This window comes from Lentibacillus daqui (genome assembly GCF_027186265.1).
Taxonomy (GTDB): domain Bacteria; phylum Bacillota; class Bacilli; order Bacillales; family Amphibacillaceae; genus Lentibacillus_C; species Lentibacillus_C daqui.
On record NZ_CP114176.1, the window covers coordinates 288358 to 346028 of the forward strand.

At 40.2% G+C, this 57671-nt stretch carries 60 protein-coding genes and 2 riboswitches (2 of these 62 only partly in view); of the genes, 34 read left to right on the forward strand and 26 right to left on the reverse strand.

What is annotated here, in order from left to right; translation table 11 throughout:
- From O2S85_RS01550 to O2S85_RS01570, 5 genes are all read left to right on the forward strand, one after another.
- On the forward strand, positions 1-389 hold the 3' portion of the coding sequence (locus tag O2S85_RS01550) for a hypothetical protein (protein ID WP_269411026.1). Its footprint begins 298 nt before the window's first position; the window shows 389 of its 687 coding nt (coding positions 299-687); its start codon lies beyond the left edge, outside the window; the stop codon is at positions 387-389.
- Positions 390-416: 27 nt separating this feature from the next.
- Positions 417-1175: a GNAT family N-acetyltransferase gene (locus O2S85_RS01555; RefSeq protein WP_269411027.1), complete on the forward strand. Its 759-nt coding sequence runs from the start codon at positions 417-419 to the stop codon at positions 1173-1175.
- A 107-nt stretch (positions 1176-1282) separates the two neighbouring features.
- A complete protein-coding gene (gene csaA, locus O2S85_RS01560) occupies positions 1283-1612 on the forward strand; it encodes a chaperone CsaA (protein WP_269412426.1) in 330 nt (109 codons plus the stop codon).
- 163 nt (positions 1613-1775) lie between these two features.
- Entirely contained in the window at positions 1776-4517 is a 2742-nt protein-coding gene (locus O2S85_RS01565; RefSeq protein ID WP_367747728.1) for a UPF0182 family membrane protein, read from the forward strand.
- Positions 4518-4671: 154 nt separating this feature from the next.
- Positions 4672-5937, forward strand: coding sequence for an MFS transporter (locus O2S85_RS01570; protein WP_269411028.1), 1266 nt, complete (start codon positions 4672-4674; stop codon positions 5935-5937).
- Positions 5938-6145: 208 nt separating this feature from the next.
- On the opposite strand, the gene pdxK is transcribed toward O2S85_RS01570, so the two are convergent.
- Positions 6146-6958: a pyridoxine/pyridoxal/pyridoxamine kinase gene (pdxK, locus tag O2S85_RS01575; protein WP_269411029.1), complete on the reverse strand. Its 813-nt coding sequence runs from the start codon at positions 6956-6958 to the stop codon at positions 6146-6148.
- Positions 6959-7217: 259 nt separating this feature from the next.
- Here pdxK and brnQ point away from each other — a divergent pair, with 259 nt between their 5' ends.
- Positions 7218-8573, forward strand: coding sequence for a branched-chain amino acid transport system II carrier protein (brnQ, locus tag O2S85_RS01580; protein ID WP_269411030.1), 1356 nt, complete (start codon positions 7218-7220; stop codon positions 8571-8573).
- A 20-nt stretch (positions 8574-8593) separates the two neighbouring features.
- Here the strand turns inward: brnQ and O2S85_RS01585 are convergent, their stop codons facing one another.
- On the reverse strand, positions 8594-9286 hold the full coding sequence (locus O2S85_RS01585; protein WP_269411031.1) for a GntR family transcriptional regulator: 693 nt from the start codon (positions 9284-9286) through the stop codon (positions 8594-8596).
- Between the two features lie 189 nt (positions 9287-9475).
- On the opposite strand from O2S85_RS01585, the gene O2S85_RS01590 reads away from it, so the two are divergent.
- The 4 genes from O2S85_RS01590 (at position 9476) to O2S85_RS01605 (ending at position 13508) form a co-directional block, all read left to right on the forward strand.
- Positions 9476-10117 (forward strand): endonuclease III domain-containing protein, encoded by a 642-nt coding sequence (locus tag O2S85_RS01590; protein ID WP_269411032.1) that lies wholly within the window; start codon positions 9476-9478, stop codon positions 10115-10117.
- Between the two features lie 139 nt (positions 10118-10256).
- A complete protein-coding gene (htpG, locus tag O2S85_RS01595) occupies positions 10257-12140 on the forward strand; it encodes a molecular chaperone HtpG (RefSeq protein WP_269411033.1) in 1884 nt (627 codons plus the stop codon).
- Between the two features lie 205 nt (positions 12141-12345).
- On the forward strand, positions 12346-12762 hold the full coding sequence (gene spx, locus O2S85_RS01600; protein ID WP_269411034.1) for a transcriptional regulator Spx: 417 nt from the start codon (positions 12346-12348) through the stop codon (positions 12760-12762).
- A gap of 125 nt (positions 12763-12887) precedes the next feature.
- Positions 12888-13508 (forward strand): YpjP family protein, encoded by a 621-nt coding sequence (locus O2S85_RS01605; protein ID WP_269411035.1) that lies wholly within the window; start codon positions 12888-12890, stop codon positions 13506-13508.
- 162 nt (positions 13509-13670) lie between these two features.
- Here O2S85_RS01605 and O2S85_RS01610 read toward each other — a convergent pair whose 3' ends face one another.
- A complete protein-coding gene (locus O2S85_RS01610; protein ID WP_269411036.1) occupies positions 13671-14294 on the reverse strand; it encodes a DUF3298 and DUF4163 domain-containing protein in 624 nt (207 codons plus the stop codon).
- Positions 14295-14614: 320 nt separating this feature from the next.
- Entirely contained in the window at positions 14615-15325 is a 711-nt protein-coding gene (locus tag O2S85_RS01615; protein WP_269411037.1) for a phosphatase PAP2 family protein, read from the reverse strand.
- 391 nt (positions 15326-15716) lie between these two features.
- On the opposite strand from O2S85_RS01615, the gene O2S85_RS01620 reads away from it, so the two are divergent.
- The 5 genes from O2S85_RS01620 to O2S85_RS01640 all read left to right on the forward strand — a co-directional run bounded on the left by O2S85_RS01620 (position 15717) and on the right by O2S85_RS01640 (position 19817).
- Positions 15717-16496: an arginase family protein gene (locus O2S85_RS01620; protein ID WP_269411038.1), complete on the forward strand. Its 780-nt coding sequence runs from the start codon at positions 15717-15719 to the stop codon at positions 16494-16496.
- 169 nt (positions 16497-16665) lie between these two features.
- Complete coding sequence (locus O2S85_RS01625; protein WP_269411039.1) at positions 16666-16989, forward strand: PadR family transcriptional regulator; 324 nt, start codon at positions 16666-16668, stop codon at positions 16987-16989.
- Entirely contained in the window at positions 16982-17542 is a 561-nt protein-coding gene (locus O2S85_RS01630; RefSeq protein ID WP_269411040.1) for an HAAS signaling domain-containing protein, read from the forward strand. The genes O2S85_RS01625 and O2S85_RS01630 overlap by 8 nt, the downstream gene beginning before the upstream one ends.
- Positions 17535-18458 carry a DUF4097 family beta strand repeat-containing protein gene (locus O2S85_RS01635; RefSeq protein ID WP_269411041.1) on the forward strand — a complete coding sequence of 308 codons (924 nt, stop codon included), beginning with the start codon at positions 17535-17537 and terminating at the stop codon, positions 18456-18458. The genes O2S85_RS01630 and O2S85_RS01635 overlap by 8 nt, the downstream gene beginning before the upstream one ends.
- A gap of 435 nt (positions 18459-18893) precedes the next feature.
- A complete protein-coding gene (locus O2S85_RS01640; RefSeq protein ID WP_269411042.1) occupies positions 18894-19817 on the forward strand; it encodes a S66 peptidase family protein in 924 nt (307 codons plus the stop codon).
- 83 nt (positions 19818-19900) lie between these two features.
- On the opposite strand, the gene O2S85_RS01645 is transcribed toward O2S85_RS01640, so the two are convergent.
- The gene (locus O2S85_RS01645; protein ID WP_269411043.1) at positions 19901-20392 is read right to left on the reverse strand and encodes a QueT transporter family protein; all 492 of its coding nucleotides are present in this window, start codon (positions 20390-20392) and stop codon (positions 19901-19903) included.
- Between the two features lie 6 nt (positions 20393-20398).
- Positions 20399-20443, reverse strand: a riboswitch (PreQ1 riboswitch).
- Between the two features lie 118 nt (positions 20444-20561).
- Here O2S85_RS01645 and O2S85_RS01650 point away from each other — a divergent pair.
- Positions 20562-21158, forward strand: a complete 597-nt coding sequence (locus O2S85_RS01650) for a lysophospholipid acyltransferase family protein (protein ID WP_269411044.1) — start codon at positions 20562-20564, stop codon at positions 21156-21158.
- 211 nt (positions 21159-21369) lie between these two features.
- Here O2S85_RS01650 and O2S85_RS01655 read toward each other — a convergent pair whose 3' ends face one another.
- From O2S85_RS01655 to O2S85_RS01665, 3 genes are all read right to left on the reverse strand, one after another.
- A complete protein-coding gene (locus O2S85_RS01655) occupies positions 21370-22122 on the reverse strand; it encodes a TerC family protein (protein WP_269411045.1) in 753 nt (250 codons plus the stop codon).
- Between the two features lie 265 nt (positions 22123-22387).
- Positions 22388-23155 (reverse strand): DUF3891 family protein, encoded by a 768-nt coding sequence (locus O2S85_RS01660; RefSeq protein WP_269411046.1) that lies wholly within the window; start codon positions 23153-23155, stop codon positions 22388-22390.
- 100 nt (positions 23156-23255) lie between these two features.
- The gene (locus O2S85_RS01665) at positions 23256-24845 is read right to left on the reverse strand and encodes a catalase (protein ID WP_269411047.1); all 1590 of its coding nucleotides are present in this window, start codon (positions 24843-24845) and stop codon (positions 23256-23258) included.
- Positions 24846-25081: 236 nt separating this feature from the next.
- Between O2S85_RS01665 and O2S85_RS01670 the strand changes: the two genes are divergently transcribed.
- Both O2S85_RS01670 and htpX read left to right on the forward strand, forming a co-directional pair.
- The gene (locus O2S85_RS01670) at positions 25082-25630 is read left to right on the forward strand and encodes a LemA family protein (protein WP_269412428.1); all 549 of its coding nucleotides are present in this window, start codon (positions 25082-25084) and stop codon (positions 25628-25630) included.
- 12 nt (positions 25631-25642) lie between these two features.
- On the forward strand, positions 25643-26530 hold the full coding sequence (htpX, locus tag O2S85_RS01675; RefSeq protein ID WP_269411048.1) for a zinc metalloprotease HtpX: 888 nt from the start codon (positions 25643-25645) through the stop codon (positions 26528-26530).
- A gap of 192 nt (positions 26531-26722) precedes the next feature.
- Here htpX and O2S85_RS01680 read toward each other — a convergent pair whose 3' ends face one another.
- Complete coding sequence (locus tag O2S85_RS01680) at positions 26723-27184, reverse strand: helix-turn-helix domain-containing protein (protein WP_269411049.1); 462 nt, start codon at positions 27182-27184, stop codon at positions 26723-26725.
- Positions 27185-27847: 663 nt separating this feature from the next.
- Between O2S85_RS01680 and O2S85_RS01685 the strand changes: the two genes are divergently transcribed.
- The gene (locus O2S85_RS01685) at positions 27848-29260 is read left to right on the forward strand and encodes a glycoside hydrolase family 18 protein (RefSeq protein WP_269411050.1); all 1413 of its coding nucleotides are present in this window, start codon (positions 27848-27850) and stop codon (positions 29258-29260) included.
- Between the two features lie 231 nt (positions 29261-29491).
- On the opposite strand, the gene O2S85_RS01690 is transcribed toward O2S85_RS01685, so the two are convergent.
- Entirely contained in the window at positions 29492-29938 is a 447-nt protein-coding gene (locus tag O2S85_RS01690; protein WP_269412429.1) for a YaiI/YqxD family protein, read from the reverse strand.
- Positions 29939-30148: 210 nt separating this feature from the next.
- On the opposite strand from O2S85_RS01690, the gene O2S85_RS01695 reads away from it, so the two are divergent.
- Complete coding sequence (locus tag O2S85_RS01695; RefSeq protein ID WP_269411051.1) at positions 30149-30664, forward strand: GNAT family N-acetyltransferase; 516 nt, start codon at positions 30149-30151, stop codon at positions 30662-30664.
- A 191-nt stretch (positions 30665-30855) separates the two neighbouring features.
- Here the strand turns inward: O2S85_RS01695 and O2S85_RS01700 are convergent, their stop codons facing one another.
- Both O2S85_RS01700 and O2S85_RS01705 read right to left on the reverse strand, forming a co-directional pair.
- Positions 30856-32001, reverse strand: coding sequence for a conserved virulence factor C family protein (locus tag O2S85_RS01700; protein ID WP_269411052.1), 1146 nt, complete (start codon positions 31999-32001; stop codon positions 30856-30858).
- A 153-nt stretch (positions 32002-32154) separates the two neighbouring features.
- Positions 32155-32640: an SRPBCC family protein gene (locus O2S85_RS01705; protein WP_269411053.1), complete on the reverse strand. Its 486-nt coding sequence runs from the start codon at positions 32638-32640 to the stop codon at positions 32155-32157.
- A 132-nt stretch (positions 32641-32772) separates the two neighbouring features.
- A riboswitch (Fluoride riboswitch) is annotated at positions 32773-32845 on the forward strand.
- Between the two features lie 175 nt (positions 32846-33020).
- On the opposite strand from O2S85_RS01705, the gene crcB reads away from it, so the two are divergent.
- Positions 33021-33401, forward strand: coding sequence for a fluoride efflux transporter CrcB (gene crcB, locus O2S85_RS01710; protein ID WP_269411054.1), 381 nt, complete (start codon positions 33021-33023; stop codon positions 33399-33401).
- A gap of 2 nt (positions 33402-33403) precedes the next feature.
- Positions 33404-33769 carry a fluoride efflux transporter FluC gene (locus O2S85_RS01715; RefSeq protein WP_269411055.1) on the forward strand — a complete coding sequence of 122 codons (366 nt, stop codon included), beginning with the start codon at positions 33404-33406 and terminating at the stop codon, positions 33767-33769.
- 66 nt (positions 33770-33835) lie between these two features.
- Here the strand turns inward: O2S85_RS01715 and rraA are convergent, their stop codons facing one another.
- The gene (gene rraA, locus O2S85_RS01720; protein WP_269411056.1) at positions 33836-34315 is read right to left on the reverse strand and encodes a ribonuclease E activity regulator RraA; all 480 of its coding nucleotides are present in this window, start codon (positions 34313-34315) and stop codon (positions 33836-33838) included.
- Between the two features lie 193 nt (positions 34316-34508).
- Between rraA and O2S85_RS01725 the strand changes: the two genes are divergently transcribed.
- Positions 34509-35705: a class I SAM-dependent rRNA methyltransferase gene (locus O2S85_RS01725; protein ID WP_269411057.1), complete on the forward strand. Its 1197-nt coding sequence runs from the start codon at positions 34509-34511 to the stop codon at positions 35703-35705.
- Positions 35706-35725: 20 nt separating this feature from the next.
- Positions 35726-35878: a hypothetical protein gene (locus tag O2S85_RS01730; RefSeq protein ID WP_269411058.1), complete on the forward strand. Its 153-nt coding sequence runs from the start codon at positions 35726-35728 to the stop codon at positions 35876-35878.
- A 97-nt stretch (positions 35879-35975) separates the two neighbouring features.
- Here the strand turns inward: O2S85_RS01730 and thrB are convergent, their stop codons facing one another.
- The 4 genes from thrB to O2S85_RS01750 all read right to left on the reverse strand — a co-directional run bounded on the left by thrB (position 35976) and on the right by O2S85_RS01750 (position 40318).
- Entirely contained in the window at positions 35976-36860 is an 885-nt protein-coding gene (gene thrB, locus O2S85_RS01735) for a homoserine kinase (protein WP_269411059.1), read from the reverse strand.
- A 2-nt stretch (positions 36861-36862) separates the two neighbouring features.
- Complete coding sequence (gene thrC / locus O2S85_RS01740; protein WP_269411060.1) at positions 36863-37927, reverse strand: threonine synthase; 1065 nt, start codon at positions 37925-37927, stop codon at positions 36863-36865.
- Positions 37924-39225 carry a homoserine dehydrogenase gene (locus tag O2S85_RS01745; protein WP_269411061.1) on the reverse strand — a complete coding sequence of 434 codons (1302 nt, stop codon included), beginning with the start codon at positions 39223-39225 and terminating at the stop codon, positions 37924-37926. Before O2S85_RS01745 ends, thrC begins: the two co-directional genes overlap by 4 nt.
- A gap of 637 nt (positions 39226-39862) precedes the next feature.
- Positions 39863-40318, reverse strand: a complete 456-nt coding sequence (locus tag O2S85_RS01750; protein ID WP_269411062.1) for a DUF4274 domain-containing protein — start codon at positions 40316-40318, stop codon at positions 39863-39865.
- A gap of 833 nt (positions 40319-41151) precedes the next feature.
- On the opposite strand from O2S85_RS01750, the gene O2S85_RS01755 reads away from it, so the two are divergent.
- Positions 41152-42321 carry an IS256 family transposase gene (locus O2S85_RS01755; RefSeq protein ID WP_269411063.1) on the forward strand — a complete coding sequence of 390 codons (1170 nt, stop codon included), beginning with the start codon at positions 41152-41154 and terminating at the stop codon, positions 42319-42321.
- 91 nt (positions 42322-42412) lie between these two features.
- On the opposite strand, the gene O2S85_RS01760 is transcribed toward O2S85_RS01755, so the two are convergent.
- Both O2S85_RS01760 and O2S85_RS01765 read right to left on the reverse strand, forming a co-directional pair.
- On the reverse strand, positions 42413-42553 hold the full coding sequence (locus O2S85_RS01760) for a hypothetical protein (protein ID WP_269411064.1): 141 nt from the start codon (positions 42551-42553) through the stop codon (positions 42413-42415).
- Between the two features lie 136 nt (positions 42554-42689).
- Positions 42690-43868, reverse strand: a complete 1179-nt coding sequence (locus O2S85_RS01765) for an MFS transporter (protein WP_269411065.1) — start codon at positions 43866-43868, stop codon at positions 42690-42692.
- Positions 43869-44042: 174 nt separating this feature from the next.
- Between O2S85_RS01765 and O2S85_RS01770 the strand changes: the two genes are divergently transcribed.
- Both O2S85_RS01770 and O2S85_RS01775 read left to right on the forward strand, forming a co-directional pair.
- The gene (locus O2S85_RS01770) at positions 44043-44432 is read left to right on the forward strand and encodes a GntR family transcriptional regulator (RefSeq protein WP_269411066.1); all 390 of its coding nucleotides are present in this window, start codon (positions 44043-44045) and stop codon (positions 44430-44432) included.
- The gene (locus O2S85_RS01775; protein ID WP_269411067.1) at positions 44432-45538 is read left to right on the forward strand and encodes a DUF1648 domain-containing protein; all 1107 of its coding nucleotides are present in this window, start codon (positions 44432-44434) and stop codon (positions 45536-45538) included. Before O2S85_RS01770 ends, O2S85_RS01775 begins: the two co-directional genes overlap by 1 nt.
- Before the next feature lie 322 nt (positions 45539-45860).
- Here O2S85_RS01775 and O2S85_RS01780 read toward each other — a convergent pair whose 3' ends face one another.
- Complete coding sequence (locus tag O2S85_RS01780; protein WP_269411068.1) at positions 45861-47087, reverse strand: MFS transporter; 1227 nt, start codon at positions 47085-47087, stop codon at positions 45861-45863.
- Positions 47088-47127: 40 nt separating this feature from the next.
- Positions 47128-47685, reverse strand: a complete 558-nt coding sequence (locus O2S85_RS01785; RefSeq protein WP_269411069.1) for a flavodoxin family protein — start codon at positions 47683-47685, stop codon at positions 47128-47130.
- Between the two features lie 138 nt (positions 47686-47823).
- On the opposite strand from O2S85_RS01785, the gene O2S85_RS01790 reads away from it, so the two are divergent.
- A complete protein-coding gene (locus O2S85_RS01790) occupies positions 47824-48723 on the forward strand; it encodes a LysR family transcriptional regulator (protein ID WP_269411070.1) in 900 nt (299 codons plus the stop codon).
- A 385-nt stretch (positions 48724-49108) separates the two neighbouring features.
- Here O2S85_RS01790 and O2S85_RS01795 read toward each other — a convergent pair whose 3' ends face one another.
- Positions 49109-50269 (reverse strand): AI-2E family transporter, encoded by a 1161-nt coding sequence (locus O2S85_RS01795; protein ID WP_269411071.1) that lies wholly within the window; start codon positions 50267-50269, stop codon positions 49109-49111.
- A gap of 185 nt (positions 50270-50454) precedes the next feature.
- On the opposite strand from O2S85_RS01795, the gene O2S85_RS01800 reads away from it, so the two are divergent.
- The 6 genes from O2S85_RS01800 to O2S85_RS01825 all read left to right on the forward strand — a co-directional run bounded on the left by O2S85_RS01800 (position 50455) and on the right by O2S85_RS01825 (position 54908).
- On the forward strand, positions 50455-50751 hold the full coding sequence (locus O2S85_RS01800; protein WP_269411072.1) for a DUF3219 family protein: 297 nt from the start codon (positions 50455-50457) through the stop codon (positions 50749-50751).
- A 4-nt stretch (positions 50752-50755) separates the two neighbouring features.
- Entirely contained in the window at positions 50756-50935 is a 180-nt protein-coding gene (locus tag O2S85_RS01805; protein WP_269411073.1) for a hypothetical protein, read from the forward strand.
- Positions 50932-51222, forward strand: a complete 291-nt coding sequence (locus O2S85_RS01810; protein ID WP_269411074.1) for a UPF0158 family protein — start codon at positions 50932-50934, stop codon at positions 51220-51222. The genes O2S85_RS01805 and O2S85_RS01810 overlap by 4 nt, the downstream gene beginning before the upstream one ends.
- A gap of 134 nt (positions 51223-51356) precedes the next feature.
- The gene (locus O2S85_RS01815) at positions 51357-52142 is read left to right on the forward strand and encodes a squalene/phytoene synthase family protein (protein WP_269412430.1); all 786 of its coding nucleotides are present in this window, start codon (positions 51357-51359) and stop codon (positions 52140-52142) included.
- A 437-nt stretch (positions 52143-52579) separates the two neighbouring features.
- Positions 52580-54058 carry an MDR family MFS transporter gene (locus O2S85_RS01820; protein ID WP_269411075.1) on the forward strand — a complete coding sequence of 493 codons (1479 nt, stop codon included), beginning with the start codon at positions 52580-52582 and terminating at the stop codon, positions 54056-54058.
- 112 nt (positions 54059-54170) lie between these two features.
- Entirely contained in the window at positions 54171-54908 is a 738-nt protein-coding gene (locus O2S85_RS01825) for a MerR family transcriptional regulator (RefSeq protein WP_269412431.1), read from the forward strand.
- A 45-nt stretch (positions 54909-54953) separates the two neighbouring features.
- Here the strand turns inward: O2S85_RS01825 and thiE are convergent, their stop codons facing one another.
- The 4 genes from thiE to thiW all read right to left on the reverse strand — a co-directional run.
- A complete protein-coding gene (gene thiE / locus O2S85_RS01830) occupies positions 54954-55583 on the reverse strand; it encodes a thiamine phosphate synthase (RefSeq protein ID WP_269411076.1) in 630 nt (209 codons plus the stop codon).
- 155 nt (positions 55584-55738) lie between these two features.
- Positions 55739-56503: a hydroxyethylthiazole kinase gene (thiM, locus tag O2S85_RS01835; protein ID WP_269411077.1), complete on the reverse strand. Its 765-nt coding sequence runs from the start codon at positions 56501-56503 to the stop codon at positions 55739-55741.
- Positions 56500-57306 (reverse strand): bifunctional hydroxymethylpyrimidine kinase/phosphomethylpyrimidine kinase, encoded by an 807-nt coding sequence (thiD, locus tag O2S85_RS01840; protein WP_269411078.1) that lies wholly within the window; start codon positions 57304-57306, stop codon positions 56500-56502. Before thiD ends, thiM begins: the two co-directional genes overlap by 4 nt.
- 44 nt (positions 57307-57350) lie before the next feature.
- A protein-coding gene (gene thiW / locus O2S85_RS01845) for an energy coupling factor transporter S component ThiW (protein WP_269411079.1) crosses the window boundary here: on the reverse strand, positions 57351-57671 show its 3' portion. 168 nt of this gene lie beyond the right edge of the window; 321 of the gene's 489 nt are visible here — the last part of the coding sequence; its start codon lies off the right edge, out of view; it ends in the stop codon at positions 57351-57353.

Sequence of the window (57671 nt, forward strand, 5' to 3'; positions counted from 1 at the left end):
CGCTTATAATTGGTGCATTCAACCGTTCTGTTACAGTGCTGGATTGTTTCATTGCGTTCATGTCCCTTATACTTATTTCACTATTAAGCATTTCCATAGCGGTTTTTTTCAGTCGGGCGTTTCACAGTCGAACACTCAGCTCCTGGTTGTTATTGGCCCTAATATTGGTTGTTTCCTTAGTGCGTAGCGGTATCGAGAATGTATTGCCTGATTCATTTGCTTTAGTTACGTGGGTTCTACCTCCTTCCTTTATGATTTTGGATATTCTTGGAGAGGAAACGATCAAATTGGGACCTATTACATTGCTAAAGTGGTTGTATGTGATAGCATACTCTGTTCTGTTGTTTTATATTTTTTTAAAGGTCAAGGTACGAAAGGGTTTATACTAATTAATAAGAAAGGTTAAGATACCTGTTATGACAAAAATAACCTTCCAAAACATCCAAACAATCGGTCATGTCATTCATGAAACGGATCAATATCGGCAATTCCATTATCCGGAAATGCTTATTCGTTATGATAGTAATTTTATTGATTTTAAAAGCATGCCATCACTAACAACATTCATGGAAACAGAAAAATACTTAAGAGATTTTCATTTGCAGCACGGACAACATCATGTCAAATTTACTTTTCCTGAAAATGAAAAGCTAAGCGAGGAGCTAAGAAATTATTTTTGTAAACTGAATTATGATGTTGGTTTTCTGGAATTATACGCGATCCAGCCTAGTCAGTTTCCGTCAATAGCTGACAACCCGGACATCCAGGTTTATCAGGTGAGAGGCAACCATGTACAGGAATTTCTTGCTTTGCGGTATCGGCAAGATTTGCAATTTGGGAAGGAATTTGCAGATCAACGGGTTAACCTTACCCGCCGTCAATTGGAGGATCCTGCTATCATCCAGTTGATTGCCTATTATCAAGGTGTTCCAGCTGGATCAGTCGATGTCATCATTGCCGATGATACGGTAGAAATTGATGGTTTGCACGTTGGAGAATCATTCCAAAGAAAAGGGATTGGCAGCAGGTTACAACAATACGTGATGCAGACCTTCCCGGATAAGACTGTGATATTGGTTGCCGATGGGGAGGATACTCCAAAAGAAATGTATCGTAAACAGCATTACAATTACCTTGGTTTTCAATATGAAGTGCAAAAAATTTTTCCTGTTTGATAGTTCGCTTCAATGAGAACGGTTATCAATCCGTTTTTTCTTTGCTGTACAACCGCTTTCTTGATAAAGTATATCTAATAAAAGCTTTGACAAAGGAGGTACATATGATGGCTACCATCGACGACTTTACAAAATTGGATATCCGTATTGGGACGGTATTAAAGGCAGAACCCTTTCCGGAAGCAAGAAAACCGGCGATTAAACTGGAAATTGATTTTGGTGAGCTAGGTGTCAAACGGTCTTCTGCCCAAATTACCAAGCGATACGAACCAGAGGAGCTCGTCAATCGCCAGGTGGCAGCCGTGGTGAATTTTCCACCAATGCGGGTTGCCGGGTTTAAATCCGAGGTGCTGGTATTGGGCGGAACACCGGAAGAAGGGGATGTGGTCCTCTTGCGCCCGGATGAACCGGTTAAGAACGGCTCGCCAATTTCGTGATATGGGGATAAATCCTAAATCTAAAAGGGAAGCAACCTTAGAAAGGAAACTTCTCTTTTTTTCTATCCGGAATTAAGAAAAAAACTGGTTAGGATATGTTTTGCTTCTTTTCATATTTCAAGTATCATAGAGTTAAAGAGAAGTAGAGGGAGGAGTTTTCCTTTTGAAGTTTAGACGAACGTTTCGGCGTAACCCGTTTACAAAATGGAAAAAGCCAATGAACTGGATTGGATATGTCGTTCTCATTATTATATTGCTTGCTGTAGTCGGCTTATCCTCGGTTAAAGTGCTGACAGATTATATCTGGATGGATTCTCTGGGGTTTGAGCAGATTTTCACCACTACTTTAGGAAGCAAAATTCTCCTTGGAATCATTGGTTTCCTTCTGTTTGCAGCGTGCACTTTTATCACATTATTTTGGATTCGCCGGTCATATCTGAAGCATTTTGACCGACATCAGTTACCGCCAATTCTATTGCAACGTAAATGGATCACGCTCATTACGCTGGGTATTTCTGTTTTTATTGGGTTATTTGGCAGTATGATCACACAAGGCTTTGGCTGGGAAAGTTGGTTGAAACTGATTCACCATGCCTCTTTTGGCAAGACGGATCCTTTTTTTAACAGGGATATTTCCTTTTACATGTTTATTTTGCCATTCTTGAAATTTATTATTTATCTATTATTATCCTTAAGTATCTTCTTATTTATGATTGAGGTAGGAGCCTACTCTGTCTTTCATATGTACCGGTTAAGCAGACCCGCACAATTGCAACTTGGGTTTACCCTGGCCATTATTGGAATACTACTGGCGGGTAATCACTTGCTGGCACCGTATGAGACACTTCTAACAAGCAGGGTAAATATTTTTCAGGAAAGTGTTGTTCACGGGTTAAGTTATACCGATCATCTGATTAATATACCGAAATCCTATGTATTGGCATTTGTAGCTATTGTCGGTGTCATTTGGATGATTGTTGCCTTAGTACGGGGAAGGTTGGGCGCAATGGTTATTCCGATTATTGCCTATGTCGGATTAGCGATTGTTGGGCAGGCAGCTTCCGTATTGGTTCAGAGTTTTCTTGTGTCGCCAAATGAGTTTTCCAAGGAAAGCCCGTATTTGCAGCATAATCTCAACTTTACCAGAAGTGCATACGACTTGGATAAGGTGGATACCAAGGAGCACCCGGGAAATTATTCGTTAAATGAAGATATGGTTGAACGAAATAAACAAACACTTGATAACGTCCGGATGAATGACTCAAGGCCGCTTCTTGAGGTTTATAATCAGTTACAGACATTTCGAACCTATTATAAATTTAACAATGTTGATATTGACCGGTATAAAATCGATGGAGATTATGAACAGGTATTTCTTGGTGCAAGGGAATTGAGTACAGACGATTTGCCCGATCAGTCAAAAACATGGGTCAACCGTTATTTACGCTATACGCATGGATATGGGGTAGCCATGAGTCACGTGAATCAAGTGACGGAACAGGGTCAGCCAAAATATATGATGAAAGACTTACCCCCAAAGGGTGTACTGGATATTAAACGTCCGCAAATATATTTTGGTGAGGAATCGTATCAAAATGTCATCGTCAATAGTAAGGTAGATGAGTTTGATTATCCAACTGGTGATGATAATGCGGAAACTCGTTATGATGCAGATACCGGGATTCCGATGAAAGGAATTAAACGATTGTTGTTTTCGCTAAATGAAGGTTCTTTCCGGATGCTTGTATCGGACCAGCTTACTGATAAGAGTCAACTGCTGGATACAAGAAATATCATGGACCGGGTAAACCGGATTGCTCCATTCTTCAGTTACGATAAGGATCCATATATGGTTGTCCGTGATGATGGCAGTCTCGTTTGGATGATCGATGCTTATGTATCTGCGGAACGATATCCGTATGCCGAGCCATACAAAGGAAATACCAATTATATTCAGAACCCGGTAAAGGTCAGTGTGGATGCCTATACGGGAGAGGTTAAATTTTATGTGGTGCAGCCGGATGATCCACTGATACAGACCTATCAGAAGATCTTTCCATCATTATTCACCACGGATATACCAGACGATATCAAGAAACATTTTCGTTATCCGGAGAAACTGTTTAAAGTTCAAGCGAAAATGTATGGTACCTACCATATGATGAATTTGGAAGTGTTCTACAATCGAGAGGATTATTGGGAATTTCCAACTGAAAAATACTTCAATGAAGATATTGAGATGGAACCGTATTACATGACGATGAAGCTGCAGGAAGAAGATAACGAAGAGTTTATCTTAATGCTCCCATATACACCGAAGAAACGGCAGAACATGATTTCCTGGATTGGTGTTCGTAATGATGGTGACCATTATGGGGAAATGTTTGTGTACCGTTTTCCAAAGCAGAAAAACATCTACGGTCCACAGCAAATTGAAAACCGGATCAATCAGGACAGTGATATTTCCAAGCAATTAAACCTTTGGGCCCAGGGTGGATCGGATATCATCCGTGGTAACTTGCTGGCTGTACCGATTGAAGATACTATATTGTATGTTGAGCCAATTTATATTGAGTCGTCCAACGCGACATCACTGCCAGAAGTCAAACAAGTGGTGCTGGCTTATGGGGATAAAATTGTGATGGAAAAAGACTTTGATACCGCGCTCGACCGGATGCTTGATTTGGTGGATCCGGATCATCAAGAAGGGGATAAGAAAGAGGATAAAAATGAGAAAGATGAGCAACCGGATACACAAGAGCCACTGAGTGAAGCAGATCAGCAATTAGAGGAGTTTGCCAAAACGTTTGATGATTATCAAAAGGCCCTATCTGACGGAGATTGGGAAAAAGCCGGTAAACTAATGAAACAAATTGAAGATCAGTTAGGGGAATATGAAGAGTAACATGATGAAATTAAATGAGGGGTGCAAATCGTTTGCACCCCTCATTACATGGTATAAAAAATGAACTGTAAAGCCAATGGGTTGAGTTCAAATGTTTCCAGGAATATAATGAAAGGATCAAATTGAATTTTCGAAATAGAAAGAAGGGGAAACGGTGCGTAATGGTGGAAACAAAATATATTTCGGTTGGTATATTGTAGCAGCAGCCTCGATTATTACCTTGCTCACCAATGGGCTTCGGCTGGGAATCGGCCCGCTTGTTAAACCGATTTTGGAAGATACGGCAATGTCCCGAACTGAATTCTCATTTATCATTGCCATTAGCATGATCGTATACGGGGTGGGCATGCCGATGGCGGGAATGCTGTTAAAACATATCAGTACCCGGGCCATTTTGTTAGTTGGGATGGTTTTCTCATGCGGTGCTATTATTTGGACAATTAGAGCTGAAAGTACCATCTCTTTCTTACTGTCATTTGGTATACTTCTGTCACTGGGACTTTCCTTCATGAGCCCCGTTTCATTGACACCGATTATTAGTAAATGGTTCATCCGACAAAGGGGAAAAGCGCTCTTTTATATGACAACTGGGGCTATGGCAGGAATTGCGTTGGTGACACCATTGGAAACAATTTTAATTGGTTCATTTGGATGGCAGCACACCTTATTAATTTTCAGCGCACTATTTATTGTGCTGGTTATTCCTTCCGCGTTGTTCGTAATGCGAGAGGAAGTACCAGATGGAGCCGATTTAAAGGGTAAAGATATGACAAATAGCAAGAAAAAGGATCAACAAAGGCAACCAGGTCTTACCATGAAAGACGCTTTGAAAACCAAAGCATATTGGCAAATTGTCATCGGCTTGTTTGCCTGTGGATTTAGCATGAATCTACTTGGCTCCCACGGGGTTCCGATGCTGACGGATCATGGTTTTAATCCAACAACAGCCTCATTCGGGGTAGGTCTGATTGGTTTTGTAGCAATTTTTAGTACACTGGCTCTTGGTGAAATTGCGGACCGCTATCCTCGAAAAAACCTTTTAAGCTTGATTTATGTTGTCCGGGGATTTGGATTTCTTGGCCTCGTTTTTGCCGTTACACCCTGGCAACTCTATGGTGTGGCAATCATCGGCGGATTGGTATGGGCTGGTTCAACTGCAACCGCCTCGGCTATTCTCGGTGATTTGTACGGCGTTCAATTATTAGGGATGTTGTATGGGTGGGCGTATTTTTCCCATCAAATTGGTGCATCTATCGGCTCGTTTCTAGGCGGTTGGGGTTATGAAACATTTGGGACCCATGTTATCGCCTTTGGTGCAACCGTGGCCTTACTAATGGCTGCCGGGATCGTGTCCTTTCAATTACCGAAACAGCTTGTCTTTCCCACCATGCGGCGTGAAACGGTACAAACGAAAGGTTAGACTTGGGGTTGGGGTGGTACTTAAATGCTGTATAGTAAGGTGAAGCAGAAATCAAAACAGGTGCAATTGTGGAAATGCTAGAATGTTATATAGAATACTTTAAGTACTTTAAACAAAGCAAATAGCCGGGAAGGATGAAGAGGACATCTTTCCTGGCTTTGTTTTAATATTTTATCCCAAGTTAGTCAACAAATAGTTGCTTGTGTCGTTATTTCTCTTTGCCAAATTTATTATATGCACCATGCATAACCGGACCAACAAACTCGTTTAACTTCCAGCCATGCTTGATTGCCGCTGCAACGAAGTCCTTAGCAATGGAAACAGATTCTTTTACGGAATGCCCTTTGGCAAGACTTGCAGTAATTGCGGCTGCAAATGAGCATCCGGCACCATGGTTATAAGAGGTGTCGATCTTTTCATTTTCCAGCAATGTGAAGTCGGATCCGTCATAAAAGAGATCAACGGCTTTATCATGGTCAAGAGCTGTACCACCTTTGATGACCACTGTTTTAGCTCCAAGCTCATGGATTTTTACGGCCGCATGCTTCATTTCATCAATGGTTTTTAGCGGTACGGTTTGTGCAAGCTGTCCAGCTTCAAATAGGTTTGGAGTGGTGATCGTTGCACGGGGAAGCAATAACTCGCGCATGGCGTCCGTGTTCTCCGGCTGCAAAACCTCATCTTCTCCCTTGCATACCATAACAGGGTCAATGACTACTTTATCCAAAGCAAATTCATCGATTTTACGGGCGCCTAGTTCTATGATGTCCACCGAACCAAGCATCCCGGTTTTCATGGCATCAATACCGACGGAGAGAATCGTGTTTAGCTGCTGTTCCACGATGTCAACATCAATCGGATGCACACCATGGCTCCAATTATCCGGATCCATCGTTACAATGGATGTAAGTGCGTTCATCCCGTAAACATCAAGTTCCTGAAACGTTTTTAAGTCTGCTTGTATACCTGCACCGCCGCTGGAATCTGAACCGGCCAAGGTAAGTGTTTTTTTCATTGGCATTTGTAATCCCCCTTGTGATGTAATATAAATAGAATATAACAAATTACCGGTGAATGAAAGCAATGGAACTATAATTGAGCTTAATACAAGATAACACATACCTTTTCTAAAAATATATGAAATTAATTAGAAAATTTACAGTAATGTGTTGCATTTTTTTGTCGAATCTTGTAATATAAAGGTCAGCGATATATTGCATATAAATAACGGGTAATATATAATTTTGTAGGTTTAACTACATCTAAAGAGGAGAAATTACATGAAGACAAAACTATCATTCTCGACTCATGTTGTAATCGGGGTTATGCTATTTGCGTTGTTTTTCGGTGCAGGAAATCTGATTTTTCCGGCAGAGTTGGGTCAGGAATCCGGTACTAATCTTTGGTCGGCAATCATAGGGTTTTTAATAACTGGAACTGGCCTGCCGTTGCTTGGTATCCTGGCCATGAGCTTTTCCGGCAGTAAAAACCTGCAGGAACTTGCCAGCAGGATTAATCCGACCTACGCGATATTTTTTACCGCCTTGCTATATTTGACGATCGGACCATTCTTTGCTGCGCCACGGACAGGTACGGTGGCATATGAAGTCGGCTTCTCGTCATTTTTTAGTGACGGGAATCAGCAAATTGCACTGTTGATATTTACCATTTTATTTTTCGCAATTACATTATTATTTTCATTGAAACCGGCAAAATTGGTTGATAATGTTGGGAAAATTCTTGCTCCGGGGATTGTTATTTTACTTGGTATTTTGCTATTTATGGTTATTGTTAAACCAATGGGCAGCATCCAGGGACCGACAGAGGCATATTCAAATGGCTCATTCGTAGCGGGCTTTTTGGAAGGCTATAATACCATGGACGCACTTGCTTCGTTGGTATTCGCGATTATTGTGATCAACGCCATTCGTTCCATGGGGGTTACATCCAAACAAGGCATTTTACGGGCAACGATCAAATCTGGTATTGTAGCGATTGCTTTACTTTCATTGATTTATATCGGAATTGGCTATTTGGGTGCAACAAGTACAGAGGCATTTGGCTACTTTGATACGGGTGGCCCGGTACTTAGCAGTGCTGCTTCCTATTACTTCGGTGCTTTGGGATCGGTATTATTGGCAATTGTTATCACATTGGCATGTTTAACGACAAGTATTGGATTAATAACGGCTTGTGCGGAATATTTCCATACACTCATTCCAAAAATCAGTTACAAAATGTATGTTATATTCTTTTCAACTTTAACATTTGTGGTTGCCAATTTTGGATTGGCTAACATTATTACTTTTTCCCAACCTGTATTAATGTTCCTGTATCCGCTGGCAATTGTCTTAATAGTATTAGCCTTTTTGTCACCTTTGTTTAATCATTCACGAATCGTTTATATTTCAGCAACGATTGTAACCTTTCTAATCAGTATTTTCGATGGTTTGAAATCATTGTGCGAATCATTGGGAATCGATTATTTTGGATGGATGAAGCCAATTGTTTCTTTTTATGAACAGTCGCTGCCAATGTATGATCAGGGGCTTGGCTGGTTAATTCCAGCACTGGTTGTTATTGCTATTACAGGTATTATTGTTCGTGTCCAAAAACTATCTACTGCTAATGCCTAAATGAAACAAGCTGGATCCTTTTACAGGGTCCAGCTTGTTTCATTTGCGCTTTCATTTGATTGTAGCGATTGGAATTCTCCAATGGCCCGTAACCAGTTTTCCCGCATAGCTGCTGCAACATTTGTGTTGTCTTTTTCTCTAAGTAGTTGAATGATAGCGTTATGTTCATCAATTGATTTTTCGGTTAAAATAATTGCGTTATGGAAAAACTGCCGTCTGACATGCGCTTGCAACATGGCAACCATCGTATCGATATATGGATTATTTGCCGTATCTACAATAACCTGATGAAATGCTTCGTCTACTTTTAAGGCAGCAAAATAACTCTCCGCCCGGATGGCCTTGGCAAATTGATCATTGATTTCTTCAAGTCTGGTAAGTACATTATCGGTAAGATGGGCGATAGCCAGTTCAGCGGATAACCCCTGTAAAACAGCTAACGGGGGCAGCAGATCTTTAATGGCGTCTTTTTCCACTTCAGATACTTGTGTCGCTTTACCGGGGTACATATGGACAAAGCCTTGAACCTCAAGAAGTTGTAATGATTCCCGGACAGGGGTTCTGCTTACGCCCAATGCTTCAGCAAGTTCTTTATCGTTTAATTTCTCGCCCGGAAGTAATGTGCCATCGATAATCCATTGTTGCAATTGATTGAATGTATTTTCCTTGGCTGATTTACGAATTGGCTTTGCATGATCAGTTGGTATTGGCATGATATCACCCTAACTAAAATAATGTATTTCTCTTCAGTCGTGGAGTTGCGTATCGTATGAAATCTACACGTAATATAATCTATTATTAGTATACATGAAAAATAGCTTGTTGGGAATATGCAATATATCGGGATGTTGCTGAATCAGGAGAGAAATAACGGACATCGCCATTTCTAAGGAGGTGTGTACTTGGAACAGAGATTTACACAAATTTATGACAGATTACACAATTATTTTGGGATGCAAAACTGGTGGCCGGCAGATACAGTGTTTGAGATGATGGTTGGGGCGATATTGGTACAAAATACAAACTGGCGTAATGCGGAGAAGGCATTGCATCATGCAAAACCGTTTTTGACACCTGAACAGCTAGATGAAATGCCAACTGAGGAGTTAGCGTTACTGATTCGTTCCAGTGGGTTTTACCGTGTGAAGGCAAAGCGGATCAAGGCATTTTTGAAGTGGTTCCAACGATACGATTACAGTGTGGAATATATCAAAACATTTAATTGGGAAGTATTGCGACAGGAGTTATTACAAATAAACGGAATTGGCCGAGAGACAGCTGATGTTATTTTGCTTTATGCTTTTGCTAAACCTATTTTTGTTGTTGACGCCTATGCACGCAGGATATTCTATCGGATTGGCTGGTCACTGCCAGATAGTTATGATGCCCTTAGACAGCAAGTTGAGGCAGAGTTGGGAGACGATTTGCTTGTTTACCAGGAATTTCATGCGCTGCTCGTGGAACATGCGAAAGAATTTTGTCAGGTTAAGCCGCGATGTGAGCATTGTCCTTTACAAGATATTTGCGAACAACGTAGCAAATAAGTAGTTATTCTTGGCTGTACAGACGCGCCGAACTTATTGACAACAGATTGTTTGTATGATATTAAAATAATAGATTAGCACTCATGGCTAGAGAGTGCTAAAATGGGGATAGACGATAAACAGGAAAGGAAGTAGTGTCATGGCAAAGAAACAGTTTAAGGCAGAATCAAAGCGGCTCTTGGAGTTAATGATTAATTCCATCTATTCGCAACGTGAGGTCTTCCTGCGCGAGTTGATTTCCAATGCAAGTGATGCGATTGATAAGATATATTACAAGGCTTTAACGGATGATAGCTTAAGCTTTGATCCGTCAAATTATTTTATTAAGGTAACAGCAGATAAGGAAAACAGAACGCTGACTGTTATGGATACCGGTATCGGCATGACCCAGGAAGAACTTGAAAATAATCTGGGTACCATTGCCGAAAGTGGATCATTGGCTTTTAAAAACGCGAACGAAATAAAGGATGGCTATGATATTATTGGTCAATTCGGTGTCGGATTTTATGCTGCCTTTATGGTTGCCGATGTTGTTACGGTCGAAAGTAAGGCATTTGGCAGTGAAGAAGCATATAAATGGGAATCAGAAGGAACGGAAGGCTATACAATTACCCCAATTGACAAAGATCAAATAGGTACAACCATCACCTTGAAAATTAAAGAAAACACTGATGACGAGAATTACGATGAATTTCTGGAAGAGCATCGCCTGAAAGAAATTATTAAAAAGTACTCTGACTTCATCCGTTACCCAATTAAAATGGATGTAACCGAAAGCAAGCTAAAAGAGGACAGTGAAGATGAGTACGAAGAATATGTGGAAGAACAGACGATTAACAGCATGGTGCCAATTTGGAAAAAGAATAAGAGTGAGCTGACCGATGAAGATTACGAGAACTTCTATCAGGAAAAACGGTATGGCTTTGATAAACCATTAAAACATATTCATCTAAACGTTGATGGTACTATCCGCTATAATGCGATCCTGTATATTCCGGAAACCAGACCATTTGATTATTATTCCCAGGAGTATGAAAAGGGACTGGAACTGTACTCCAATGGTGTATTAATTATGGAAAAATGTGCAGATCTCGTCCCGGATCATTTTAGCTTTGTTAAAGGTATGGTCGACTCGGAGGATTTGTCCTTGAATATCTCCCGAGAAATGTTGCAACATGACCGACAGTTGAAGCTTATTGCAAAAAACATCAACAAAAAAGTCAAGAATCAACTGCTAAGCCTGCAAAAAGATGACCGGGAAAAATATGAAAAATTCTATGATGCGTTTGGCAGACAGTTGAAATTCGGTGTCTACAACAACTTTGGGCAACATAAAGAAACATTGCAAGATTTATTGATGTTTTATTCATCGACCGAAAAGAAACTGGTAACATTAGCCGAATATGTTTCCCGTATGAAAGAAGATCAGAAGTATATTTATTATGCGCCGGGTGAATCGATTGAACGCATTGAAAAATTGCCACAAACCGAAATGGTTGCTGACAAGGGATATGAAATTCTCTTTTTCACTGAAGAAGTTGATGAATTTGCCATTAAGATGCTCATGAACTATCAGGACAAAGAGTTCAAGTCGGTGTCCAGTGGTGATTTGGATATTGAATCGGATGAGGATGAAGAAAGTACCGAACAAGCCCAACAGGATAATCAAGAACTGTTTACAGCCATGAAAGACATTCTGGCAGATAAAGTAAAAGATGTCCGGGCATCCAAGCGTTTGAAGTCGCATCCGGTATGTCTGTCGGCTGAAGGAGAAATATCGCTGGAAATGGAAAAAGTCATCAACGCTATGCCGGATAATCAGCAAATTAAGGCAGACAAGGTACTGGAAATCAATGTGAACCATGAGGTATTTGATACACTACAGCAAGCGATGGAAGCCGATAAAACAAAACTGGAATTGTATACGAAGCTGTTATTTAACCAGGCGTTGTTAATTGAAGGCCTGCCAATTCAGGATCCAGTTGATTTTACGAATGATATTTGTAAAGTGATGGTTTCCTGACAAACACTTCATAATATATGGCACCATGTTAGAAGGAAGATCAACCAGATGATGATGGAAATTGATCTTCCTTTTTTGTAAGAGTGACACTGTGTCACAAAAACATTGACAAATGACATTGTGTCACTTATCATAGAAGTATGGTAGAAAAAGTGGAAACAGTATACCCGCTATCGGGAATCAGCTGGGAAAAAGAGGTTAAACAATGACAGTAATGATTTATGGAGTACCCTGTTCTTCTACTAGACAAGCAAAAGAATGGCTGAAGAAATATGATGTGCCATTTGTAATGAAAAATATCATGAAAAACCCGTTGACTATTCAGGAGCTGCAATTTATTCTAAGCAGAACTGTGGAAGGTACGGATGAAATCATTTCAACCCGTTCAAAAATTTATAAAGAACTTGATTTGGATATGGATTTACTACCGTTGCAAGAGTTGCTCAAACTCATTCAGGAACATCCGAAACTATTAAGGAGCCCGATCATCATTGATGAAAAACGGTTTCAAGTTGGTTACCACGAAGATGAGATCCGTCAGTTTCTTCCCAGAAAGACAAGAAAACTTCAATGGCTGCAGTGGAAAAAACACCGCTTGAATTTGGCCGATGGATCAATATAATTTAATGGATTGTAAATAATCATCAAAATGGTTACAAATTAGTGAAAAAGTTTAACATTCAATTGTGCGCGCTTTATGGACATGCTAAAATTAAAGGGATTACATATCGAAGGGGGACATGCTAAGTGAAGCTATGGATGAAGAAAATAGCAGCAATTTTAATCACTGTCATGACCCTGGGTATATATATCCCGCCTGCACATTTGAATCCAAACGAAGAAAATAAAGAGGCTGTCTCCCCAAAAACGGATATTCGTGAGGCGGCTTTGGGTCCGCAAACAGAAACAGCGGAAGTAGCTACCATACGTAAAGAGGAAACCTCGGATTCCGATGAAGATGACACGAGTGATCCGTTTTTTCACAGTATGATGGAAAAGGTAAAACAACAAACGATCACAAAAATGGGTCCACGGATTGCCGAACAAGTGGAAGATGATTTTGTAACGACGATTCTGCCTAATATGGAGTCTGTTCTGCAAACACTTGTCGCTGATGCCGAGGGTGATGCTCCGTATTTTGGAATTACCGAACAGCCATCGTCAGGCTTTGGGGAAAAGATTTTTAATGTGTATGATTGTCGAACCAATCAGGATGTGGCCCGATTTCATGTGCGACGGGAAAACCGGCCACAAGAAGGTTATTGGTTTACATTCCATTATCATATAAGCAATGATAATTTTGAATCACATCACGAAATTGGTGAATTATATTGGGATAAAAATATTCCGCCAAAATGGATGGCGTAGAAATACTGCTGTATCAGAGTTTGCTGATGTAGCAGTATTTTTTTATATAGATTAAAGCTCGCGTTTATCCAATTAAGGATGGTGGCTAAGGAATATATTCATGGATGCGAAAAAGTTTGGAAAAAAGGATATAGGCGGATAACCCCGCTATGAGAATCTTTTCTATGAATTGGTTGCCATTCGCCCAAGTGGTCCATTTTCGTCAATGATGTCCTGAATCGTATAAACGGAGATGGGGAAAATGGGAAAACCGTAATAGTGTGGGGTAATGTCGATAAGTTGAAAATACAGAATCAATGCTTTGTCAGCAATATAATAATCCTGGTCTGGGGCGATTCCAGGAAAGGTGTCCAGAAGCTGTATCTGCCGTTCACTGATTTGATCCTGAACGAGTTGGGAAAGTATCGTTACATAATCACTATTTGGTTTAAACAATTCCTTCAACGTGTAGCTTTTGCCTGTTTGGGTATCAAATGTCAATGACTTCATGATGGTTAATCCATTTGCGTGGGAGTAAGCAATAGCATAGTTGGAAAGTGCGAGACTAAGCACATCCCGTTCATTTGTTTTGATTTCATAGGTGCCAATCATTTCGTTAAAGGAATTGACATCTTGTTGCTGGTATTGCTGGTTGATCAGTGATTGAACTAATTGGGTAATGGTTTGGTTCATCCGCTGTTGTGCTGTTTGGTTTTGTAAACCGTATACTTGCGGGTAATGAACAGTCGTACCATGTTGTTGAAAGACCATTGTCTGAATGGAAACGGGTAATGTTGGTATGGCCAATGGGATCATCCTTTCTGTGCGTTTTTCCTATAGTATATTCATGGAATGGGATAATGTCCCTTGATTGGGTTTGAAATAGTCATCTGAAGGTATTGTTAAGGAGTAAGAAATTTGGAAAGCTGAAAGGGTGCAGTACAAATTCGATCGAGCAACAGGGAAAAACGATCGTACGGGACACAAAAACGATCGAGCAGCTTGAGAAATCGATCGGGTGGAGAGCAAATATCCTTGAGTAGCCGGGAAAATCGTGTAAGCAACGACGTAAAGTTGATCGAAATCAAGAAAAAAGCGCCTGTATACATTAACACAGACGCTTTTTGCTAACCTCTCATTCGTTGCTTAAGCGGGTTGCTTTGATCCCGCAATTTCATCTTTGCCAGTAAATGACGCAGTGGCTCCTCAGCAATCAGGTATACCCCAACGGAAAGGAATACAGATGCTGCTCCGAATAGAAACCCAGCAAGCACATCGGTTGGATAATGAACACCTAAATAAATGCGTGTGACCATAATAAAAAGAATCCAGACTAATGTGACAAGGCCGACTATCCATTTTGTCCACATCTTTTTGACAGTCAATAGTAGGATCAACCCCAATAAGCCGTAAAAAATGGTCGTTGCAGTCGCATGTCCACTTGGAAAACTTTCATTGGTTTTTGTGATCAGTTGCAAGTAGTGCGGGCGATCCCGATCCACAAGTGCCTTAAGAAGTTTCGTGCAAATTACTGCACATAGCAGGATGGTTCCGCCCAGCCAAAGCCCTTCTGCATATCTACGTTTTATAAACAGGAAGATAACCAGAATAACGGTTAAGACAATAACGAGCCTGACATTTCCCAGTTCGGTAATGAGCTTAATAAATGATGTCGTTCCATTCGCGACATGAGCCTGGATGCGGTTAATCCAGTTTAAATCAAAGGTATGAACCCAGGCATTTTCATAGTAAACACCCCAGGCAACAATTCCAAACAGTACTAAAAATATTGCCCCTATAATAAGAAAGGGGATGGCAGATCGCTCTCTCGTTCTCAATATGATTCCCTCTTTCACGTCTAGTAGATTGTCTTATCCTATCGTACCAGTTTTTTATTGGATTACAAATGGTGAATGCAATTTAAATAAAATTAAATGATAGAATGGTAGACCCTCTCTCTCCTTCACGGCTGATTCTTCACGTTTTTCCTTTTCCATCCAACCTAAGATAGTGATTTTCGCGGTTGATTCCCAAAACTAGTTATCCCCAAAATTAAATTCGTTGCCTAACGTAAATTTTCGACGGTAGCATTAGGGTGTTTGCGGATATATTTCCAATGGAAGAAAACATATCGATTGTTTATTAAGATGTGAGCATTTTTGTTGCTGTGATATCATGTTTCGTTAATAATCGAATAGATAGATAATTATAAAACAGGAGCATACAATCATGGAACGTCAAATTACCATATTAGATTTTGACCAAACCTACCACCAACAGCAATTTCTACGCTCGGAAAAATGTGACAGAATTGAGCTGGAAGAAATGCCGGGGACGAATTTATTTTGTGATCAGCATGCTTTGTCACATATTTCACAAAAACTTAAACAGCATCGTACAAATCCGATAACACTTTTGGGAAGCGGAAATTATCATTATGTTTCCTATATCTTATTGTCGCAAATCCAGAGACCCTTCACATTAGTCCTTTTCGATCATCACACAGATATGTTGCCAAGTCCGAACGAGTCATTGATTTCATGCGGTTCTTGGGTGTATGATTCCTTAATGAAACTCCCTTTCCTGAAGAAAGTCATCCTGATTGGGGTAAACGATGACTGGATAAAACAAGTACCTTCTACTGTTGCGGAAAAAGTAATAGCATTTCCAGAGCAATCCCTTCACCAAAACAATGCAACATTGATCCATTCCATCATAGAAGAGATGACAACGACCGAAATTTATATAAGTATTGATAAGGATGTCCTTGATCCGATTGATGCCGTTACAGCTTGGGACCACGGTACATTAAGGCTGTGCCGGCTTATGGAAATAGTTGATGCAATAACGCAGCCAAAGGAAGTATTGGGTGTAGACATATGCGGTGAATACCCGGTTACGCCGGGCAATGCATATAAGCGGGGCACAAAGGAAGCAGTAAAAAAGAATAGTGATGCGAACCGATTCATTGTTAAACATCTGAACGAGACCGTATGCGGGAAGGCCTAGAGTTCCCAATACGGCCTTTCTTAATGAAATAAATGGAGCAGTTAGATACCGGATCTAAATGGGTTTAAAAATATTTCTCTCTCACTATCTTGCAATAAACAGTACTATATGTTACATTATTCATTAACAAGTACTGTTTATTGCAAGGTACTGAAAAGAGGGAAAAGCAATGAATGTGCAATTTAAAAAAGGGATTTTGGAAATATGCGTACTCGTGTTATTGGAAAAGAAGGATTGTTACGGGTATGAGTTGGTGCAGCGGATCTCCGATAAAATTGAAATATCAGAAGGGTCCATTTACCCACTGCTTCGACGGTTAACGAAGGAAAAATATTTTACAACGTATTTACAGGAATCTTCCGAGGGCCCGTCACGTAAATATTACAGACTGACGACCAAGGGGAAGGACTACCTCCGTGAGCAAATGAAAGAGTGGAGAGAATTTACAAATGCTGTTAATGAATTGATTGAGGAAGGTGACAGGAATGACTGAAAAGCAATTTTTGGATCAATTAAATACTGCTTTATCTAAACTGTCGGCACAGGAACGGGAGGATATTTTACAGGATTACCGGGAGCATTTTGCAATCGGTAAAGCGGATGGGAAGTCAGAAGAAGCAATAGCGGATGCCCTTGGCTCTCCAAATAAAATTGCCAAAGAAATGCTCGCGATGTACCATTTGGAAAAAGCGGAGACGAACGTCACAGCCGGAAATGTGATTCGGGCTGTCTGGGCGGCAATTGGTTTAGGATTTTTCAATTTAATTATTGTACTTGGACCATTTATCGGTTTGGTTGCCGTGGTCTTTGCCGGATGGGTTGTTGGGTTGTCATTTATCTTGTCTCCACTGCTGGTACTCATGGATGCTGTTCTTTATCCGGGAACATTTGCATTCTTTGATTTATTTTTCTCGATTATGTTATGTGGGTTGGGGCTGTTTATTGCTATTGGGATGTATTATTTGACGATTTACTTGACGCGTGGTTTTATCCATTATTTGAAATTCAATAGTTCATTGGTGAAGGGTGGGTTGAAAAATGAGTAAGACAAAACGATTAGCTATTCTCGGAATTGCCCTTTTGGTTATTGGCACAATTGGATCGTTTTTCACCTTTCAATCTGCCTATCAGAAAGAATCAATTACAGAAGAACAACCGATCGAAGGTACCTTTACGTCATTGAATGTGCAAACAGATAATGCAACGGTAAAAATTATTCCGACCGATGATAAAACGTCTAAGGTTACATTAAACGGCAAGCAATACAAAAATCGCAATTATCAATTCGCAGCTCATGTAAAAAATGAAAAACTGTCGGTGAAATTAAAGAATAATCGGCATAAACTGTTTAACTTTGATTTCTTATCGCCATCGGTAACATTAACCGTCTATATACCGCAGAAACAATATGCATCATTGGACGTTTCAACCGGGAATGGCGGAATAAATATAAATCACATACAATCAAAGGAAATGAATGCAATAACATCTAATGGCCGCATAAATATGAATGATTTAGCTGGCTCGGCTTTGATAGCTGAAACGGATAACGGCCGAATTAATGGGAAGAATTTGCGGATGGATAAGGTAGATGTACAATCCGATAATGGCAAGGTTGAATTACGGCAGGTGACCGGTTCGAGTGTTAAGGCAAGAACAGGTAACGGAAAGTTGATGATGGATGGGGTAGATGCAGCAATTATCGGGTACACCGATAACGGGAGGATTTCACTGGTAACAGATCAATTGAATAAGTCTATTAAATTGCAATCCGGCAATGGTAAAATCGAGGTCCAAACAAAAACCAACCCAACCAATACAACAATTATTGCCAACACTGATAATGGCAAGGTTAATGTATTAGGCAAATATAGCGGCAGCACGGTGATTGGAAATGGAGATCATGTCGTGGAGTTAAAGACGGATAATGGTGGGATTACCGTAACGAAGGGCAATAAATAACAATAAAAACGGGAGGGCCTTTTGGTAAAGGTTCATTCCCGTTTTTATTTTTACCAGTCTAAAAAGAGATTCCAAATTTTCATCATACCATGACAAAAACGGAAAGGTTTCTGCCATTCACACAATCGACCGTCAGTGAATATGGTACAATTGACCGATAATTTTGTTACGCATTAACTGGCAGTAATCCCCTACTTCAAGACTTAAGGGTAATCCAAGCAGGAAAAGTTGGGGGTAAATTCCTGATTAGTGAGATACAATGGCAACTTACCGATGCATTAGCAGAGGTTATTGCCACCAATTGGGTTCGTAGTGTCGCTTTATCTGCGTCCAAGCGAGGATATTAGCGACAGTAGAACGGGACTAACAATCAGTGGTGGATAAAGTAAACCCCCACTGATTGGAGTTTCACTTTATCTGTAGGGAGGTGTCTTTGTGGCGACGATCAAACCGCCTATATTGCAACCAGGAGATACGATTGGCATTGTCACATTGGGTAGTCCGCTTCCTGACAACGAGATTAACAATCGTATAGAAACAGTAAGAAGTCTTGGCTTCCAAGTGGTGTTAGGTGACCATACCTACGCCCAAGATGGCTTCCTCGCCGGTACTGATGAAGAGCGTGCATCTGATTTGATGCGCATGTTTGCCAATGATCAGGTCAAATTGATTTTGCCTACACGAGGCGGCGTTGGCGTTGCAGGCATCCTCCCACATCTTGATTTTGATTTCATTCAAAGTCATCCGAAAATCCTCACCGGTTATAGTGATATTACGGTACTCTTAAATGTTTTGGCCCAGTATGCAAACTTAGTTACATTCCAAAGCCTTTTGCTGCTTGACTTCACTACTAGTACACCAGGCTACAATTACGATCAATTTTTCGCTGCGACATCGGTACGCACCATGCAACGGCAAATTCAAAATCCGTCGTTCATGCCACAAATTAGCAGGGTTGGAGGAAATGTCACCGGCCCGATTGTTGGCGGAAATCTGACCTCATTTACCGGTACACTTGGCACCCCTTTTGAAATTGATACAAAGGGGAAAATTCTATTATTGGAAGAAACCCATGCGCCGATAAATACAGTTTACCGGTATATGAATCACCTTAAATTAGCTGGAAAATTTGATGATTGTATTGGGATTGTCATGGGGGAATGCACCGATTGTCCGATTGCGTATGGAACAACGTATGAAGATTTAATTAATGCATTTCTTGTCCCAATGGGAAAGCCGCTGATGACCAATGTCGCAACTGCACATGGGACCTATAAAGCAGCCATACCAATTGGAGCGACTGTTAATCTGGATACAGAAAATAATACATTGACAGTGATAGAACCGACAGTCAGTTAGGGTCAGAGGGACGGTTCTTCTGTCCCACCACATATTTCCATGTAAAAAAATGGTGGAACAAGGTGCCTGTCCCTCTGTCCCGATTATATTAGGTTACTAAAGTGTACTTTTTTATTTAATGCATACATAATTGGGATGCCGATTGCCATGATGACTAATTCGCCGGCAGCTGTTGTTAACCAGGATAACAGGAATGGAAGGTGCAACACCAAGTACAATTCAAAAGCAATGATGAACATGTTGAAGGTGAAGACAAGTGTGTTCATCACCATGAGTGTAACCTGATTTTTAATGTACCTCCCGAGCAAAATTGTGATCCCCAACGACAATGCGGAATGCCCTACCCCAAACAATAAATCCATCGTTCCGGTTACAGAGAAGATATTGGTTAAAAAAACGCCTACTACAATCCCGGCAAAATATTTTTTGTTGAAAACCACCAGATGATTAAAGATTTCCGGGATTCGAAATTGGATATTCGAATAGGCAAGCGGTGGGAAAATTAATAATACCAATGAAACGGCAACATACAGCGCCGCAATCACCGCATTCACAACAAGGGTTTTGATATTCATTTGTTTCACTCCTTAGTTTTTTAACGTGGGATGGTCGCGAACCACGTGTTTAGTAAATCCTCAAACTATTACATTATAAGTCTTTTAGAGGAAAAATCAAATTTAGTACCAGGTATTAACACTATATGATAAAATAAAAAGACTAAGGAATATAAGAGAGGGGAACAGTATGTATCATTTTGCTGCTTCAGTCCTAAACATCATTTTAAGCCTGTTTGGCAGGGTGAAAGTCTATCATAAAGAGAAATTGCCTCAAAAAGAAGGTTATATTATTGCATGCACGCATACTGGCTGGGTGGATATACTCTGGCTTGGTCTGGCCGTTTTGCCAACGAAGATCCATTACATGGCAAAAAAAGAGCTGTTTGAACAAGGTCTGATCCGCCGACTAATGCGGAGTTTAAATGCCTTTCCGGTTGATCGGGAAAATCCAGGTCCAAGTTCGATTAAAATTCCACGCAGACTGATTGCAGATGGGAAAGTGGTTGGCATATTTCCAAGCGGTATGAGAACGAGTGAAGAGGTACCTTTAAAAAGGGGAGCGGTCACTATCGCAAGTTACGCCAAGGCTCCAATTGTACCTGCTGCTTATGTTGGCCCCAACAACTTCAAAGATTTGTTTAAACGGAAGAAACCTCAACTTATTTTTGGTGATCCTATTGTATTATCCAAGGAGTTACCAAAAAAGGAAGCGCTGGAACTAATGTTGAAGGAACTGAATGAGGAATTTAGCAGTTTGCGGAAAGAACTACTTGCAAAACAATAAACCCCACTGCCAGGTTGATACGCTACCGGCAAAGTGAGGTTGATATTTTTAGTTGCCAGGTCGATAGTTCATGTAGTTTGGTTGATAAACTACACAATCCGGTTGATTACCTTGCTAACTTGGTCGATAAATCGTGCAGTCTGGTTGATAAACTGCGCAATCAGATCGATTCAACAGCCCCTCTCCAAATATACTGGCCCATCACCGCATGTTAAATACGTTTACTATCCGCTTTGCGTCCTGACCATATCCAGCCAAATACCGCAATGGCAATCAGAAATCCCCAGAAGATAATTTTCCATTCTATGCTATGGGGAAAATCTTCAGGTATTATATTGACACCGGGATGTGCCAGTGTAATAATCGCTAGTTTAACTCCGACCCAGCCAACAATCAGATATGCCGCTGTTTCCAGGCCAGGCCGCTTGTCTAGCAAGGTTACAAACCAATTTGCAGCAAATTTGATTAATACTAAACCTGCAATTCCGGCAATAATTACGATGGCAAATTTTCCGCCATCCATGCCGCCAAATTGCGGTAACGGGGTGTCCGGCAGTGTCATTGCCAATGCAACTGCAGCAAGTATGGAATCAATCGCAAAGGCGAGATCCGCAATACCGATTTTACCTACAGTGGACCAAAAACCATTTACGAAAGAAGCCTTCTTTTTTTTGGTTGACCCAGAATAGTTGCTAATGACATTATTAATTCCAAGATAAATCAAGTATATGGCTCCCAATGCTTGGACTTGCCAAACATTTACTAGAAATGAGATGACGAACAAAGCGGAAAAGCGAAAAATAAAGGCACCTATAATGCCATAGTTAATTGCTCTATCTTTTTGATTGTCTGGCAGATGTTTTGCTATTACCGCCAGCACAAGGGCGTTGTCAGCTGATAATATCCCTTCCAGGCCGATTAATATAAGTAATGTCCAACCATATTCAAGCCACAATGTGTCCAAATGAATACTCCTTTCAAAAATAAAATAGAGGCTTCACCACTATGTGGCAAGGCCTCTATTTTAACAAGGCGAGACCTTTACCCACATAGGCAAAGGTCTCGCCAACAACGCTGGAGGTTGCCAGAAAAGCCGAGAGTTATACTCTGTAATGACGACTTTACTGAGAAAGCTACTCCCCTTTGAAATCTATCTTTATTTAATCATAATGTTCGTTATTTGTCAATATTTTACCAAAATTAGTGTAGTAAAAAACAACAAAAACGCATTACCTTCCAATCAGATGGATCTCTTGCCGCTCGTATGGTGCATCCTGATAGCTGTTCAATAAACCTTTCTTGGCAATAGTCTCTTTGGTAATTACTTTTTGTTTTAACGTAAGATCAACCTGCCCATCAAAAGGGAAACATTCCATTTGGATGGTTTGATCATTTCGCCATTCGATCCATGCTTTATCTTGCTTAAAAAAGGTAAAGGCATCAGAAACAGGTATTCCGCTTTTGAAAAATCGATGTTCATCCTGTTTGGCTACACCTGGGTCATTTAAACAAATATATAGGGAGACGTTGTCGAAAAACTGAAGCAGAGCGTAATGATAATCATAGTTATCCTGGTCGAACGCTGCAAACGATTCCATGATTCGTTGTTGCCGATCTTTTTCCTGCTGTACAAATTGTTGCGCTTCTGGTGATTCATGATGAACAAGAAAACGGGTATAATGCCGGCTGCATAACAGGCTCGCATATGTATCCCGGGAAGCAACTTCATCGATTCCATATTTGTACAAAACTGTTTTTGCGAGAACAGGAAAGTCAATAAAGGTATAAGGCATATGTTGTTGATCATTCCAAAATGGCTGTTTGTCAAACGGTCTCCAGCCAAGATCATGATTTGAGACTGCATATTCCACCGACTTCCGAAGATCATTCCCGGCAAATAAAGTATCCTTCCAGGCGGCTGCCAATTCACCTGATATATGAGCATGGTTATCCTGTTCGATCATGATATACTCATTTTCATGTTCCCGTACAATCACAAGCGGTCACCCTTTCTTTGCATGGAGGTTTTCTTTAGATTATCATGCGCCATTCTCCTTTTACAAGCAGGGTGACCATGGTATGCAGAATCAAGTATCCTTAATAAGGCTTTGCATGATGACTTTTATCGACAGCTTGTTTTGGTGCCTTTTCACTGTCTTTGTTACCAATTGGATTTTGACTTGTTCCATTACTTTTGGCATGCTTCAGTCCTTCTTTTAGGCGGCGGCCATACTCCTCATCAGCTTCCTCAGCAAGTGCGATCATTTTATCTTGAATACGTTTGTCGCATTCGGAAAGATCCCCGACAAGATTGGAAATTAATTCGTCTCTCTCCCAATCCTCAAAACGACGATATGTTTCACCTGCTTGCTTGGTATTACTCGTTCGTTCAATGGATTCGCGTACAAGGTTACCTTCAACCTTTGGTGTATATTCTTTGCCGGTTTGTTCCGCTTCCTGTAACCCTCCCAAAATGCTTGGCTCATAGTTAGTGTGAGGATTTTGACTGGATCCGCGGTCGGTTTCAAATCGCAATTGCCCGCCTTCTTGATTGGTTGCAACCCGTTTATTCGCCGCATTGATCGGTAACTGCAAATAATTGGCTCCGACACGATGACGCTGTGTATCAGAATAGGAGAATGTTCTGCCCTGCAGCATTTTATCATCGGAAAAATCAAGACCGTCTACAATTACTCCTGTGCCAAATGCGGATTGTTCTACCTCGTTATGAAAATTTTCCGGGTTTTTATTTAACACCATCTTGCCAACCGGAAGCCATGGGAATTGATCCTCTGGCCATAGTTTGGTGTCATCAAGAGGGTCGAAATCCAATTCGTTATGTGGGCCATCTTCCATAATTTGCACGAAAAGCTCCCATTCCGGATAGTCACCACGTTCAATGGCATCATACAAATCCTGTGTCGCATGACTGAAATTGGTTGCTTGAATTTCGTTTGCTTCTTTTACTGTCAGGTTTTTAATCCCTTGTTGCGGTTCCCAATGGTATTTTACCAGAACGGCCTTACCGTCATGGTTCACCCATTTATACGTATTGACACCTGATCCTTGCATCATCCGATAGTTAGCCGGGATACCCCAAGGTGAATACATAAAGGTAACCATATGAAAGCTTTCCGGAGAATTCGCACAGAAGTCAAAAAAACGTTGGCTATCGGGAATGTTCGATACCGGATCCGGTCTGAAGGCGTGGATCATATCGGGAAATTTCATGGCGTCACGAATAAAGAAGATCTTTAGGTTATTACCAACTAAATCCCAATTGCCATCTTCCGTGTAGAATTTAACAGCAAACCCCCGTGGATCACGTAGAGTTTCCGGCGAATGTACGCCATGCACTACCGTGGAAAAACGGACGAAAACAGGGGTCTTTTTTCCTTTTTCCTGAAACACCTTCGCCCTTGTGTAGGTAGAAACGGGTTCATTACCAACCGTTCCATAGGATTCAAAGTAGCCGTGCGCTCCGGCTCCACGTGCATGGACAACACGTTCCGGAACCTTTTCCCTGTCAAAATGGCTGATTTTCTCGATGAAATCATAGTTCTCCAATGTGGCAGGACCCCGGTTTCCAACTGTCCGTATGTTTTGGTTATTCGTAACGGGATGACCCTGTCGATTGGTTAATGTATCTTCTGTTTCCAAATTTGTTTGATGTTGATCGTCTGACATTGTTACCATCCTTTTCTCTTTTAATGACGCTTCAACCTTACACTGTCCAACTCGACGGAAAATAATCCATTTAATCTGATTAAACGTCCATCGTATCTATGGTATAATAATAATGATAAGCATATACTTTTACGTAAGGTTATAAAATATCAGCGTGGAAAGTTTCTGCACCATGTTTTTTGGGTAATGAACACGAATGGGCAGAAAAAATAATGAACGGAGAAAGGATGAAAAAAGTGGTAGCAACCATTATTATCATTGCTATTGTAGTGATTATTATTCTCTTTACCATTGTGTCCTATAATGGTTTAGTCAAATATCGAAATTGGATACAAGAAGCGTGGAGTCAAATTGATGTGCAATTGAAACGCCGTCATGATCTGATCCCTAATCTTGTCAATACAGTCAAAGGATATGCCAAGCATGAGAAAGAGACCTTGGAGAAAGTTGTGCAGGCGCGCAGTCAATTGGTCAATGGTACACCACAGGAGCGAATTGAGGCAGATAATCAAATCCAGGGTGCTTTAAAATCGATTTTTGCTTTATCAGAGTCCTATCCGGATTTAAAGGCCAATCAAAATTTCCTGAACCTCCAGGAGGAACTCACAACGACAGAGAACAAAGTCGCTTATTCAAGACAATTATATAATAAGACAGTTGCTGATTATAATATTAAGCGGGAATCTTTCCCAACCAATATATTAGCTGGTATGTTTAATTTTCGCCGGGAAGAGTTATTATCCATTCCGGAAGCGGATCGTGAAGTACCTAATGTAACTTTTTAGTGAGGGGAAAAGATGCTTTATAAACAAATTTTACAGAACAAACGTAAGACGATTCTGCTCATTCTATTGTTTAGTGTGCTAGTACTGGCGATTGGTTGGGCCATAGGGTACTTGGCTAACAACGATTTTTGGTCCGGGCTACTCATTGCAGCCATTATTCTCGCGTTTTATGTGCCAATTACGTACATGTCGGCAACATCACAGGTTTTGGCAATGTCCGGTGCAACCGAAATAAAGCAAGAGGATAATCCACAATTGTTTGATGTGGTGGAAGAATTATCATTGGCAGCAAGGATCCCGATGCCCAAAGTGTATATTGTCAATGATCCGGCGCCGAACGCATTTGCGACAGGGATCAAACCGGAAAAGGGTGCCGTGGCCTTTACGACGGGTTTACTGGACCAATTAAATCGGGAGGAATTGTCCGGTGTTGCTGCACACGAAATCTCGCATATTCGTAATTACGATATTCGGCTGATGACCATCTGTATCGCTTTAGTTGGAGTTATCGCATTAATTGCTAATTTTGGGTCACGGATGATGCTTTTCGGCGGAGGCAGACGAAATGACAATAGGAAATCCAATCCGATCCTAATGATTATTGCCCTTGTGTTTGTTATTCTGTCACCGATCGCAGCACAATTTGTCCAGTTGGCAGTTTCCAGAAATAGGGAATACTTGGCCGATGCCTCTGCAGTTGAATTAACCCGTAATCCAACGGGGCTAATTCACGCACTGCAGAAAATCAGCCGGGATCCTCGTGATGTGAAAAATGCCAAAGATGCTACAGCCTCCATGTATATTGCACGTCCACTAGGTAATAAACGCAAAAAACGAGCCAGTTTATTGGCCACACATCCGCCAATGGAGAGTCGTATTGAACGATTACAAAATATGTGATAAGCAAAAGATCCCTGTTTTTGGACAGGGATCTTTGTGTTGCTGGAGCCGGACGGGGCTTTTTCTAACATGAGCTGAATACAGCATCAGATTTCAGACTTTCTTAACCCGCAAAGCACCATACAAACGTGCGTCTGATTGCTCAAGTTGTCTCAAATCAAAAAGGGAGGCTTTAATGCTTCATTTGTTTAATTAATCAACAACATATTTATCTTTTAATTCATCTGAACCAATACCACCAATTACCATCATAGCTAATGGTAAGAAATTAGCTATGATTTTTAGTAACTTTCCCTCCAAGGCCATAATATCTGTATCCATAAGGTGATTTAAGCCAAAAATAATTAGCTTTACCAATAACAAGAATGCACCTAATAAAAACAAACTATCAAAAAATGTTTTCCATTTCGGATGCGCCAGCTGCTTACTATCGCGAATTACTTTTTCTTTCAATTCCTCATCACTCCTCAACAATTCATCTATCGTAATACCGAATAAATCACTCAAATCAATGATCACTTCGATACTGGGATAGTTCTTACCAGTTTCCCATTTTGAAACTGATTGACGACTAACATGGATTTTTTCGGAGAGAGCGGTTTGTGACCATCCTCTTTTTTCTCGTTCCTTTTTCAATCGTTCACCAAAAATCATGTTAATCATCCCTTTCCTTATTTTCCATTATTGATCAAGTGGATAGATGTAGTAAAGATAGTTATAAGCGCATCAAGGTGCAACCTATTGTTTCGAGGTTAAAACCCTTGTCTTTCAGATAATCAACTATAGTCTCGTATTACAGTCCAAAATATTTTTAATGTTAATCCCTATGCTAAGGTTTCAGTTTTTATCAAGCAATCTGCTCCGATTTCGATATTATATTACTTTTACCACAAGAAATCCCTTAAGGCAAAGCATATTTAAATGGGATAAGGTTTCGCAACTTTTTTATAAACCTTAATCGTATCTTTGTTAAAAACGTAGCACGGTTATATTCTCGTCTAGGACAGTTGACTTTTATGAGACATGGAGATACAGGTCGGGATTAGTACGGTGTTTCCTTTATTGAGGGTTAATCGGTATCGACATTTCCCGGGAAATATTGATCATATTCCATGATATTTTCCAAAGATCGTCAATATTTTTATCACAATCCGTTAATATTTCCGGTCAAACCATAATATCGTTCATCAATAAAACATGAAGAATCCCCGATAGATTTCAATTCTAAAACTGGACTATGATTTGTTGGGGGAGCGTGAACAGGACAGATATCCCGTGAATAGCATGAATATAGAAATGAAAATTGGAGGAAAGAAGATGCAAATATATGTTGTAAAACGGGGGGAAACATTGTCGCAGATAGCACGAAATTATGGATCGGACCTAAATCAAATCATATTAGTTAACCAGATCACGAACCCGGACACCTTGGTAATCGGGCAAACATTGGTTATTCCCATTCCTTATCGTGAATATGTTGTCCAACCAGGTGATTGGTTATGGCGAATTGCCAATCAATACGGGGTAAATGTTCAGGATCTGGCAGTGGCTAATAATATCTCAGATCCATCACAACTTTATGTTGGCGAAATGCTTATCATGCCGTATTTTTCCTATGTAATTCAATCAGGAGATTCACTATGGTCGATCGCTAATCGCTATGGAGTTAACCTCAACCAGCTTTTTCAGGCTAATCAATTAACATCTTCTACCGTATTATATCCCGGGCAAACATTGCGAATTCCGGTTGGTGCGAGGCCAACTACGGAAATCAATGCGTACATTACCCAAATAAACGATCAAGGAAGGGATGAGGTTCTTACCCTGGGGAGAAATTTCACTTATCTCTCACCATTTAGGTATAGCATAAAAGCGGATGGGACATTAACAAATATGCAGGAGACCGGACTATTACAGGCAGCTAAATCCCGTCAAGTGGCACCATTGATCATAGTGACTAATTTTTCGGGAGGGAACTTTGATTCCGATTTAGCTGCAACCATTTTACGAAATCCGAACCTGCAGGAAACCTTAATCACCAATCTTCTTGAAATGATGCAACAGAAAGGATATTCCGGGGTGAATTTTGATTTTGAATATGTTTACCCAGAGGATAGAGATAACTATACGGCATTTTTGCAGCGGGTGGTTGCCAGACTCCATCCAGAAGGCTTGCTTGTATCAACGGCTTTAGCACCAAAAGTTAGTAGTGAACAGCAAGGGTTGCTTTATGAAGCCCATGATTATGGTGCACATGGAAAGGTTGTCGATTTCGTTATCCTGATGACCTATGAATGGGGATGGGCTGGTGGCGAACCATGGGCTATTGCGCCAATTAACATGGTACGTAACGTATTGGATTACGCGGTAACGGTCATTCCACGTGATAAAATTATGATGGGAATGCCGTTATACGGTCGTGATTGGAAAATCCCGTGGCAACAAGGTACAATTGCCCGAACGGTCAGTCCATATGAAGCTGTTCAACTAGCTGCCCAATATGGTGCTGCGATTGAGTATAATACAACCTATCAATCACCATTTTTCCGCTATACGGATGAATCTGGACAGCAACATGAAGTATGGTTCGAGGATGCCCGCAGTATGCAAGCAAAATACGATGTAATGAAGGAATATGGGCTAAGAGGTGGGAGCTACTGGGTATTAGGGAACCGATTCCCGCAAAACTGGCCAGTACTCCAAGATAATTTTAAAGTGCGGAAACTTTAATTGGACGATGCAAATAGAACATCCCTGTATCGCTGATGGCACAGGGGTGTTTTGGCTAAGAAGAAGCTTTTAACAAATAGTCGTGTACTTTGATGGCAAAATCTTAAAAGAGGGTTAATCAAAATTATTGATCAAACGTTTGATTAGTGGTAAATAAAAGCCACAATGAAGCGGAAAACTCTTGTCTATTTGTTATATGATAGGCAATGGGACGTCAGCTGTTAACAGGATTTATTTGTTTTGTTCAATGATCATTTTAAACTGTTCTTGGAACTTGTTCACATCATCTTTTGTCAATGCTTTCGGTCCTTTTGTCCGCTTGCCGCTTTTCCTGGCCATCGCACTTACATAACGTGTTTGCAGGAGTTGATCAATGTTCTCATTCGTATAGACGAACCCCTTGTGATGAAGGACAATACACCCTTTTGCTAGTCCGAGCGAAGCCAGTCCATAGTCTTGGGTAACAATAATGTCCCCGCTTTTTGCTAACTGCATAATCCGGTAATCAGCCGCATCAGCACCGGAATCTACATAGACCGTTTCTACTCCTTGTGGCGGTTCACTATTGGAAAAATGTGCAAAGCTTTTTACAAGAACCACGGGGATCTGGTTGTCTTTGGCAATGGAGATGATGGAATCTTTTACGGGACAGGCGTCCGCATCAACGTAAACTTTCATGGTTTTCACTCCGATTTGATAAAGTAGACAGGGCATTATCCCCCCTTCTTATTAACGTAATTTATTTAATTGACTAAATCAATGGAAATGTATTTTAGATTGGTGTATGTATAATTATATATACTGATAGTAATAGTTATTTAAATTTTACATAAGTTCGATTAGAATGTATATAATCAATCATATGTTATCTGGATAGGGGGGAAAGTGATGCGATTAGAACGGCCATCGTTAAAATGGAAAGAGGAGCATGAAAACTATGTAAAGGAATGGGGACCAGCCCGAATGATTCCGAGTAGCTTCAATTTGTCAGGATATGATACGTATGAGGCATATTTGGAAGCTTTGGCGATTAGGGAAGGTGGTACGGACAAATGGTTGCCAAGTACCAATTATTTTTTGATAAATGATCATGAACGAATCGTCGCGATGGTTGATATTCGTCATGAACTAAATGAATTTCTCTATCATGTTGGTGGTCATATTGGGTATAGTACGCGCCCATCCGAGCGAAAGAAGGGATATGCAACCATAATATTAAAAGAAGCATTGAATAAATGCAGGGAATTGGATATAGATCGCGTTTTGGTGACATGTGATGAGGATAATATCGGATCAGCCAAAGTAATTTTAAATAATGGTGGAGTAGAAGAAAATTCTTTTAAGGATACAGATGGAACCGTGACACGCAGATTTTGGATTGAAACTAGTAAAAGACAATTGTAATCGATCATAGGCGTGTAACTGATTGAGAGCAGATCAGGGATACTAATCTCGAATCCTGCTATTCCATCTTTTGAAAAATATGATTGGCCACTAAGACGGAACAGGGAAAAAGCAATGAGAAACGAAAAGCCTTTAATCAAGTGAAAACTACCATCGGAAAGTATTCCGGATGGTAGTTATGATTGTATCACTTATTTTTTCGTGACTTGTGACATCTGATACCAGATCGATCCTTCTGCTTTTTCACCACCCTCAATTCTTGCCAGGGCCATTTTTACCTGCATCCGTACTTCGAATTCCGGGTCATCTAATGCTTTTTTTAAAGCGGGTACGGCGGTTTCATCACCAACTTCATACAAATACATTGCAGCACGCCAACGCACGAGGCGGTTTGGATCTGAAAGTTTATTGATCATTTCCGGGATGGCCTCGGTAAAGCCAAGATCGGATAAACAATCTCCGGCAGTACGCCTTACGTTAACTGCTTTGTCATTTAATGCTTTATATAAGTATGGTAAAACTTCGCGATCCTCAATCATGCCAAGATACGCAGTTGCGAGTCGCCGAATCGATGCCTTTTGATCATCCAGTGCTTTATCGAGAACAGCTAAATCATCAACGGTTGGATCCGCCATTTGATCAAGTGCTGCATAGCGATCTTTCCAGTTTGGGTTATCCAGCATGTCGAGTGTAACTTTCTTCCTTACCGGTCCAGTATTTTCTTCAGCATAATTATCGGATAGTGCCGCTTGAAGTAATTGCTGCAGTCGTTCTTGATCGTAACTTGCGGTTATTTCTTCAACAACTTCTTGTCCGATGGTTTCTATATCACCATAACGAGGCATCTGTTCGACCCATTTACGCTCCATCAACATATTATCAGAGGCAGCGGAGGCTTCCATGGTTGCGTTCATGAACCGTTCCGGAAGTCCAAATCGTTGCTCACGTTCACCATCCTGCAGTTTTACCTGAACAGGCAGCTGACGAAACTTTTGGATGAATACCTTTACTTCCCCGTAATTGTCATCGGTTGGCATATGACTGGTAAACAGTTGATCCGTGTCTGTGTCTTCTTCGGTTGAGCCTAAAACATCACGTACGGCTGGCAAAATTTCCTCCCAAGCAACCCTTGGATTTCGTTCCAGTGCGATAAAATCAATAACACGATACAAACCTTTGACCCCATTGATTTCAAACAAAGATTTGACATAATCAGGAGCATCAATGAGTTCATCATCACGTTTATAATTTTCGGTTTGACCATTAGCAAGTCGCTCATCCACATTTATTTTCATAGAATGCGGGCTTGGTGTAGGCTCAATGGAAACGATTTTCATAACGATCACCCTTATTATTATTCCTAATGCGATTGTAGCAAAATTTCGTCGGTATATCCATTGTTTAAAATGCCATGTCAGATATGTTTAATGCGGTAATGGGCAACAAATTATTTGCCAAAATGTTTGGGATGCACAAGCCGGTTTGTGAAATCACAAATCAGCTTGTGCATCCAGCAAAGCTTGTTGATATTTCGGATAATACGCTTGCCAAACGGCAGTACGATCTTCTATAGATTGTCCGTCAAGCAATGCCTCAATCACATCTAAACAGACATGCCACCCAGCTAAATCCTTTGGTGTATGCGTAGTAACTTCATGTAAATATTCCTTGAATACAAGTGTTGAGCCACTTGCTTGAACTAATAATTCAAAGCGTACGGCGTTTTTATCCCATTCAAATGCAAAAATTCTATTGGTGACAGCTTCTGTTATTTGCATGTGCTCATAGCTGCCATCCCCGAGATTAAACAGTATCTCTCCGCCATTTTGTAACGTCTGAATTTCCAGCTCGGGAAACCATTGTTGTAATTTGTTATTCTCTGTTAAATAGGCCCACACTTCTTCCGGATCATGTTGTAACAATCGTTGATAAGTTGCAGTAAGTACACCTTTTTCTCGGTCTAATTTTGCGATCAATTTTATGTACTCCCTTCATTGGAAAGCAAATTTGGATATAATTAATCATAACATAGGAACAAGCAATTTCCATCATTGATGAGGGAGACCTTTTGATTTGTGTTGGCTGTTTTGATATGTTATCTTCATATCAAATGAATAGGTGATGACGTTCGCCATAAAGCGTTGTTCGAGGTGTTATACAACTGATGACGTCTACCTTCATTGCCCTTTTCGGAAGGGCGTTTTGAGGTAGGCGCTTTTTGTGTTTTAAAAGGAGCAGCGATGGAAAAAACTATGGAACTACAAATAAAAGGAATCAATGAACAAATAATGAACTGGATGTGGAACAACCATATCAACGTTGCCCTGCAATAAACCAGTTTGAGGAGGAGTGATCTGTGTACTATGTTTTTCTTGTTATATTTGGAGTGCTGGGAGCTCTATTAAGGTATTCGATTGGATTAATGATCCAAACGGACTTTCCGCTGGCAACACTACTCATTAATGTTGCAGGCTGTTTCTTACTTGCCTTTTTAACCCAGTTTCTCAATGGAATCCCTAATTTCCCAAAAAAACTGGTTTCGGCGATCGGGACGGGGTTTGTTGGCTCATTTACGACTTTTTCCACATTTGCGTTGGAGTCTGCGGAGTTATTGAATTTAAGTGATTATATCGGTGCAGCCAGTTATATTTTGACAAGCTTAATCGGTGGTTTGCTTGCTTGTGTACTTGGTTATCGGAGCAGTGAGATATTATTGGCAACGGGAAAGGGGAATTGAGCATGCCCATTAACTTCATCATGGTCGCGGTTGGTGCTGCGTTTGGTGTGCTTGCTCGGGCATTAACCACAAACTGGATAAAAAGGAAGTGGAATTCTACTTTTCCGTTGGCGACCTTTATCATTAACATGGCCGGTTCTTTATTGCTGGGGTTCTTAACCGGTTTAACGATTGACAATCAATTATTACTGGTTCTTGGGACAGGCTTTATGGGTTCATTTACCACATTCTCTACGTTTAATGTAGAGAATATCGAACTACTACAGCAGAAAAAGTATCTACATTTAATTAGTTATTTGGGGACTTCCTATGTTTTTGGTATTGTCGCTGTATTTATCGGTGTTGCAGCTGGTGATGCAGTAACCTAAATGAAGGGATAAAAGGCGAAATATAACATTGATTTCGCCTTTATAAATCAGTTACGTGACGACTTTTTACGCCAATTTCCTTTTTGCCACGACCACACCATCTTCATCAACATATACATAATCGCCGGGTGTCCAATCTACACCACCAAATGTTACTGGAATATCTGTTTCTCCATCACCTTTCTTCTGGCTTTTTAACGGATTTTTCCCCAAGGCACGGACACCGATATCCATGTTGTTAATGTCGGCGGTATCCCTAATGCATCCATAAATAATGATGCCGGCTAATCCCCGCTCCATGCCAATCGCTGCTAAATTATCGCCCATCAACGCACAATTTTTGGATCCGCCCCCATCAACGACAAGCACATGTCCTTTAGGAATTGTTTCCAACGCCGCTTTAACCAGGACATTATCTTCCAACACCTTTACCGTCGAAATTGGTCCGGAAAATGCTGTTCTTTTTCCAAATGATTGAAACTCCTGCATGCATATAGATAATTCATTGGCAAATTCATCGCATAAATCAGTTGTTTTTAATGACATATCTAACACCTATCCTTTCTTCTTTAAACCAATTTTTGCATTTTTCATAACGAATAGCAATCAAATCAGTTTACGATATGGAAAAGAGCCTTATTATTTTCTTTCCTTCAAACAAAACCGGAGAGTGGGATATAATGGGAAACATGTTATACTGATTAGACACGAATGGAAATGAAAATGATAGGATGAGAATATGGTAAAAACAATCGATGTATATGTAAAACCAAAACGAATAGCAAGGTATAAACAAGGCTGTTTGCCAATTCATAAAGATGACATCACAAATGCCGAGGTACTCAAGAACGAGGGAAGTATCATTTTGCTGAAGGATCAAAATCACCAATTTCTTGCCAAAGGTTACTATGGAAAACAGAATAAAGGAATTGGCTGGGTGCTTTCTCATAACCAGCAGGAAAATATTAATGACCAGTTTTTTAAAGCTAAATTGAAACAAGCAATGAGAAAGCGGCGGCATTTTTACGCTGACCCGAACACAAATGCTTTCCGTGTTTTCAATGGTGAAGGAGATGGCATTGGCGGATTAACTATTGATTATTTTAACGGCTATTATTTGATTAATTGGTATAGTGAAGGGATCTATTCGTTCCAATCAGCGGTTATTGGAGCATTAGGTTTACTTGATAATTATAAGGCCATCTATCAAAAACGGCGCTATGATACCAAAGGGCAATATATCGATGACGATGATTTTGTAACCGGAGATCGTGGGGAATTTCCAATTATCGTCAAAGAAAACGGCATGAATTATGCTGTTTATCTAAATGATGGGGCAATGGTCGGTATTTTTCTTGATCAGCGTGATGTTAGAAAGGCAATACGTGACCAGTATGCAAAGCAGAAGACAGTACTAAATACGTTCTCATATACAGGTGCATTTTCAGTTGCTGCAGCTGTTGGCGGTGCTTTGAAAACGACCAGTGTCGATCTGGCCAAACGGAGTAAAGCGAAAACGATTGAACAATTCAGTGTAAATGGAATTGATTTCGAACAGCAGGATATTATCGTGATGGATGTCTTTGATTACTTTAAATATGCCAAACGGAAAAATCTCACATTTGACTTAGTGATTTTAGATCCGCCAAGTTTTGCCCGCTCCAAAAAACGTACATTTTCAGCGGCAAAAGATTATCCGGCCTTGCTTAAAGACACGATTCCGATCACCGCAAAAAACGGTGTGATTGTTGCTTCGATTAACAATGCGACTGTCAGCATGAAAAAGTTTAAGGGATTCATTGATAAGGCATTTAAAGAAATGAATCGCAAATACCGAATCCTGGAGACCCATTCGCTGCCTGTTGATTTCGCGACAAGTGACGCCTATCCAGAAGGTGATTATTTGAAAGTGTGTTTCATAAAAATAATGGATTAGTGATTGCTGAACATTGATCATTGGGGGTAATCATCGATCGGGTAGATGAAAAAACAATTGGACGACCGGAATTGCAAGAACTGGCTACAAAGTTGATCGGAAGCTTAGAAAAGTCGATCGATCAGTCCGCAAAGTTGATCGGAAACAAGACAAAGTTGATCAAGTGCCAATAAAATCAACGCATCAAAAAACCGATCGAGACCTCGGAAAAATAAGCACACTAAAAAGGCTGCGGCGTATACTGCAGCCGCAACCAGAAGCGGTTTTTGTTCACTTCACCTGGAGACCGTTCAAATCCAATGTTAATGATAATACTTGATTGTTCGGAAACATCGGTTGGATCTGTTCAGCGATAGCCTTACCTTTATCTTTTGGAACAAAGGAGATTAATGTTGGTCCGGCGCCGCTGATTACCGTTCCATATGCTCCGTTGTTCTTTGCATGCTCTCTTATATCGTGATAGCCAGGAATAAGTGCTTTCCTGTATGGCTCATGGAATAGATCCCGTTCCATCATTTTTCCTGCTAATACATAATCACCAGATATAAGTGCGGCAATCATCAAATGACCGACCCCGCTTGCATCAGTAGCTTCCGATCGTGTATACATTTCCGGAAGTGCGTTTCTAGCCGCTTCCGTTTTCAATTCGACATGAGGTATGTGGACAACAAGATCAAGATTTAGTTCCGGTAACTGAAAATAGTCCGTTTCTTCGCCGGTATTTTTAAGTGAGAGAACAACACCGCCGAATAATGCAGCAGCAATATTATCGGGATGGCCTTCAATGATCGTGCCAGTATCCAATTTCTCCTGTTCCGTCATACGAAGCTCACACAGTTGATTCGCCAGTTCAATTCCGGCCATGATAGCTGAAGCACTGCTACCAAGACCACGAGCGAGCGGGATTTCACTACTTACTTCCACCTTGCATGCCGGTAATTCCCGCTGATATATATCTGCTGTTTGTTTAGCAATTTGATAGATAAAGTGATCCTCATGATTAGTGAAAGAAGGGAGCAAATGGGAATGGTGTACAAACTCCCATTTGTCTTGCCTTACTACCTCCAATGTTAAATAACGATTCAATGCCAGTCCAGCTGAATCAAAGCAGGGGCCGATATTGGCTGAACTGGCTGGAACGGTGATCGTAAACATGTTCACTGTTTCACCACGTCTTCAATATAGGCTGTGACCGTCTCCTCATCATTAGGTAAGGATACCGGGTTAACATGCAGTTGGTCAATGGCTGTTTGCGGGTCTTTTAAGCCGTTTCCAGTTAACACAGCGACAACCTTGCTTCCTGGTTCAATCCAGCCGCTTTCACATTGTTGGATCACACCGGCAATCGAAGCACATGAACCTGGCTCAGCAAAAATTCCCTCTTTTTTAGCTAACAATTGAAATGCATGTAGTATTTCTTCATCTGAAACTGAACCAATCTTACCATTTGATTCATCCCGGGCTTCAGTGGCTAAGTGCCAGCTGGCTGGGTTTCCGATTCGAATTGCGGTTGCAACGGTTTCCGGCTGTTCAATTACTTTTTTCTGTACAATGGCTGAGGCGCCCACTGCCTCAAATCCAGCCATTTTTGGAAGACTGGTTTGTTTATGTTCGTTAAGTTCTTTAAACCCTTTCCAATAAGCACTAATATTACCGGCATTGCCAACTGGGATCGCTAAAATATCCGGTATAGTACCAAGCTGTTCATATACCTCAAAGGCAGCTGTTTTTTGTCCTTCCAAACGATACGGATTGACTGAATTAACAAGTGTGACAGGTGAATGTTCGCTCACCCGTTTAACCATTTTTAGGGCATCATCAAAGTTACCCTCGATTTCCACGATTTCTGCTCCGTACATCATTGCTTGAGCAAGTTTACCGAGAGCCACCTTACCTTTGGGGATCACAATAATCGCCCGCATGCCTGCCTGAGCCGCATATGCAGCAGCTGAGGCGGACGTGTTACCAGTAGACGCACAAATAACTGATGTACTACCTTCTTCTTTTGCTTTTGCAACGGCCATGACCATGCCTCGATCTTTAAATGAACCAGTTGGATTGGCCCCCTCTACTTTCCCATAAAGCTCCACACCTAATTGTTCAGAAAGGTGCGAGAAGTGGACAAGTGGGGTATTTCCTTCCTTTAATGTTAGTGAAGGAGTTTGTTCTGTTATAGGCAAATATTCTGCGTAATGTTTTAGTAGTCCTGGCCAATTGTTCATTTATCACCATCTCCTTCAACCCTAAATGAGCTTTCAACACTTTCTACTACATCCAGGCTGTTTAGTTGTTCCATTGATTTCTTAAAGTTTGCCAGGTCAGTCTGGTGGGTAACCAGAACAACTTCCGCAAGTTCTGTTTTACTGCGTGGTATTTGCAAGATCCGTTCAAAACTGATGTCCATTTGATTAAACAAGTGTGAAATGGAAGCGAATGCTCCAACTTCATCTTTGACATGCATGCGAATATAAAATTGGCCAAATTGTCTTTCAGGTGGAGTCGGCTCTTTTTTAAACAATGGCGATTGAAAGTTCTTGCCGTTTACACCCAACCGCATATTGGTAATAACGGTAACGACATCAGCCATGATAGCAGTGGCAGTTGGTAAACTTCCCGCCCCTGCTCCGTAAAACATAGTTTCCCCAACAGCCTCACCACTTACATATACGGCATTGTATTCATTCTTAACGGCAGCAAGTGGATGTTTATCAAACAGGAATGTTGGCTGTACATTCACTTCCACCTGCCGATCACGACAATTTGCATAACCGATCAACTTCATTTTGTAACCCAATTGTTTCCCGTATTGTAAATCAGTCAGGGCAATATCAGAAATACCACATACTTCTACATCGGAAAGTTCGACATTGGTTGAGAAGGCAAGACGTGATAAAATCGCCATTTTGCGGGCGGCATCCAGCCCTTCTACATCAGCGGTTGGGTCGGATTCAGCAAATCCAAGTTCTTGTGCCTCTTTTAATGCATCCTCGTACGTAACGCCTTCTTCATCCATTTTTGTTAATATGTAATTTGTAGTTCCATTAACGATGCCAATTACTTGTTGGATCCGATCTGAAACGAGTCCGTCAGCAAGTCCCCTCAGAATGGGAATGCCACCTGCTACACTTGCCTCGTAAAATAAATCACATTGATTCCTGCTTGCCATGTTCTGCAGTTCCGGACCATGCAAGGCGATTAAATCCTTGTTGGCTGTTACAACATGTTTTTTCGCTGCAAATGCCTCCAATATATGATTTCGTGCTTCATCAATCCCACCCATTACTTCAACAACCACATCGATTTCGGGGTTATGTACCACCTCATCAGGATCGGTTGTCAAATAGGATGGATCTACTTGAACATCCCGTGCCTTCTCCAAATCTCGAACGAGCACCTTTTTAACTTCTACACCACAGCCTAACTGGTGGACGAGCTTTTCCTGGTGCTCCTCAATAAGCTTGATAACTCCTGATCCAACGACACCTAAACCTAGTAAGCCAATCGATACAGTATTTTTCATTTTCCCACTCCATTATCCATAATAATACGACAATTAAATAATATATTAATAGCATTGTAAACATCTGCAACGTATATGGCAAGGGTTTTTGTTTAATTAATTGGAAAAGTGGTTGAGTAACAATTTATGGAAGGTGATCCGCTAAAATTTTAATGCTTCAATATATTGATTAACATCCATTTTGTTGAATTGTTTCCTTGCAGCATTATTTAGAACATCATTGTTCATAGGCACTGTCTACTTATCTGGTTTAAAATTTAAAAACCTTGAATGGGCGTGTATCCCATCAAGGTTATCCTGATTATTATCTTCTATCTATACTACATTATTTTTAAGGCAATTTCCAAAAATGTTCGTATTACCTTATCCCTCTTTCAGTAACACCCGAAGTTGCTTTGCTTACTCAAAATCGAGATAATAATTATCATCTTCCATCATTAAGTTGAACGCATCGGGAATTTACGGGGTGCTTATCCCTACTTTCCAAATAATTGGCTTTCTCACAACATAGAGGTGGGGATATTACAGCCCGTTAATGCGTGATAAATTCTTCTTTGACTAATTTGTTTCATTTTTTGTTCTAATATTTTAAAAAAACTTGAGAAGCTTTTAGCTAATCAAGGTTTAAAACGTTAATTCATATTTGAGGAATATGAACCAAATTTCCTGGTGAGCTATTAATAAAAATATTAGGGATATCAGGTTTATTCTTTTTCAACTTAAATTTTTGGACCCTTGTTAGCCCTGGATCAAAAGAAATATTCCGCGATTTGAATTCAAGATCTTTAAGTTTGTTATAGACTTTGGATAAGAAATTCTTCCATTCCTTTGACGAAGAATTTAAAACTTCATCCGGGTTTTCCAGCAAACGATATCCATCTGCATAATGGAACATTAATAACCCAGTTCCCAAATCACAATTTTCATTTTCAAGAATTGCCATTGGTACATTAAATCCATTGTTCCAATTATAGTTTGCTGCAAAAAAATGAAGTATTAAAGGGTTATCTATATTACCTAACTGGATAATTACATCATTCTCATCTGTATTATAAAGCAGCTGTTCAAGTAGATTAATATCTTGCTTATTCATTAAAACCTTCTCCCTAAATAATTAGTTTTCCAATTAGACCAAACAGGGGTCTTATTAATTATGATTGTTTACTCCGTCCTGTTTAATTTTGTTGACTATAATTCTATAATCGTTTCAAGTTCATTTGTTTCAATGGTGCATTCTTCATCGCTATAATTATCAATTATTTTCGTAATGTGTCGTTGTATTTCTAATGTACAATATTATTACCTGTACATTCTTCAAAATTCGACGAGTCACCATTTAGGACTTTTTGTATTAATTTCAACCAAGGTTGTCTATTACTCTGAATATCACCCATTAGTAGAATTGCAACAGGGGAAATGATATCTGGCATATCTATTTCTAAACCTTTGTCGCTCTCTAATAAAAACTTCATATTTCATGGTTTCACTTCCTTAGTAGATGGATATGCTGTTTTAATTTCACCGTGAAGGTCCGGTCTCATTCCCTGCCAAGTATCTTTGAACAACTTTTCAAACATCGCCATTTTTATCTTGTTGCTTCATCGTATTCCAAAAATAAATCTTGTAAATCGCCATTAATGGGCTCAGTGGTATTATTAACAGTCAATTTAAACTCAACCTCAACTTTTTCTCCCACTATCATTCCTTCGTCTATTACACCTAAAATTGTAGATAAAGTGTCCACTTCTATTTGCTCAATTATTTTAAATAATATCTCTTTGGTTTCATTGGAGAGTTCCGTGTAAAATCTTAATGATTTCTTCCAATACGGATGACGTAAAATAGTTTGTGTAAAATATTTGAGATAAAAAAAAGAGGTAGGGTACCCTCGAAATTGGACAAAAAATCAAGAAAGGAGACCCTACCATGTCTCAAAGTATAAACCAAGATGACTTTATGAATCAACTAGATGGACTTGTACGCGATTTTGTCAAAGAACAGTTGGAAACCATTATGGAAGAGGAAAGAAAACAATTCTTTGAGGAAGAACATCCGGAGTTAACACAAATAAAAAACGGCTATTATCAACGCAGTCTGGATACCAAGCATGGACATATTGATGATTTGTCTGTTCCCCGGGATCGCGACGGAGCATTTCATACGGAATTATTTGATCCCTATCAGCGTCGTGATCAATGGGTTGGTGAAACTGTAACACGTATGTATCAAAAAGGAGTCAGCACACGTGAAATCGGGCAAATGATTGAACATATGCTGGGTTCATCCTACTCAGCTGCAACGGTGAGCAATATCACAGAAGCAACGTTAGAGAATATAGAAGCATGGCAAAAGCGTCCGCTAAACAAGCGTTACTCCGTGCTCTATCTCGATGGAACCTATTTGAAGTTACGCCGGGATGATGTCGCCAATGAAGTGGTCTATATCGTCATTGGTGTGAATGAGGACGGCTATCGTGAAATTTTAGGATTTTATGTAGGCGGAAAGGAAAGTTCCCTGGGATGGAAAGAAATCTTGAAGGATTTATATGAACGTGGAGCTCAAGAAGTATTGCTTGGCGTGTTTGATGGGCTTCCTGGCTTGGAGACAGCGATGAAAGAAGTGTATCCCAAAGCGGATGTCCAGCGTTGTGTCGTGCATAAAGTTCGCAATGCGTTAAATGCCGTTCGTAAAAAGGATCAGACAGCCGTTGCAGAAGCTTTAAAACCCATTTATGAGGCAAGTACAAAAGCAGAAGCAAAAGAACGATTTCAAGCGTTTAAAGAAGACTGGGAAAGCAAATATTCTAAAGTCGTCAAGACTTGGGAAGAAGATTTGGATGTTCTCCTTACCTTTTTGGATTACCCTTCTTCTATACAGCGTGTCATCTATACGACAAATATCATCGAAAGAACCATGAAAGAAATCAAGAAGCGTACGAAAACGATGAATAGCTTACCAAGTGAACAAGCAACGGAAAAAATCGTGTACCTTCAAGTAACAGATTATAACGAACGATGGGGAGAACGTAAGTTAAGAGGATTCGCAACCGCTTATCAAGCATTACAAGATATGTTTGAAGAACGCTACGGGGAATAGGGAATAAACGAGCTAATTTTCAGGCACCGTCCCCGGGTACCCGGGGACGGTGCCTGAAAACACATCCCAATAGAGAGGATATCCTACAAATTTACACAAACTTATTGACGGTACCCCAATACGGATCTGCTGCTTCATTAATATTTGTATTCATAAATAATTCACGATAAGTATCTAAATTACCCTTTACTATTGATTGATGCATTTGTTTAATAATATCTTTTTTGTTCATATCTTCTATTTCCTCCCAGATTCAGGGTATAAAATTTATCAAAAACAATTAGTTGTATATCGACTGAAATCGGTGAAACATCGACCCGGGAACAGCAAAGTCAACGAAAGATGCTGGTATTAGTAAAGGAGACGGATCAAGCCCGTCTCCTTTTATACTTGCTTTTACTGAAAAAGTGAAACTCATCATACATCGAAATAAGCGCGGTTGCCAAGGCAAAAAGAACCAGCAGGGCACCAACAAACGGATTATATTCAATGGATGCCTGTTCAATAACCAATCCACCAATGAAGGATCCAACCGCAATGCCAAGATGTAAGGCAGAATTGTTTAAACCTTGTTGAACATCAGATGTTTCCGGGGAAGTGTTCATTAGATAGCTCTGCATGGCTGGTGAGATTGCCCAATTCATCGCGCCCCATACGATCATAACAATCAAAAATAGCGGCAAATAAAACGTTGTAAAAGGGATGGCTATAATCGCGATACCGAACACAGTAACCGATATGAGTATCGTTTGTTTGGCCCCAATCATGTCAGCCAATGTTCCGCCAATTCCGCCACCACTGACTGCTGCAATTCCAAATAAGAGATAAATGATACTGATCCAGGATCCTTCCAGTCCGAGTGTCGTCTTGACAAATGGTGTTAGATAAGCATACAAGACGGTGTGTCCCGCTAAAAACAGGAACGTGGTTGATTGGCCAAAAAGTATTTTTCGGTTTTTAAGTGTTGCCAGCTGTTTTCCAAGTGGTACAGATGGTTTTGGTGCCACACGATCCATGAAAAAATGGAGAAAGACAATGGAAAGCACCGTTAAAACTGTGATAAGCACAAATGGTGCCCGCCAGCCAAACAGATTTCCCAATATCAAACCAATGGGAAGCCCTAAAACAATGGATGCACTAACCCCCATGGAAACAATGCCAATTGCTCGTCCGCGGTATTTCGGATCGACAATGCTCGGAGCCATTGTCAAACATAAGATGATTAATAGTGCACCACTTGTTGCTGACACGACACGTCCAATAAAAAGTACTGTATATGAAGGGCTAAATACTGTAATGATATTTCCGATTAAAAATACAAACAACGATATGATGGTCAGCCGCTTTCGTTCTACCCCGGCGGTGAGGATGAGTAAGGTAGGGGAAGCTATGGCAAAAATCAATGAGAAAATAGTGATCAAATACCCCGCTTGTCCGAGGCTGACGTTTAAATCCGCCGCAATTAAATCCAAAATTCCTCCGATAATTAATTCAACCATCCCTACGACAAATGAGACGACCATCAATAAATAAACTCGCTTATCCATATGCAAGCTTCCTCTCTAAAATGTACCAATAACAATCATAATGACTAAGTGATTAAAATACAAGGGCGAAATTGCCATGAAGTAGCCTGTATTTATTAAAGCAGTTGACGGAGTGTAATAACTGTTATACAATATATATAACAATTATTACAAAAAAGAAAGATGTGATTTGATGTGTATATTAAATTAGATTTTGAATCAAATGAACCAATCTACACGCAGTTAAAGCATCAAATAATAGCTGGTATTGCTAAAAAGGAATTACTTCCAGGTGAGGATTTGCCTTCTGTTCGAGCGATGGCGGCAGATATTGGAATAAACTTGCATACGGTAAATAAAGCATATCAGCAATTGAAGCAGGAAGGGTTTATTTTGATCCACCGGCAGAAAGGTGTGGTGATCAATCCTGATGGCGTTCCACCGGCAGATGAAGATTATCGCAACGGGGTAAAAGACACGTTGCACCCTTTGATTGCTGAATCCATTTGTCGCGGAATAACCAAACAGGAATTTATTAAGTTTTGTGATCAATTATTTACAGAATTTGCGAAAAAGGAAAGGTGATGAACGTGGAAGTATTTTTACTCATCGTTATGATGGTTCCTGTTTTTCTTTCATTGATGTTCATTCCATACTGGACCAGAAAAACAGAAAGCTTTGGTGTTTCGATTCCCGAGGAGGTATACTTTCATCCTGAAATCCATTCGATGCGTAAACAATATGTATGGTGGATGGGAATAGTCGGTGTAATTACAGTGGGGGTTTTTTGGCTGCTTTCAGAAACAGTGGCAAATAAAGAAAGCACCATTAGTATTTCCTTCAGCATCATTATAATAGCATATCTTGTGATCAGTTTTATTATTTATCTATATTTTCACAGGAAGATGAAAAGTTATAAACAAGCGGCAAAGTGGTCCGAGGAACAGTCACAACTTGTGGTGGTAGATACTGGATTTCGAAACCAAAAGCTAACGTATTCCAATATTTGGTTTGTCATTCCGTTTGCGATTACAATTTTGACGATGATCGTCAGTTTAACATCGTATCAGCAAATTCCGCAGCAAATTCCAATGCAATATAATTTTTCCGGTGAAGTCACCAATTATGCCGAGAAAACGTATCGTTCAGTGTTATTAATGCCTGTCATGCAGATGTATTTAATCTTGCTTTTTCTTTTCATCAATACCATTATTGCAAAAGCAAAACAGCAAATTAGCGCAGGAAATCCGGAAAAATCGAAGCAGCAAAATTTACAATTCAGGCGAAGATGGTCTGCCTTCACGATATTAACCGGAATTGCCCTGATACTCATGTTGTCATTCATCCAAATGCCCTTCATTTATAATATCGATCAACAGATTCTAATGGTTATTTCACTTGTGATTATATCAGTAATTATCGTTGGATCCATTGTGTTATCAATTACGACCGGGCAAGGTGGTAGCAGAGTAAACGTGCATATGGGAGACAAGGGCGAGGTGATTGATCGTGATGATGACCGCTACTGGAAATTGGGGATACTCTATTTTAATAGGAAAGATCCGTCGTTATTTTTGGAAAAGCGATTTGGTGTTGGCTGGACAAATAATTGGGCCCATCCGTTATCGTGGATTATCTTGCTTATAATTATTGGATTAGCAATTAGCATACCGATTTTGCTTGGGGTATAAAATGAAAATGGGAGTGTGGCGTGCAAATAAAGGCTGTTATGCGCTATAGATTTAGCTGGAACCGTTGTAGATTGCCCGGGATGCGCTGTAGATCGAAGCAAAATCGCTATAGATATAAAGTGAGGGTTATTTTCACGATTCTTAGCGTCTAATATTAAACAGGTTCTTTCCCAAATTATAAAAATTGCACATTATTTCACAAAGAATGACCCCGTTTTGATCAATCTTTTTTCAAAACGGGTTCTTATCGTATAACTTAAAAATACGGGTTTGTAGGATATTTTTATCAAACTTTGTTTTAAAGCTGCAAAATCCGACTATATTACGCTCCCATGTCTTTGCTCTCAATTGACTTAGCGTTGGTGCTAAAAATAATTATAAGCCGATGTATTACAATTCCAGAAATCATGAATAATCCTAAAGATATTAATCCCATTCTGGCGGAATAATTGTCAATAATCATGCCTAGTGATGGAGAAGCAATCGCCTGTAATAGTAGTGATATAGACATCCAGATTGACATAGCTCTACCCATAAAAGCTTTAGGTACAGTTTCCATAAGGATTGTATTCATTACAATTCTTAGTGATGAGTTACATAAACCGAATAATAGACTGCCTAAAAACAAAATAATTACATAGTTATTAAATGCAAATGCTATCAACGTTGTAATAGATACCAAGAAAAAAAGAGTTACTGCTCCATTCTTTGATACTTTTTTAGCGATTGGAGCTGCAACAAAACCAGATAAAAATCCTCCAATTCCATAAAACATATCCGAAAAACTAAATGCAATTGAACTACTTTGTAACGTATCGCTAACATAACCTGGAAGTACAACGTTATACATCATGGTCGCTACCAATGGGATAATTGAGGCGAAACCAAAAAAGAAAATTTTCGGTCTGCCTTTAAGGAACTTTATCCCACTTTTAAAATTTGAATAAAAGGATTCCTCAGTGTTTTCAATAATAGAGTTGTATTTAACTTGAAAGATGAAAATGCTACTAAGTAAGAACATAATCGCATTAAAAATCAGCATGTTTCCAAAACCTAAGTATTCATAAAATACACCGGAAACTCCACCTGCTGTAAACATACCTACTTGTAAACAAATTTCGACTAAAGAATTTCCATGAACTATTTCATCGCCCGAAAGAAGTTCCTGTAACAAACTTCTAGATGTAGACATATATGTTGTCCAGCCCATACCATTTACGATAGAGAAAAGATACATATATCCTATATGAAATCCATTTGTTAATAGCATCATAGCGATAACTGTTATAGCTATGGATTGAATTAAATACGTAAATAAAATAATTTGTTTCCTTTTAAATTTGTCCGTTAATATTCCAGTAAGTGGTGATATAAGGAACCCTGCTATTACATTTAACGAAAGCATAATCCCTACTGCTATAATAGAGCTGGTCTGTTCCATTAGATACCAGTTAGCTCCTACTGTGCCCATACCAATTCCGAACGCATAAATGATTTCAGAAAAGAAAAAGTTACGAAAATCCACTCGTTTTAGTAGCCTGAGAAACATGCGAAAACCTCCTGTAAATTGCTTTCCAACATCTGTATAGTTAAAAAGATGCCATTTTAGATATAAATTTTTTGTTCATTAATTCAGCTGACTCAAAAGCTTCTTCATCACGGTGTATTTCTCCAGGTCTGTTTCCTTTAGCAAGGATATATCCATCAAATGTAATTCCAATAAAATTAAAGATATATTGAAATTGCTGGATCAATGGAAGACCTTTCAAAGATGGCTTATCCCCACCAACCGCAATTACATATGCTTTCTTAGAAGACATGATAATTTTAAAATCAGGATAATTTAAGTCCTTTAGTGTTTGTGACCAGCGATCAATAAAATTTTTCATCATTCCCGACATGCTAAACCAATAAATCGGTGTAGCAAATATTAGAATATCATGGGGCAGAATGCGGTCAATAATTGCGTTATAATCATCATTTACTTCCTGAAACCCACCTTTGGAATGACGCAAATCTTCAATAGGTTTTATTTCGTAGTCTTTTAAATGTATTCTTTCTACAGATAACCCGCGTATTGCCTGTTCAGTTAGAATTTCTGTATTGCCGTCTTGGCGAGTCCCTCCATAAATTACTGCAATAGTCATACGTATGCGCTCCTTCACATAAGATTTTTTCTTGCTATTTGCTTACATCTATCCTATGATAGAATCACAAATCAATAAAGATGATTATTTCGTTTGAATCAATCGATAAAAACGATTTAAAAGAGGAGGTGAATGAATTTGGAGTTAAAACAACTGATTACCTTTAAAGTGGCTAGTGAAAACCTAAACTTTACCCGAACAGCTAAGATGTTGAATTTCGCTCAATCAAGTATAACTTCCCAAATAAAGACTCTTGAAACAGAACTTGGAAAACCGTTGTTTGAACGTTTGGGAAAACGTTTGATTCTGACAGAAGCTGGGCGTCAATTTAAAAAATACGCTGATAAAATGATACAGCTCTCTGAGGAGGCAAAGGAGACTATTGATGGAGTTGAGGACCCTGTGGGAACCCTTACTATTGGAGCACAGGAAAGTCAATGTACGTATCGTCTTCCACCAATCCTAAAAGAGTTTAAAGCTCAGTTCCCTCGAGTTAAACTCATATTTAAACCAGCGCATTCCGACGAAAAAGCTAGAGAACAGCTGATGGATGGTTTGCTCGATATTGCTTTCATTACGGATGTATCCAGGCCAGTAGATGCTTTCAAAATGGAGTCCCTTACCCAAGAAAATATAAAAATGGTTGTTTCTCCAGACCATCCATTACTTACAAAATCAGAAGTTTATCCAGAAGACCTCGAACATGAAACGCTATTGCTTACCGAAACCGGATGTTCTTACCGCAATATTTTGGAAGAAAGCTTTCGTATGGCTGGAATTTACCCGAAAAACAAATTGGAATTCGTCAGTATAGAAGCGATCAAACAATGTGTGATTGCAGGGCTTGGTATCGCTGTATTACCAGCGATGGTGGTAGAAGCTGATGTTATTAAAGGAGAAATGAAGGAACTGGAATGGAATCATTTCAAAACTCCTATTTTTACCAAAATTGCCTGGCATAAGGATAAATGGATGACACCGCCGTTAGAAGCCTTTATCGAGTTATCTAGAAGAACTTTTAAAGAAGTTAAAAATTAATCGAACTTACTGTGAGAGACAATAAAGATGTTCCATTAAAGGCGCGTTTACGGCATAGCGGTGTTTAGGAATCGGGCCAGTTTCCGGATTAAAAGAAGGAATTTAAATAATCCACCGTTCAATTAACGGGCACTATTGTGAGATCAACATTAGAAATTAGAAAATGATCAAACTTTATTATAAAAATTGCATAGTGTTTCAAAAAGAATTAACCCGTTTTGATCAATCTTTTTTCAAAACGGGTTCTTTTAATTTAACATAAAATACGGGTTTGCAAGTTGATTTTTATAAATATCCACATTATTTCGTTTTCAAAGCTACACCAGTATTACAGCAACATAAAAAACCACGCCTGCTCCCTGTAATTGGGGCAGCCGCGGTTTTTTTAATCTCGGGGTGGATTTGCTTCGTAAAAACCGTGATCTTCACCATAATAGCGGTCATAACGGTGTTTGAACTTATGGAATAGATAACTAACGATAACTTTTAAAATAGCGTAACCAGGAATACCAAGGATAACGCCAACGATTCCGAACAAATTCCCCGCGCAAAGCAATACAAAGATAATCGTTAATGGATGGATCTTCATTGTCCGTCCCATAATATTTGGCGAAATAAAATGACCTTCCAAAAATTGCACAACTGCCCAGACAGCTGCAAGCTTTAATAACATAAATGGTGAATCCACAATAGCAATAATAATCGCCGGTGAGATAGCAATGATTGGGCCAAGATACGGTACAACACTAAGTACTGCCGCAAGAATCGCAAGGGTAATCGCGTATTCCAATCCGATAATTAAATAACCGGTGTACAACAGGATGCCAATACAGGTTGCAACAATGATCTGACCCTGGATATATGATCCAACCTGCACATCCATATTTTTGATAATCTCATTTGCATCACGTCTGAATGAAGGTGGCAATAATTTCAAACAATAGGTTCGAAACTTTTTTCCATCCTTAAGTAAAAAGAATAAGACAAACGGAAATGTAAAAATGGCAACTACGATGTTCGTTACTGTACTGGCAACATTTCGTAAACCTTCTACCGCACCACCCAAATAGCTGCTTATCTTATTCGGAATATCGTTTAAATTCTGGGTTACCCACTGGTGGGCCTCATCATAGTACGGTGCCAAAAACGAGTGGCGAACCCACGATTCGATTCCCGTTCCCATTTGTTTTAGATATTCCGGCAGGCTCTTTGCCATATCTTTTACCTGTATACTTACTGCTGGGGCGGAAAGCAGGACAATCCCGGTTACAACGCCAATTAATGCTAAAATAATAATGATAATGCCCCAAATTCGCCTGATGTGAATCCGTTCCAACAAGTTAACGATCGGATTTAGCAAATAGTAGGCAATAAAGGCCAGGATAATTGGAGGCACGACGGTAGAAAGAATGACAGCTACCGGGTGGAAAATAAATTGTATTTTATAATAGATGCCAATCGTAATGCCAATTAATATTAACAGGATTAACCCGTAAATTAGATCACGACCGCCAATAAATTTCATAAACCGACTCATTGTTTTCATATGGTTCGCTCCTCTTATGATTCGTATTATAGACGATATGATACAATTTTTCCATCATAATCCATGGCAAACATACGAATAATTAATATACGATTATGGGTGCGGGATGGTTTCGGTTTTTCCGTTTGTTTTGCAATTGCAGTTCTTGATAGAATGGAAGAACATAAGGAAAGGCGGGCGAAAAAATGGAGGAAGTAATGATCAATGATGTAACCATTCAGACCGACAGTTTTTACAGTGAAATGGTTACTGATGATACAATTGGTAAGATACTGCATAAAATTGGTTTTGAATTTAAGGTGAAAAGCGAGGAATACCATGACATAACTACGCTGTTATATGCCAATGATTTTCGTGTAAAAGTTCCCGGGAAAGGATTAGATTTTCCGGCAACCATTCATTCGTATTCGACGTCAATTACCAATTTATATCAGGAAAATGCTGTGGGCGATTTTAAACTTGAATTAATCGAGAAGGTGTAGCAAGATGGCCGTAAAAATAAAGCTGAACGATATTTTGGAAATGATAGACATGCAATATGAAGGAACTACTGCCTGGGTTAACACCCAAAACGGTGAATTATTCTTGATGGAAGAGGCATTTATAAGGGATGCGGAAGATGGGGAACCGTTTGATCACTTATATGAAGAGGATCAGGAAAAATGAGACTTGCCTATGATATTGTTGAAGATGCCGATAAGTATATTGAGTTACCAACGCCACATGATATTGACGAATATGACATGGTAGAGAATTTCTGTTTTACGGTTAAAATTAAAAAGAAGAAGGAGATTTTATTAAAGGCTATCCGTGGTAAAGGCGCCTTTGGAAGATTTAGGCATCATATTGCTGATCTGGATCTGGAACAAGATTGGTATATGTTTCGGGATCAAAGCTATAAACAAATTGCGATTGATTTTTGTGAAATGAATGGCTTGGAATATGTAGAGTGAGTGCTTGCTAAAGCTGCCTTTTTTGATTGGCTCCTTAAAATATCATTCGCATCTGTTTTTTGATATAATAAAACTACATACAAGAGGAAGGTGTGGAATCCTTGAGGCAAAATGCTAGTTTACAAAAAGATGCGATGCACATGTTAAAGCTAACCAGTAGAACCTTTTACATACCCATCAGTTTGTTGAAGCCCCAATTGAAGAAAACGGTAGGCTCTGCTTATTTATGTATGCGAGCAGTTGATGAAATTGAAGACCATGAAGAGCTGGATTCAGTGACCAAGCAGCACCTTTTGCGATCTACAAGTCAATTATTGCAACACGATTTTGACAGCGGTTCCTACCAGCAATTAATCGAACCTTATACGAACCAATTACCCGAAGTAACGTTGCGTCTGGGCGATTGGATTAACGTTTGCCCTTCAGATATCGTCGAAAAGGTCAAACAATCAACAAGTATCATGGCAGATGGAATGGCTGATTGGGCGGAAAAAGGCTGGATGATTAAAAATAAAGATGATTTGGATGACTATACTTACTATGTTGCCGGGCTGGTTGGTGTGATGCTTTCTGATATATGGGAATGGTATGACGGGACAACAACCGACCGGGATTTGGCAATCGGCTATGGACGAGGTTTGCAAGCTGTCAATATTTTGCGCAATCAGGACGAGGACAAGGAACGTGGTGTACATTTCGTTCCGGATGGCTGGTCAAGGGAAGACTTATTCAACTACACGGAAAAAAACCTCGCACTTGCGGATGAATATATGAAGGATATTACTACCCGAAACATCTTGTTATTTTGTCGAATTCCACTTGCTTTGGCAAAACAAACGATAAAGGCATTACAACAAGGCCGGGAAAAAATCTCACGCGGTGAGGTTGAAACAATTGTTAAGAAAATAAAAGAAAAGTAAATCGTATAGGTCCATGTTCAAAAAGGAGGATAAAAAGGACCGAGAAGTTCTAGGCGGCGTAGCTTTGAGCACCGGAGTGTACATAAAAGGTACATGAGGAGCGGAAAAGCAAGCCAACGACGAAATTCGACGTGTCATTTTTACCGGACTTTTTGAACATCCTCTATAAATTGTAAGGGCGCCAGTGCTGGAACGGATAAAGGAGGCTGATTTGATGGCCTCCTTTTTATCGGACATCTTTTATAAAAACATCCCTGGTAGACGATGTGTGAAACAAATGAAAATGAATAACAAAGCGCTTGATTAAATGTTTGGTGCGTGTTAAAGTTACTTTGTGTTTTAACGCTTTTTTTACTGGGTGGAATACACAAATCTTTCAAACCACAGGCTTTGGATGGCTTGTATTTTTTTATGCCAAAAAGAAGGTAGGTTAGTGAATGACTGATAAGCAATCAACAAAATATGAATTTTTAGCTGATGACCCAAATGCCAAAGTGTTGCCGGTTGTGATATCTTTCTTAATTGGTGCCTTTTTTGCGATATTAAATGAAACGTTATTGAATATAGCGCTAACAACACTTATGGAGCAATTTGATGTCTCCGTTTCAACAGTACAATGGATGGCAACCGGGTTCATGTTAATGATGGGGATCGTCATTCCAGCGTCGGCCGTTTTAATCCAATGGTTTACAACAAGACAATTATTTCTGGGTACGATGGCGATATTTACTGTTGGTACAACGATTTGTGCCATTGCACCAACATTTCCCATTTTGCTGGCGGGCAGGTTAATTCAAGCGGTAGGAACAGGGCTGTTAATGCCGGTTATTTTTAATGTTTTTCTATTGATTTATCCGCCACATCGCCGGGGAAAAGTGATGGGTGTTATTGGGCTGGTAATGATGTTTGCTCCGGCAATGGGACCGACTCTATCCGGAATCATTGTTGAGCATTTAGGATGGCGATTTCTTTTTATTACCGTTATCCCGTTTGCTTTGTTTTCCATTGCTTTTGCCTATAAATATTTACAGAACATCTCAGAAGTTACCAAGCCGAAAATTGATATTATCTCCCTGATTTTTTCCACCATTGGATTCGGTGGGATTGTATTTGGCTTTAGTTCGGCGGGGGATGGGGACAAAGGGTTCCTGCAGCCAATTGCGTATATTCCGATTATCATCGCAGCTATTGCCTTGGTCTTCTTTGCTTTAAGGCAATTAAAACTGAAGGAGCCATTATTGGATCTCAGGGTATTTAAGTTTCCAATGTATACGCATGCGGTTGTTATGTTTCTGATTATTATTATGGCGATGTTTGCATCCGAAATTATTTTACCGATGTATATGCAAGGGCCATTAGCACTGACAGCTGCAACAGCCGGGCTTGTATTGCTGCCGGGAAGTATATTAAATGGATTAATGTCACCCGTGATGGGTCAGTTGTTTGATAAATTCGGACCACGTGTCATGCTCATTCCTGCTACTGCAGTATTGTGCGGAACCATGTTTATGATGAGCAGGCTGGGTTTGCATACGTCGACATGGGTTATCATTGTCGGGTATATTTTGCTGATGTTATCCGTTTCAGCGATTATGATGCCGGCTGAAACCAATGGTCTGAACCAGCTGCCAAAACATTTGTATCCACATGGGACTGCCGTTATGACAACACTCCAGCCTGTAGCTGGTGCGATCGGTGTGTCGGTATTCATTAGCATTATGAGTGCACGGCAAGGCAGCTTTTTACAAAAGGCAGCCAACCCAAATGACCCGAACACAATAAACGAATCAATGGTTGCCGGTGTGGAGCTGGTGTATTTGATTTCCTTTGGCATTGCTATACTCGCTTTTATTCTGGCACTGTTTGTTTACCGGGCTACACCAAGGGAAATATCATCCGATTCAGCTAATAAATAAAATAGGAAGCTGCCGTTTTTGTAAATGGTGGCTTCCTATTTTTTTATTTTGTCTTGACTCTAACGTTACGTGATACCCTATAGTAGTCAGTGAAGGGAGGTTACCAGCCGTGATGAAAGTAAAAGAGGTAGCGGATTTAGTTGGTATTAGTGTGCGCACACTGCATCATTATGATGAAATCGGCTTGCTTATCCCGGAAAAAACAACCGAATCAGGTTACCGTTTATATTCCAGCAATGACCTTGATACTTTACAGCAGATTTTGTTTTTTAAAGAGCTTGGCTTCCCTTTGAAGAAGATCAAAGAAATTATCAACAGTCCATCATTTGATCGAGAAGATGCATTGGAAGTACAGCGAAAGATGTTACTCGAAAAACGCAGCCGACTTGATAAGATGATCGAGATGATTGATAAGACGATACAACATGTGAAAGGAGAGATGAACATGACCGAAGAGGAGAAGTTTTCAGGTTTTGATTTTAGTCACAACCCATACGAACAAGAAGCACGTGACCGTTGGGGTGATCAGGTGGTAGATGAATCGAATGCCAAAATAAACCGGATGTCCGAGCATGAGCAACAATCCTTGGCTAATGAATTTAATGCAATATACTGCGAGTTGGCAGCCATTCGTCATAAAGATCCAGCATCTGATGAGGCACAGGCGGCTATTAAACAATGGTATGACTATTTGAATAAGGTTGGTGAATTTTCACTGGATGCGTTTAAGGGGCTTGGCCAACTGTATGTAGGTGACGAGCGTTTCACGAAAAATATTGATCAATTTGGTGAAGGTTTAGCTGTATTTATGCGCGATGCCATGGCTGTTTATGCAGATCGAAACAAATAGAAGGACAATTATAAAGCTGCCCATATGAAAAAGGGCAGCTTTAAATTATAATTTCTGAACGGCTTCTTCTATATTATCAGCTTTGGTAATTGCGGAGATAACCGATACCCCGTCCGCACCTGCTTCAATTACTGATGCAGCATTTTGGGTAGTGATTCCCCCGATCCCAACAATAGGAAATTTAGGGTATCTCGATCTTAATGTTTGAATCCATGCTACACCAACAGCATCCTTGGCATCAGCCTTCGATTGGGTAGGAAAAACAGGGCCGGCACCAAGGTAATCGACAAGGTGGATGGGACTTTGCGCTTCTTCGTCCGGGTTTGATACAGAAAGCCCAATTACCTTGTCCGGGAAAAGCTCTCTCACTCGTTCGACCGATAGATCATTCTGTCCCACATGGATACCGTCTGCATCAAGCAATGCTACCAGTTCTATGTCGTCGTTTACGATAAATGGAACCTGGTAATGGGTGCACAAGTCGCGCAGTTTTGTTCCCAACTTCAGCTTATCTGTGCTGGTTAAAGAACCTTCCCCTTTTTCTCGAAACTGAAAGGCGGTGATACCAGCTGCAAGGGCTGATTCAAGAACTTCTACAGGGTCAAATTGTTCGCAATCCTGGCTGCCCATGATAAAATACTTTCTTAATTGTTTACGTAGGAACGGGAAACCCATTGATGTGATTCCTCCCATTTTTAGTTGATATAATTTCAGTTTACCACACCATGAACGTGCTATAATACCCCCACTTTTAGTCAAGAGTAAATGAACAATGAGGAAGGTGTGGGATAGACAGCTGTTTCATAGATTTAGGTTGCCCTTTCACAGCGCTATCCCAATTGATCCGCATCTAATGATAGAGCATCAATAAAATAAGCCAGAAATGTACCAGGCCCGGATACATTTGGATTTAGAGCGGCATATTCTGCGGCGAGTCCGTAAAATTCCACGGCGGTTTGCATTTGCTCTTCCAGCGGTTCCTTGGTTGTAAGGCAAGCTGTCAAAATCGACCCAAGCAGGCATCCCGCGCCAGTAATTTTTGTAAGCAACGGATGTCCGGTCTGGTTTTCTTTAAAATAATTTCCACTACAAATGATATCCGTTTTTCCGGTAATAACAACAGCCGTTTGATATTTTTCCTGGGCTTTGGCAGCAACTTCGGCAATATTTCCTTCACCAACAGCGTCCGGTCCTTTTGTCTCCCAAGGAACATTGACCAGATAGGCAATTTCACCAGCATTGCCTTTGATCACAGTCGGATTTACTTCGTTGAGGATTTGCTTCACAGCCGTATCCCGAAACGGTGTTGCTGCAATGCCAACCGGATCAAGCACGACCGGTATTCCTTTTTCATTAGCAGCTTTTCCCGCTTTTATCATTGCGGTAACCTCAGATGGTGTAATGGTACCGACATTTATCAGGAGACCATTCGCGTTTAAAGCCATTTCCCGTGCTTCTTCCTTTGCGTTTGCCATCGCTGGTGTTCCCCCAAACGACAATAATCCATTGGCAGAAAAGTTCATGACAACCTGGTTTGTTAAATGATGAATAAGTGGACGATTCTCCCTTACTTCCTGTATGACCTTCTGATTCATTTGCTGACCTCCTCGATTCGTGGTGCCCAATGATTTGTTGGACCACTGCCATGACCAATTGCAAACGAATGACCGATGGCAGCCGTTATATATTGCTTGGCGGCGTTGACAGCCTCTAAAAGCGGATTGCCTTTAGCTAATAACGCGGTAATTGCCGCTGAATAGGTACAACCGGTTCCATGGGTATCTTTTGTTTCAATGCGTTCAGATGAAAAACGGTGTATCTTGTTGCCATCGTGCAAAAAGTCGACAGCATCCCCCGCTAAATGACCGCCTTTAACAAGCGCGGCACCTGCTCCATACTTATTTACAATTTGTTCAGCGGCCTCTTTTAGATCATCCATGGTGCTAATCGATTGCCCTGTTAGATATTCTGCTTCCGGTACATTGGGTGTGACTAATGTAGCCAGAGAAAGCAGATTGTTGCGTAAATAGTCACGCGCCTCCTCGTCAATTAATGAATCACCACTTGTCGCGACCATGACCGGATCCATTACAAAAGGGACAGGAATATTTTCTATCTTGCCGGCGATACTTTTCATCATCGCGGTATTGGCAATCATTCCCGTTTTAAACGCTTGAAACGGGATATCTGAAATAACGGAATCCAGCTGTTCTTCAATCATGTCCGTTAAAATGTGCTGTACATCCTGAACCCCGGTTGTATTTTGGGCAACCACGGAAGTAATCACCGACATCCCATAGCATTTAAATTCCTGAAATGTTTTTAAATCGGCCTGAATGCCAGCACCGCCACTAGGATCAGTACCAGCAATAGTCAGTGCACAAGGTATTTGTCTCATTTGTCATCATCCTTTCGGGACAAGGGGCTCCCTTGTTCCAGTTTTTAAATGTTTGGCAGTACGTTTCGTTGTTTCAACCGAGCTGCAATAATCCAGCCTATCAACGCCCCAGCTCCACTGCTTACCAGGAATGACGGGAAGAAAAATAATGCACCAACTGAACTTCCCATCAAGAGGTTGGCAAACGGTACAGCAAACAAAGAGCCAATCATACCGGTTCCAATAAATTCACCAATTGCCGCCCAAATCTTTTTCCCGAACCGTCGATAAAGATAACCTGCCAGAAATGCGCCAATCATGCCGCCGGGAAACGCCAAAATGGAGCCAAGACCAAGCAAGTTACGAATCAGTCCGATCATGAAGGC

Coding starts and splice junctions, on each gene's coding strand:
- csaA (WP_269412426.1), top strand. CDS start 1,283: ATGGCTACCATCGACGACTTTACAAAATTGGATATCCGTATTGGGACG.
- O2S85_RS01810 (WP_269411074.1), top strand. CDS start 50,932: ATGAGACTTGCCTATGATATTGTTGAAGATGCCGATAAGTATATTGAG.
- htpG (WP_269411033.1), top strand. CDS start 10,257: ATGGCAAAGAAACAGTTTAAGGCAGAATCAAAGCGGCTCTTGGAGTTA.
- O2S85_RS01650 (WP_269411044.1), top strand. CDS start 20,562: ATGTATCATTTTGCTGCTTCAGTCCTAAACATCATTTTAAGCCTGTTT.
- O2S85_RS01780 (WP_269411068.1), bottom strand. CDS start 47,087: ATGTTTCTCAGGCTACTAAAACGAGTGGATTTTCGTAACTTTTTCTTT.
- O2S85_RS01765 (WP_269411065.1), bottom strand. CDS start 43,868: ATGGATAAGCGAGTTTATTTATTGATGGTCGTCTCATTTGTCGTAGGG.
- htpX (WP_269411048.1), top strand. CDS start 25,643: ATGCTTTATAAACAAATTTTACAGAACAAACGTAAGACGATTCTGCTC.
- O2S85_RS01625 (WP_269411039.1), top strand. CDS start 16,666: ATGAATGTGCAATTTAAAAAAGGGATTTTGGAAATATGCGTACTCGTG.
- O2S85_RS01820 (WP_269411075.1), top strand. CDS start 52,580: ATGACTGATAAGCAATCAACAAAATATGAATTTTTAGCTGATGACCCA.
- O2S85_RS01665 (WP_269411047.1), bottom strand. CDS start 24,845: ATGTCAGACGATCAACATCAAACAAATTTGGAAACAGAAGATACATTA.
- O2S85_RS01715 (WP_269411055.1), top strand. CDS start 33,404: ATGCCCATTAACTTCATCATGGTCGCGGTTGGTGCTGCGTTTGGTGTG.
- O2S85_RS01760 (WP_269411064.1), bottom strand. CDS start 42,553: ATGAACAAAAAAGATATTATTAAACAAATGCATCAATCAATAGTAAAG.
- O2S85_RS01695 (WP_269411051.1), top strand. CDS start 30,149: ATGCGATTAGAACGGCCATCGTTAAAATGGAAAGAGGAGCATGAAAAC.
- thiE (WP_269411076.1), bottom strand. CDS start 55,583: ATGGGTTTCCCGTTCCTACGTAAACAATTAAGAAAGTATTTTATCATG.
- O2S85_RS01795 (WP_269411071.1), bottom strand. CDS start 50,269: ATGAAAACAATGAGTCGGTTTATGAAATTTATTGGCGGTCGTGATCTA.
- O2S85_RS01750 (WP_269411062.1), bottom strand. CDS start 40,318: ATGAATAAGCAAGATATTAATCTACTTGAACAGCTGCTTTATAATACA.
- O2S85_RS01635 (WP_269411041.1), top strand. CDS start 17,535: ATGAGTAAGACAAAACGATTAGCTATTCTCGGAATTGCCCTTTTGGTT.
- thrC (WP_269411060.1), bottom strand. CDS start 37,927: ATGAACAATTGGCCAGGACTACTAAAACATTACGCAGAATATTTGCCT.
- O2S85_RS01755 (WP_269411063.1), top strand. CDS start 41,152: ATGTCTCAAAGTATAAACCAAGATGACTTTATGAATCAACTAGATGGA.
- O2S85_RS01630 (WP_269411040.1), top strand. CDS start 16,982: ATGACTGAAAAGCAATTTTTGGATCAATTAAATACTGCTTTATCTAAA.
- rraA (WP_269411056.1), bottom strand. CDS start 34,315: ATGTCATTAAAAACAACTGATTTATGCGATGAATTTGCCAATGAATTA.
- O2S85_RS01585 (WP_269411031.1), bottom strand. CDS start 9,286: ATGCCAATACCAACTGATCATGCAAAGCCAATTCGTAAATCAGCCAAG.
- spx (WP_269411034.1), top strand. CDS start 12,346: ATGACAGTAATGATTTATGGAGTACCCTGTTCTTCTACTAGACAAGCA.
- O2S85_RS01745 (WP_269411061.1), bottom strand. CDS start 39,225: ATGAAAAATACTGTATCGATTGGCTTACTAGGTTTAGGTGTCGTTGGA.
- O2S85_RS01725 (WP_269411057.1), top strand. CDS start 34,509: ATGGTAAAAACAATCGATGTATATGTAAAACCAAAACGAATAGCAAGG.
- O2S85_RS01690 (WP_269412429.1), bottom strand. CDS start 29,938: ATGAAAGTTTACGTTGATGCGGACGCCTGTCCCGTAAAAGATTCCATC.
- O2S85_RS01800 (WP_269411072.1), top strand. CDS start 50,455: ATGGAGGAAGTAATGATCAATGATGTAACCATTCAGACCGACAGTTTT.
- thiD (WP_269411078.1), bottom strand. CDS start 57,306: ATGAGACAAATACCTTGTGCACTGACTATTGCTGGTACTGATCCTAGT.
- O2S85_RS01700 (WP_269411052.1), bottom strand. CDS start 32,001: ATGAAAATCGTTTCCATTGAGCCTACACCAAGCCCGCATTCTATGAAA.
- O2S85_RS01825 (WP_269412431.1), top strand. CDS start 54,171: ATGAAAGTAAAAGAGGTAGCGGATTTAGTTGGTATTAGTGTGCGCACA.
- thiM (WP_269411077.1), bottom strand. CDS start 56,503: ATGAATCAGAAGGTCATACAGGAAGTAAGGGAGAATCGTCCACTTATT.
- brnQ (WP_269411030.1), top strand. CDS start 7,218: ATGAAGACAAAACTATCATTCTCGACTCATGTTGTAATCGGGGTTATG.
- O2S85_RS01685 (WP_269411050.1), top strand. CDS start 27,848: ATGCAAATATATGTTGTAAAACGGGGGGAAACATTGTCGCAGATAGCA.
- thrB (WP_269411059.1), bottom strand. CDS start 36,860: ATGTTTACGATCACCGTTCCAGCCAGTTCAGCCAATATCGGCCCCTGC.
- O2S85_RS01775 (WP_269411067.1), top strand. CDS start 44,432: ATGAACGTGGAAGTATTTTTACTCATCGTTATGATGGTTCCTGTTTTT.
- O2S85_RS01645 (WP_269411043.1), bottom strand. CDS start 20,392: ATGAATATCAAAACCCTTGTTGTGAATGCGGTGATTGCGGCGCTGTAT.
- O2S85_RS01785 (WP_269411069.1), bottom strand. CDS start 47,685: ATGACTATTGCAGTAATTTATGGAGGGACTCGCCAAGACGGCAATACA.
- pdxK (WP_269411029.1), bottom strand. CDS start 6,958: ATGCCAATGAAAAAAACACTTACCTTGGCCGGTTCAGATTCCAGCGGC.
- O2S85_RS01815 (WP_269412430.1), top strand. CDS start 51,357: ATGCACATGTTAAAGCTAACCAGTAGAACCTTTTACATACCCATCAGT.
- O2S85_RS01680 (WP_269411049.1), bottom strand. CDS start 27,184: ATGATTTTTGGTGAACGATTGAAAAAGGAACGAGAAAAAAGAGGATGG.
- O2S85_RS01620 (WP_269411038.1), top strand. CDS start 15,717: ATGGAACGTCAAATTACCATATTAGATTTTGACCAAACCTACCACCAA.
- O2S85_RS01805 (WP_269411073.1), top strand. CDS start 50,756: ATGGCCGTAAAAATAAAGCTGAACGATATTTTGGAAATGATAGACATG.
- O2S85_RS01555 (WP_269411027.1), top strand. CDS start 417: ATGACAAAAATAACCTTCCAAAACATCCAAACAATCGGTCATGTCATT.